Annotated in this window: 61 protein-coding genes, 2 tRNA genes, 1 pseudogene and 1 other annotated feature (2 of these 65 cut by a window edge); of the genes and pseudogenes, 31 read left to right on the top strand and 33 right to left on the bottom strand. The window is 68.1% G+C overall.

Translation table 11 applies throughout. From position 1 onward, the window contains the following. From COA07_RS10915 to COA07_RS10930, 4 genes are all read left to right on the top strand, one after another. A protein-coding gene (locus tag COA07_RS10915) for a PepSY-associated TM helix domain-containing protein (RefSeq protein ID WP_066708591.1) crosses the window boundary here: on the top strand, window positions 1–1,076 show its 3' portion. It extends 52 nt beyond the left edge of the window; the window shows 1,076 of its 1,128 coding nt (coding positions 53–1,128); its start codon lies beyond the left edge, outside the window; its stop codon occupies window positions 1,074–1,076. Between the two features lie 187 nt (window positions 1,077–1,263). Continuing rightward, a complete protein-coding gene (locus COA07_RS10920) occupies window positions 1,264–1,596 on the top strand; it encodes an ArsR/SmtB family transcription factor (RefSeq protein ID WP_066708594.1) in 333 nt (110 codons plus the stop codon). A 13-nt stretch (window positions 1,597–1,609) separates the two neighbouring features. Further along, entirely contained in the window at window positions 1,610–2,050 is a 441-nt protein-coding gene (gene arsC / locus COA07_RS10925; protein WP_066708597.1) for an arsenate reductase (glutaredoxin), read from the top strand. Continuing rightward, a complete protein-coding gene (locus COA07_RS10930) occupies window positions 2,050–3,336 on the top strand; it encodes an arsenic transporter (protein WP_066708600.1) in 1,287 nt (428 codons plus the stop codon). Before arsC ends, COA07_RS10930 begins: the two co-directional genes overlap by 1 nt. 15 nt (window positions 3,337–3,351) lie before the next feature. Then, window positions 3,352–3,468, bottom strand: a sequence feature (AL1L pseudoknot). Here COA07_RS10930 and COA07_RS10935 read toward each other — a convergent pair. The 3 genes and pseudogenes from COA07_RS10935 to recJ all read right to left on the bottom strand — a co-directional run. Next, window positions 3,355–3,752, bottom strand: a pseudogene (locus COA07_RS10935) (transposase); the annotation flags it as partial. It overlaps the preceding feature by 114 nt. Before the next feature lie 381 nt (window positions 3,753–4,133). Then, window positions 4,134–4,208, bottom strand: a tRNA-Glu gene (locus COA07_RS10940). Between the two features lie 49 nt (window positions 4,209–4,257). Then, the gene (gene recJ / locus COA07_RS10945; RefSeq protein ID WP_096641013.1) at window positions 4,258–6,003 is read right to left on the bottom strand and encodes a single-stranded-DNA-specific exonuclease RecJ; all 1,746 of its coding nucleotides are present in this window, start codon (window positions 6,001–6,003) and stop codon (window positions 4,258–4,260) included. A 101-nt stretch (window positions 6,004–6,104) separates the two neighbouring features. Here recJ and COA07_RS10950 point away from each other — a divergent pair, with 101 nt between their 5' ends. The 4 genes from COA07_RS10950 to COA07_RS10965 all read left to right on the top strand — a co-directional run bounded on the left by COA07_RS10950 (window position 6,105) and on the right by COA07_RS10965 (window position 9,680). Beyond that, a complete protein-coding gene (locus tag COA07_RS10950; protein ID WP_066711586.1) occupies window positions 6,105–6,491 on the top strand; it encodes a MerC domain-containing protein in 387 nt (128 codons plus the stop codon). Between the two features lie 38 nt (window positions 6,492–6,529). After that, complete coding sequence (locus tag COA07_RS10955; protein ID WP_066711585.1) at window positions 6,530–6,988, top strand: Fur family transcriptional regulator; 459 nt, start codon at window positions 6,530–6,532, stop codon at window positions 6,986–6,988. Window positions 6,989–7,350: 362 nt separating this feature from the next. Next, entirely contained in the window at window positions 7,351–9,270 is a 1,920-nt protein-coding gene (gene dxs, locus COA07_RS10960) for a 1-deoxy-D-xylulose-5-phosphate synthase (protein ID WP_066711588.1), read from the top strand. Continuing rightward, a complete protein-coding gene (locus COA07_RS10965) occupies window positions 9,267–9,680 on the top strand; it encodes a hypothetical protein (RefSeq protein WP_066711584.1) in 414 nt (137 codons plus the stop codon). Before dxs ends, COA07_RS10965 begins: the two co-directional genes overlap by 4 nt. Here COA07_RS10965 and COA07_RS10970 read toward each other — a convergent pair. After that, window positions 9,662–10,327, bottom strand: a complete 666-nt coding sequence (locus COA07_RS10970; RefSeq protein WP_066711583.1) for an RBBP9/YdeN family alpha/beta hydrolase — start codon at window positions 10,325–10,327, stop codon at window positions 9,662–9,664. The two genes, COA07_RS10965 and COA07_RS10970, sit on opposite strands and share 19 nt — an antisense overlap. A 224-nt stretch (window positions 10,328–10,551) precedes the next feature. Between COA07_RS10970 and COA07_RS10975 the strand changes: the two genes are divergently transcribed. The 5 genes from COA07_RS10975 to COA07_RS10995 all read left to right on the top strand — a co-directional run bounded on the left by COA07_RS10975 (window position 10,552) and on the right by COA07_RS10995 (window position 13,578). Then, on the top strand, window positions 10,552–11,286 hold the full coding sequence (locus COA07_RS10975; protein ID WP_066711582.1) for a TlyA family RNA methyltransferase: 735 nt from the start codon (window positions 10,552–10,554) through the stop codon (window positions 11,284–11,286). A 126-nt stretch (window positions 11,287–11,412) separates the two neighbouring features. Next, a complete protein-coding gene (locus tag COA07_RS10980) occupies window positions 11,413–11,934 on the top strand; it encodes a TspO/MBR family protein (RefSeq protein ID WP_066711581.1) in 522 nt (173 codons plus the stop codon). Between the two features lie 29 nt (window positions 11,935–11,963). Beyond that, the gene (locus tag COA07_RS10985; RefSeq protein WP_066485437.1) at window positions 11,964–12,224 is read left to right on the top strand and encodes an accessory factor UbiK family protein; all 261 of its coding nucleotides are present in this window, start codon (window positions 11,964–11,966) and stop codon (window positions 12,222–12,224) included. Between the two features lie 40 nt (window positions 12,225–12,264). Next, window positions 12,265–12,774: a type III secretion system chaperone family protein gene (locus COA07_RS10990; protein WP_066711587.1), complete on the top strand. Its 510-nt coding sequence runs from the start codon at window positions 12,265–12,267 to the stop codon at window positions 12,772–12,774. Between the two features lie 21 nt (window positions 12,775–12,795). Next, entirely contained in the window at window positions 12,796–13,578 is a 783-nt protein-coding gene (locus COA07_RS10995) for a pyrroline-5-carboxylate reductase family protein (RefSeq protein WP_342747662.1), read from the top strand. Between the two features lie 1,061 nt (window positions 13,579–14,639). Here COA07_RS10995 and COA07_RS11000 read toward each other — a convergent pair. Continuing rightward, window positions 14,640–15,131 (bottom strand): MarR family winged helix-turn-helix transcriptional regulator, encoded by a 492-nt coding sequence (locus tag COA07_RS11000; RefSeq protein WP_169803500.1) that lies wholly within the window; start codon window positions 15,129–15,131, stop codon window positions 14,640–14,642. A 105-nt stretch (window positions 15,132–15,236) separates the two neighbouring features. Here COA07_RS11000 and COA07_RS11005 point away from each other — a divergent pair, with 105 nt between their 5' ends. The 3 genes from COA07_RS11005 to COA07_RS11020 all read left to right on the top strand — a co-directional run bounded on the left by COA07_RS11005 (window position 15,237) and on the right by COA07_RS11020 (window position 17,393). Further along, the gene (locus tag COA07_RS11005; protein WP_066708254.1) at window positions 15,237–16,316 is read left to right on the top strand and encodes a branched-chain amino acid aminotransferase; all 1,080 of its coding nucleotides are present in this window, start codon (window positions 15,237–15,239) and stop codon (window positions 16,314–16,316) included. A 36-nt stretch (window positions 16,317–16,352) separates the two neighbouring features. Next, window positions 16,353–16,427 (top strand) — tRNA-Gln (locus COA07_RS11010). 525 nt (window positions 16,428–16,952) lie between these two features. Continuing rightward, a complete protein-coding gene (locus COA07_RS11020) occupies window positions 16,953–17,393 on the top strand; it encodes a hypothetical protein (RefSeq protein WP_141396514.1) in 441 nt (146 codons plus the stop codon). A 115-nt stretch (window positions 17,394–17,508) separates the two neighbouring features. Here the strand turns inward: COA07_RS11020 and COA07_RS17960 are convergent, their stop codons facing one another. Next, window positions 17,509–17,757 (bottom strand): hypothetical protein, encoded by a 249-nt coding sequence (locus tag COA07_RS17960; RefSeq protein WP_141396515.1) that lies wholly within the window; start codon window positions 17,755–17,757, stop codon window positions 17,509–17,511. 32 nt (window positions 17,758–17,789) lie between these two features. Between COA07_RS17960 and COA07_RS11025 the strand changes: the two genes are divergently transcribed. The 7 genes from COA07_RS11025 (at window position 17,790) to COA07_RS11055 (ending at window position 23,118) form a co-directional block, all read left to right on the top strand. Beyond that, a complete protein-coding gene (locus COA07_RS11025; protein WP_066708262.1) occupies window positions 17,790–19,367 on the top strand; it encodes an ABC-F family ATP-binding cassette domain-containing protein in 1,578 nt (525 codons plus the stop codon). A 218-nt stretch (window positions 19,368–19,585) separates the two neighbouring features. Beyond that, window positions 19,586–20,557 (top strand): hypothetical protein, encoded by a 972-nt coding sequence (locus COA07_RS11030; protein WP_096640979.1) that lies wholly within the window; start codon window positions 19,586–19,588, stop codon window positions 20,555–20,557. A 225-nt stretch (window positions 20,558–20,782) separates the two neighbouring features. Further along, a complete protein-coding gene (locus COA07_RS11035; protein ID WP_066708267.1) occupies window positions 20,783–21,106 on the top strand; it encodes a hypothetical protein in 324 nt (107 codons plus the stop codon). After that, a complete protein-coding gene (locus tag COA07_RS11040; protein WP_141396516.1) occupies window positions 21,103–21,507 on the top strand; it encodes a GFA family protein in 405 nt (134 codons plus the stop codon). The genes COA07_RS11035 and COA07_RS11040 overlap by 4 nt, the downstream gene beginning before the upstream one ends. A 204-nt stretch (window positions 21,508–21,711) precedes the next feature. Continuing rightward, on the top strand, window positions 21,712–22,209 hold the full coding sequence (locus tag COA07_RS11045; RefSeq protein ID WP_066708271.1) for a helix-turn-helix transcriptional regulator: 498 nt from the start codon (window positions 21,712–21,714) through the stop codon (window positions 22,207–22,209). A gap of 15 nt (window positions 22,210–22,224) precedes the next feature. Next, complete coding sequence (locus tag COA07_RS11050) at window positions 22,225–22,629, top strand: VOC family protein (protein WP_066708310.1); 405 nt, start codon at window positions 22,225–22,227, stop codon at window positions 22,627–22,629. Between the two features lie 72 nt (window positions 22,630–22,701). Further along, window positions 22,702–23,118: a DUF1801 domain-containing protein gene (locus COA07_RS11055; protein WP_245842117.1), complete on the top strand. Its 417-nt coding sequence runs from the start codon at window positions 22,702–22,704 to the stop codon at window positions 23,116–23,118. Window positions 23,119–23,336: 218 nt separating this feature from the next. Here the strand turns inward: COA07_RS11055 and COA07_RS11060 are convergent, their stop codons facing one another. The 8 genes from COA07_RS11060 to COA07_RS11095 form a co-directional block, all read right to left on the bottom strand. Beyond that, window positions 23,337–24,083, bottom strand: coding sequence for an alpha/beta fold hydrolase (locus COA07_RS11060; RefSeq protein ID WP_066708275.1), 747 nt, complete (start codon window positions 24,081–24,083; stop codon window positions 23,337–23,339). Between the two features lie 3 nt (window positions 24,084–24,086). Then, entirely contained in the window at window positions 24,087–24,290 is a 204-nt protein-coding gene (locus COA07_RS11065; protein ID WP_066708276.1) for a helix-turn-helix transcriptional regulator, read from the bottom strand. Then, on the bottom strand, window positions 24,290–24,691 hold the full coding sequence (locus COA07_RS11070) for a hypothetical protein (protein WP_066708278.1): 402 nt from the start codon (window positions 24,689–24,691) through the stop codon (window positions 24,290–24,292). The genes COA07_RS11065 and COA07_RS11070 overlap by 1 nt, the downstream gene beginning before the upstream one ends. 147 nt (window positions 24,692–24,838) lie before the next feature. Then, the gene (locus COA07_RS11075; RefSeq protein ID WP_211280959.1) at window positions 24,839–25,399 is read right to left on the bottom strand and encodes a hypothetical protein; all 561 of its coding nucleotides are present in this window, start codon (window positions 25,397–25,399) and stop codon (window positions 24,839–24,841) included. Window positions 25,400–25,616: 217 nt separating this feature from the next. Continuing rightward, the gene (locus COA07_RS11080) at window positions 25,617–26,231 is read right to left on the bottom strand and encodes an alpha/beta hydrolase (RefSeq protein ID WP_066708280.1); all 615 of its coding nucleotides are present in this window, start codon (window positions 26,229–26,231) and stop codon (window positions 25,617–25,619) included. A 4-nt stretch (window positions 26,232–26,235) separates the two neighbouring features. Then, on the bottom strand, window positions 26,236–26,415 hold the full coding sequence (locus tag COA07_RS11085) for a hypothetical protein (RefSeq protein WP_066708283.1): 180 nt from the start codon (window positions 26,413–26,415) through the stop codon (window positions 26,236–26,238). Between the two features lie 696 nt (window positions 26,416–27,111). After that, window positions 27,112–27,537 (bottom strand): VOC family protein, encoded by a 426-nt coding sequence (locus COA07_RS11090; protein ID WP_066708286.1) that lies wholly within the window; start codon window positions 27,535–27,537, stop codon window positions 27,112–27,114. Between the two features lie 48 nt (window positions 27,538–27,585). Then, window positions 27,586–28,155, bottom strand: a complete 570-nt coding sequence (locus COA07_RS11095) for a hypothetical protein (protein WP_066708289.1) — start codon at window positions 28,153–28,155, stop codon at window positions 27,586–27,588. A gap of 268 nt (window positions 28,156–28,423) precedes the next feature. Here COA07_RS11095 and COA07_RS11100 point away from each other — a divergent pair, with 268 nt between their 5' ends. Continuing rightward, window positions 28,424–28,957: a glyoxalase superfamily protein gene (locus COA07_RS11100; RefSeq protein WP_066708292.1), complete on the top strand. Its 534-nt coding sequence runs from the start codon at window positions 28,424–28,426 to the stop codon at window positions 28,955–28,957. 50 nt (window positions 28,958–29,007) lie between these two features. On the opposite strand, the gene COA07_RS11105 is transcribed toward COA07_RS11100, so the two are convergent. The 3 genes from COA07_RS11105 to COA07_RS11115 are packed head-to-tail and all read right to left on the bottom strand — an operon-like array spanning window position 29,008 to window position 30,362. Next, window positions 29,008–29,364, bottom strand: coding sequence for a VOC family protein (locus tag COA07_RS11105; RefSeq protein WP_066708295.1), 357 nt, complete (start codon window positions 29,362–29,364; stop codon window positions 29,008–29,010). Window positions 29,365–29,385: 21 nt separating this feature from the next. Further along, on the bottom strand, window positions 29,386–29,805 hold the full coding sequence (locus COA07_RS11110) for a DUF4440 domain-containing protein (protein ID WP_066708298.1): 420 nt from the start codon (window positions 29,803–29,805) through the stop codon (window positions 29,386–29,388). Then, entirely contained in the window at window positions 29,802–30,362 is a 561-nt protein-coding gene (locus COA07_RS11115) for a helix-turn-helix domain-containing protein (protein ID WP_066708300.1), read from the bottom strand. The genes COA07_RS11110 and COA07_RS11115 overlap by 4 nt, the downstream gene beginning before the upstream one ends. A 127-nt stretch (window positions 30,363–30,489) precedes the next feature. Between COA07_RS11115 and COA07_RS11120 the strand changes: the two genes are divergently transcribed. The 4 genes from COA07_RS11120 to COA07_RS18765 all read left to right on the top strand — a co-directional run bounded on the left by COA07_RS11120 (window position 30,490) and on the right by COA07_RS18765 (window position 33,221). Beyond that, a complete protein-coding gene (locus tag COA07_RS11120; RefSeq protein ID WP_096640981.1) occupies window positions 30,490–31,050 on the top strand; it encodes a GNAT family N-acetyltransferase in 561 nt (186 codons plus the stop codon). A gap of 78 nt (window positions 31,051–31,128) precedes the next feature. Next, a complete protein-coding gene (locus tag COA07_RS11125; RefSeq protein WP_066708302.1) occupies window positions 31,129–31,515 on the top strand; it encodes a nuclear transport factor 2 family protein in 387 nt (128 codons plus the stop codon). After that, window positions 31,512–32,558: an acyl-CoA thioester hydrolase/BAAT C-terminal domain-containing protein gene (locus tag COA07_RS11130; RefSeq protein WP_083956753.1), complete on the top strand. Its 1,047-nt coding sequence runs from the start codon at window positions 31,512–31,514 to the stop codon at window positions 32,556–32,558. The genes COA07_RS11125 and COA07_RS11130 overlap by 4 nt, the downstream gene beginning before the upstream one ends. A 126-nt stretch (window positions 32,559–32,684) precedes the next feature. Next, window positions 32,685–33,221 carry a putative immunity protein gene (locus COA07_RS18765; RefSeq protein WP_083956754.1) on the top strand — a complete coding sequence of 179 codons (537 nt, stop codon included), beginning with the start codon at window positions 32,685–32,687 and terminating at the stop codon, window positions 33,219–33,221. A gap of 575 nt (window positions 33,222–33,796) precedes the next feature. Here COA07_RS18765 and COA07_RS11140 read toward each other — a convergent pair. Genes COA07_RS11140 through COA07_RS11150 form a run of 3 tightly spaced genes read right to left on the bottom strand, consistent with a single transcriptional unit; the run spans window position 33,797 to window position 38,185 of the window. Continuing rightward, entirely contained in the window at window positions 33,797–34,999 is a 1,203-nt protein-coding gene (locus tag COA07_RS11140; protein WP_066708307.1) for an FAD-dependent oxidoreductase, read from the bottom strand. A gap of 19 nt (window positions 35,000–35,018) precedes the next feature. Beyond that, complete coding sequence (locus COA07_RS11145) at window positions 35,019–37,514, bottom strand: ABC transporter permease (RefSeq protein ID WP_096640983.1); 2,496 nt, start codon at window positions 37,512–37,514, stop codon at window positions 35,019–35,021. Further along, the gene (locus COA07_RS11150; protein ID WP_245842119.1) at window positions 37,511–38,185 is read right to left on the bottom strand and encodes an ABC transporter ATP-binding protein; all 675 of its coding nucleotides are present in this window, start codon (window positions 38,183–38,185) and stop codon (window positions 37,511–37,513) included. The genes COA07_RS11145 and COA07_RS11150 overlap by 4 nt, the downstream gene beginning before the upstream one ends. Before the next feature lie 23 nt (window positions 38,186–38,208). Here COA07_RS11150 and COA07_RS11155 point away from each other — a divergent pair, with 23 nt between their 5' ends. After that, window positions 38,209–38,949, top strand: a complete 741-nt coding sequence (locus COA07_RS11155; protein ID WP_066709981.1) for an arylesterase — start codon at window positions 38,209–38,211, stop codon at window positions 38,947–38,949. Between the two features lie 46 nt (window positions 38,950–38,995). After that, window positions 38,996–40,033, top strand: coding sequence for an alcohol dehydrogenase family protein (locus tag COA07_RS11160; RefSeq protein WP_066709974.1), 1,038 nt, complete (start codon window positions 38,996–38,998; stop codon window positions 40,031–40,033). 19 nt (window positions 40,034–40,052) lie between these two features. Here COA07_RS11160 and COA07_RS11165 read toward each other — a convergent pair whose 3' ends face one another. The 7 genes from COA07_RS11165 to leuA all read right to left on the bottom strand — a co-directional run bounded on the left by COA07_RS11165 (window position 40,053) and on the right by leuA (window position 47,997). Then, entirely contained in the window at window positions 40,053–41,240 is a 1,188-nt protein-coding gene (locus tag COA07_RS11165) for an acyl-CoA dehydrogenase family protein (RefSeq protein ID WP_066709972.1), read from the bottom strand. Next, window positions 41,237–42,301: an acyl-CoA dehydrogenase family protein gene (locus COA07_RS11170; RefSeq protein WP_066709970.1), complete on the bottom strand. Its 1,065-nt coding sequence runs from the start codon at window positions 42,299–42,301 to the stop codon at window positions 41,237–41,239. Before COA07_RS11170 ends, COA07_RS11165 begins: the two co-directional genes overlap by 4 nt. Further along, window positions 42,298–43,902 carry an AMP-binding protein gene (locus tag COA07_RS11175; RefSeq protein WP_245842120.1) on the bottom strand — a complete coding sequence of 535 codons (1,605 nt, stop codon included), beginning with the start codon at window positions 43,900–43,902 and terminating at the stop codon, window positions 42,298–42,300. Before COA07_RS11175 ends, COA07_RS11170 begins: the two co-directional genes overlap by 4 nt. 36 nt (window positions 43,903–43,938) lie before the next feature. Then, window positions 43,939–45,075 (bottom strand): nitronate monooxygenase, encoded by a 1,137-nt coding sequence (locus COA07_RS11180; protein ID WP_066709965.1) that lies wholly within the window; start codon window positions 45,073–45,075, stop codon window positions 43,939–43,941. 50 nt (window positions 45,076–45,125) lie between these two features. Then, the gene (locus tag COA07_RS11185; RefSeq protein WP_066709963.1) at window positions 45,126–45,566 is read right to left on the bottom strand and encodes a MarR family winged helix-turn-helix transcriptional regulator; all 441 of its coding nucleotides are present in this window, start codon (window positions 45,564–45,566) and stop codon (window positions 45,126–45,128) included. A gap of 116 nt (window positions 45,567–45,682) precedes the next feature. Continuing rightward, window positions 45,683–46,342, bottom strand: coding sequence for an HAD-IA family hydrolase (locus COA07_RS11190; protein WP_245842121.1), 660 nt, complete (start codon window positions 46,340–46,342; stop codon window positions 45,683–45,685). Next, window positions 46,339–47,997 carry a 2-isopropylmalate synthase gene (gene leuA / locus COA07_RS11195; protein WP_066709961.1) on the bottom strand — a complete coding sequence of 553 codons (1,659 nt, stop codon included), beginning with the start codon at window positions 47,995–47,997 and terminating at the stop codon, window positions 46,339–46,341. The genes COA07_RS11190 and leuA overlap by 4 nt, the downstream gene beginning before the upstream one ends. A 287-nt stretch (window positions 47,998–48,284) precedes the next feature. Between leuA and COA07_RS11200 the strand changes: the two genes are divergently transcribed. Next, entirely contained in the window at window positions 48,285–48,677 is a 393-nt protein-coding gene (locus COA07_RS11200; RefSeq protein ID WP_066709958.1) for a BLUF domain-containing protein, read from the top strand. A gap of 25 nt (window positions 48,678–48,702) precedes the next feature. Here the strand turns inward: COA07_RS11200 and COA07_RS11205 are convergent, their stop codons facing one another. The 6 genes from COA07_RS11205 to miaA all read right to left on the bottom strand — a co-directional run. Further along, on the bottom strand, window positions 48,703–49,314 hold the full coding sequence (locus COA07_RS11205; protein ID WP_066709955.1) for a YceI family protein: 612 nt from the start codon (window positions 49,312–49,314) through the stop codon (window positions 48,703–48,705). A 75-nt stretch (window positions 49,315–49,389) separates the two neighbouring features. Then, the gene (locus COA07_RS18295) at window positions 49,390–50,205 is read right to left on the bottom strand and encodes a hypothetical protein (protein WP_096640985.1); all 816 of its coding nucleotides are present in this window, start codon (window positions 50,203–50,205) and stop codon (window positions 49,390–49,392) included. A 147-nt stretch (window positions 50,206–50,352) separates the two neighbouring features. Next, complete coding sequence (gene ilvC / locus COA07_RS11215; protein ID WP_066712794.1) at window positions 50,353–51,372, bottom strand: ketol-acid reductoisomerase; 1,020 nt, start codon at window positions 51,370–51,372, stop codon at window positions 50,353–50,355. A 119-nt stretch (window positions 51,373–51,491) separates the two neighbouring features. Continuing rightward, complete coding sequence (gene ilvN / locus COA07_RS11220) at window positions 51,492–52,007, bottom strand: acetolactate synthase small subunit (RefSeq protein WP_066490939.1); 516 nt, start codon at window positions 52,005–52,007, stop codon at window positions 51,492–51,494. Between the two features lie 91 nt (window positions 52,008–52,098). Further along, window positions 52,099–53,844, bottom strand: a complete 1,746-nt coding sequence (locus COA07_RS11225) for an acetolactate synthase 3 large subunit (RefSeq protein WP_066712796.1) — start codon at window positions 53,842–53,844, stop codon at window positions 52,099–52,101. A gap of 76 nt (window positions 53,845–53,920) precedes the next feature. Then, window positions 53,921–54,176, bottom strand: the final stretch of a protein-coding gene (miaA, locus tag COA07_RS11230; protein WP_096640987.1) for a tRNA (adenosine(37)-N6)-dimethylallyltransferase MiaA. It continues 683 nt past the right edge of the window; only the last 256 of its 939 coding nucleotides appear in the window; the start codon falls outside the window, past its right edge; it ends in the stop codon at window positions 53,921–53,923.

The raw sequence follows: 54,176 nt of genomic DNA on the forward strand, positions 1-54,176 counted from the left end.
GCGTCCATCTGTGGCTGGGGTTGAGCCTGGGGCTGCTGTTCGCGGTGCTGGGCCTCACCGGGTCGGCGCTGGTGTTCTACACCGGCATCGATGCCGCGCTCCATCCGGTGGTCGAGGCCAAGCCGGGCGATGTGCCGCCTGGCCTGGCCTCGCCGGCATGGGATCGCGCGCTGGCGACCGGGCGCGCGCGCTGGCGCCATCCGGGCGACAAGTGGACGCTGGAGGTGACGGGCGAAGGCGGCCCCATTCCCGCCCGCTACTACCCGGCGTCCGGGCACGGCCATCATACCGATCGGATGATGGTCTGGTTCTCGCCTGACGGCACCCGGATCGTCCGTGCCGAACCCTGGGGTGGCTATCTGATGAGCTGGCTCTACCAGCTCCACATGGCGCTGCTTGCCGGCGACCTCGGTGGGCAGGTGGTAGGCTGGTCGGGCGTGGCGATGCTGGTGCTGCTCGTCAGCGGCATCGCGGCGTGGTGGCCGCGTGGAAGCTGGCGCAAGGCGCTCGCCTTCAAGCGCGACGCCGCACCGATCCGCCGACTGCGCGACCTTCACAAGCTGTCCGGCCTGTGGAGCATGGCGCTGTTGTTCGTGCTGGTGGCGACGGGCGTGCTGCTGGCGCTGCCCGCCGTCACGCAGGCGTTGCTGGCTCCCGCGACCATTCCCGCGCCGAAATCGGCGGGGGGAGGTGATCACCAAATCGCGATCGTCGAGGCGCTCTATACGGCCCATCGCGCTCTGCCGGATGGCCGCATCGTCTTCATCGACATACCGGGAGCCGGCGATGCACCGATCCGGGTCCGGTTGCAGGTGCCCGGTGATCCGCACCGGCGCTTCCCCGGCAGCTACGTGTTTATCGACCAGTTCTCCGGTCTCGTGCTGGCCGTGCATGATGTTCGCCGGGCCGGTACCGGCACCGCCGTGGCGAGCTGGATCCGCACACTACACGACGGCACGGTGGGCGGGGTGGCGACCCGCATCCTCGCGGTGTTGATCGGCTTCGTCCCGACGATCCTGTTGACGACGGGCATCCTTCATTGGCTTCGCCGGCGAAAGGCTGCACGCACGGTTTGACTGGCTTGGCACCAGCTTTCCTAAGCAGGAACGGCTGCGAGACCGCCGCGGCGTTTTCACTCCGGATCGCCAAACGGATCGATAGCGGCCCTCACGGAAGTATATCGCGGGGTGAATGGCGAGACACCAAATTCACGAACAAGCAGGTGAGAGTAGCGCTGTCCAATATATCTGTTATGCCGGATATATGGAAAACGATTCGGCTATCGTGGCGCTTGGGGCGTTGGCGCAGGTAACGCGCCTGGATGTGTTTCGCCTGCTGGTCCGCCACGAACCCGATGGCATGGCAGCCGGCGAAATAGCCCGTCAGCTCGACGTTCCGCAAAACACCATGTCCGCGCATCTCGGCATCCTTGCTCGCGCAGGCCTGGTCCGATCAGAACGCCATAGCCGATCGATCATCTACCGCGCTGACCTCGACGGCCTGCGAGCGCTGACGCTGTTCCTCGTCAAGGACTGCTGCGGCGGCTCGCCCGAACTGTGCGCCCCGCTCATCGCCGAACTCGCTCCCTGCTGCTGAAAGGACGCCCGGAATGACCGACAATGCGCCCGTCGATGTCATCATCTATCACAACCCCCAGTGCGGCACGTCGCGCAACGCGCTGGCGATGATCCGCAATGCCGGCATCGAGCCGCATGTCGTCGAGTATCTGAAAACGCCGCCCTCGCGCGCGATGCTGGCAGAGCTGATCGACCGTGCCGGGATCACCCCGCGCGACCTGCTGCGCGAGAAGGGGACGCCCTATGCCGAGTTGGGCTTGGGCGACACGTCGCTGTCCGGCGACGCGCTGATGGACGCGATGATGGCGCATCCGATCCTCATCAACCGGCCGCTGGTCGTCTCGCCGCTCGGCGTGAAGCTGTGCCGGCCGTCCGAAGCTGTCCTTGATCTGCTGCCGAGCGGCCAGCGCGGCGCGTTCGTAAAGGAGGAAGGCGAGCAGGTGGTCGATGCCTTGGGCCAACGCGTCGCCTGATGCTCCTTGCCGTCCTGATCTTCGTCGCGACGATCGCGTTCGTCATCTGGCAACCCAAGGGCCTGGGCATTGGGTGGAGCGCGATGGGCGGGGCGGTCGTGGCGCTGCTCGCGGGCGTCGTCACCCTGTCCGACGTGCCGGTGGTATGGGGCATCGTCTGGAACGCGACCGCGGCGTTCGTCGCGATCATCGTCATCAGCCTGTTGCTCGATGAAGCCGGGTTCTTCGAATGGGCGGCGCTGCACGTCGCGCGCTGGGGTGGAGGGCATGGTCGCCGGCTGTTCGTCCTGATCGTGCTGCTTGGCGCGGCGGTGTCCGCGCTGTTCGCCAATGACGGCGCGGCGCTGATCCTGACGCCGATCGTCATCGCCATGCTGCGGGCGCTGGGGTTCAAGGACAAGGCGACGCTGGCATACGTCATGGCAGCCGGGTTCATCGCCGACACCGCCAGCCTGCCGCTGGTCGTCTCGAACCTCGTCAACATCGTGTCGGCCGACTTCTTCAGGCTCGGTTTCGCCGACTATGCCGCCGTGATGGTGCCGGTCGATCTGGTGTCGATCGCCGCCACGCTGGGCGCGCTGTTGCTGTTCTTTCGGCGCGACATACCGCAGGATTACGATGTGACGGCGCTGCGTGCCCCTGATGCCGCGATCCGGGACGCCGCAACCTTCCGCGCCGGATGGATCGTCCTTGCCCTGCTGCTCGCCGGCTTCTTCCTGCTCGAACCGCTCGGCGTGCCGGTCAGCGCCGTGGCCGCTGCCGGAGCGGTCCTGCTGCTGGTGATCGCAGGGAAGGGCCATGTGATCCCAACGGCCAAGGTGCTGCGCGGCGCACCCTGGCAGGTCGTGATCTTCTCGCTCGGCATGTACCTCGTCGTCTACGGCCTGCGGAATGCCGGCCTGACCGATCATCTGGCGACACTGCTCGATCGCGCCGCCCAAGGCGGCGTATGGGGCGCGGCGCTCGGCACGGGCGTGATCGCGGCCGTCCTGTCGTCGGTGATGAACAACATGCCGACCGTGCTGGTGGGCGCGCTGTCGATCGACGCCACCCACGCCACGGGTGCGATCAAGGAAGCGATGATCTACGCCAACGTGATCGGCTGCGACCTCGGTCCCAAGCTGACGCCGATCGGCTCGCTCGCCACGCTGCTGTGGCTCCATGTCCTCGGGCAAAAGGGCGCGCGGATCGGGTGGGGGTACTATTTCCGGGTCGGGGTTACGCTGACCGTGCCTGTCCTGCTCATCACGCTGGCGGCGCTTGCGCTGAGAATGGGGATTGCCTGATGCCGCTACGCGACCTTGGGCGATCGGCAGGACCCGGCAGATCCGCTCGACCCCGTACACCTCGCGATGCGCGTCGATGAACGACACCATCACCTCGCTCGGCGGTTGAGCTCCGCCATCGCAAAATACGCCGACGCCTTGCGTAGGATCTCGTTGGCCTGGCGCAGTTGGCGGTTCTCCCGCTCCAGTGCCTTCATTCGGTCGGCGACGTCGCTCGGCATCCCGGCGCGCATGCCGCTGTCGACCTCGGCTTTCTTCACCCAATCGTGCAGCGTCTGGCCCGCACACCCGATCTTCATCGCGATCGACACCACCGCTGCCCAGCACGACGCGTGATCCTTCTCGTGTTCCAGCACCATCCGCACCGCACGCGCGGGCACCTCAGGTGAAAACTTGTTCGTCGTCTTGCTCGTCATAGCCCCTTCCTCTCAGGAGTTGGGGCCTCCGGCAAACCCGGCGCGGTTCAGTTCGTGAGGAGAAGCGCCTCCAGGTGAAGCGCCGCCTGGTAACTGGTCAGAAGCCGGAGCTGGTCTACTGCTTCAAGCTCCCAAGCCACTAAGGGGGCGAGCCGGCGGGGGCCCACCCCGCCGGCTCCATTCGGCGGCCGGCGCTCTCTGATGTCGGTTGTCGCCGAGGCGAAGAGCGTGCCGCAAGCTTGAAGGGCAGCGCCACCACGCCATGATCGACTCGAGGTTTGATCGCAAAAGCGTGCGTCGATGTTCGCAGGCTTCCGCTGGCGGATATTCGACTGATATTTGATGATCTGCCCGCCTGCACACGCAAGCCATTGAAAAGGCTGGTGACCCCTACGGGAATCGAACCCGTGTTTCAGCCGTGAAAGGGCCGCGTCCTAACCGCTAGACGAAGGGGCCGTGAGGCGTGGCGGGTCCCTTGGCGGAAAGGGCGGCGGGGGTCAAGGGGTCAGTTGGCCCAGGCGGCGTCGTCGACGTGCAATTCCGCCGCCGGCCGCGCACCCCATTCGTCGAGCCGCGCGCGCCCCGCCAGCCACAGCCGGCGCGACGGGCCGGCGGCCAGCAATGCCTGGCCCAGCGGATTGTCGGCGGCGCGGAACGCCATCGCCTTCAGGCTGCGGCCGTCGTCGCCCGCCACGATCGCGCGGACATGGCCGTTGCCGACGACGTCGACCTTGATCGTGCGCACCGGCCCCACCGCCACGCGCGGCGCGGGCCAGCCGGTGCCATAGGGGCCGCCCGCCTCCAGCGCATGGACCAAATCGGGGGTCACCCCGCCCGCCGCGACGACCGAATCGACCAGCAGCGCGCGGTTTTCTCGCGCCGTTTCCACCGCCGCGCCCAGCCGCGCTTCCAGATCGTCGGCGAAGGCGGGGATCGCGTCCTTCGCGATCGTCAGCCCCGCCGCCATCGCATGGCCGCCGCCCGCGATCAGCAGCCCGCGCTCCTTCGCGGAGAGCACCGCCGCGCCCAGGTCCACCCCTGTGATCGACCGGCCCGATCCCTTGCCGATGCCGTCGTCGTCCAGCGCGATGACGATCGCGGGGCGGCCCAGCCGCTCCTTCAGCCGCCCGGCGACGATCCCGATCACGCCGGGATGCCAGCCGTCGCCCGCCACCACGCACACCGCGCGGTCGCTGCACAGCATCGCCTCAGCGCCTTCCTGCACCATCGCCTCGATCGCGCGGCGTTCGTCGTTCAGGCGGTCCAGCTCCGCCGCCAGCGCGCGCGCCTCCGCCGGGTCGCGCGTCGTCAGCAACCGCACGCCCAGGTCCGCGCGCCCGACGCGCCCGCCGGCGTTGATGCGCGGCCCGAACGCAAACCCCAGGTCGCTGGCGGTCGGCGCGCGCGTCAGCCGCGCCGCCTCGCCCAGCGCGGCCAGCCCGATGTTGCGGCGCTGCGCCATCACCTTCAGTCCTTGCGCCACGAAGGCGCGGTTCAGCCCGCGCAGCTGCGCCACGTCCGCCACCGTCCCCAGCGCGACCAGATCGAGCAGGTCGAGCAGCCGCGGCTCCGCCCGCGTCGCGAAATAGCCGCGCGCCCGCAACGCGCGGATCAGCGCCGCGCCCAGCAGGAACGCGACCCCCACCGCCGCCAGATGGCCGTGCGCGGCGCCTTCGCCCTCGTCCTGGCGGTTGGGGTTCACCACCGCATGCGCGCGCGGCAGCTGCGTCGCGCATTGGTGATGGTCGACGACGATGACGTCGGCGCGCGCCCCCGCCAGCGCGTCGAACGCCTGCGCCCCGCAATCGACCGTGACGATCAGAGTCGCGCCCTCCGCCGCCAGCCGCTCCATCGCGTCTGCGTTGGGGCCGTACCCCTCGACCAGCCGGTCGGGGATATAGACGCGGGCGTCGCGCCCCAGCTCGCGCAGCAACAGCACCAGCAGCGCCGACGATGTCGCGCCGTCGACGTCGTAATCGCCGAAGATCGCCACCGCTTCGTCGCGCTCCACCGCATCGGCCAGCCGCGCGGCGGCGACGTCCATGTCGCGGAAGATCGACGGATCGGGCATGAACCCGCGGATCGACGGCGCCTTGTGCGCCTCCAGCGCGTCGCGAGGGCAACCGCGCGCCAGCAGCAATTGCGTCAGCAGGTCGTCGGGCATCAGTCCGTCGCGCTGGTCCGTCGCCAGCGCGCGCCAGTGCCAGGGTTGGCCGAGGATCGACCGGTCGATATCCAGAACGCGCCGCATCGGCGGTGCCATACAGGGACGTGCACCCCGCGTCACCGCCGATAACAATTTGCCATGTGATATTGTAACATGGCCGTGGCTGCCCTATCTGCGTCCCGGTCATGGCTCAGCGACTCACCTCCGACGCGGGAACACACCGGCTCGATCGCTGGGCGATCTGGCTGTCGGCGGCGTGCGTCGTCCATTGCCTGGCGACGACGGTGGCGCTGGCGGTGCTGTCCACCGCGGGCGGCCTGCTGGGCAGCCCGCTGATCCACGAAGCGGGGCTGGTGATGGCGCTGGTCCTGGGCGTCGTCGCGTTCGGGCGGGGCGTGGTGCGGCATCGCCGCCCGCTGCCGATCGTGCTGGGCGCGACCGGGCTGGCGCTGATGGCCTCGGCGCTGGTGGTGGCGCATGGCGCGCATCATCTGGCGGAAACCGCGCTGACCATCGCCGGGGTCGCGGTGCTGGCGTTGGGCCATTCGCTCAATCGCCATACCCACCGCTAAGCTTGCCGGGGCGCCGCCCGGTGCCTATCTCATCGCGCATGGGGCATGGCCATCACGAACCGGAGGGCGACGCGCTGATGCGCGCGGCGCAGGCGGCGCTGGAAGGCGCGGGCGAGCAATGGACGGTGATGCGCGCGGGCGTCTTCGCGGCGCTGTCGGGCTTCGCGAAGCCGGCGTCGGCCTATGACATTGCGGAGGCGGTGTCCCGTGCCGAGGGGCGGCGGATCGCCGCCAACAGCATCTACCGTATCCTCGACCTGTTCGTCGCCGCCAACCTGGCGCAGCGGGTGGAAAGCGCCAACGCCTATGTCGTCAACGCGCATCCCGGCTGCCGGCACGACTGCATCTTCCTGGTGTGCGATGCGTGCGGCAAAACCACGCACGTCGACGACGATCGCCTGACCCGCGACCTGCGCCAGACCGCGCTGACCGCCGGTTTCCAGCCCGAACGCCCGGTGGTGGAAGTCCGCGGCCGCTGCGCCGAATGCGCGGCGTAAGGATCGCGACGGACGTTCCCTGGTCTTGAAGAAGGTCGTTCGCATAAAGGCGTAGAAGTGCGTTCGCGCAGAGACGCGGAGGCGCAGAGATGGTGCGCCGACCGCCCGCGCAGCGGCCCCATCCCGACGATGCGATAGGTGCGAGACGCTGCGCGTCGGCAAAGCCTCTCTGCGCCTCCGCGTCTCTGCGCGAACAACCCCTTTCTTCAGCGCCGCGCGTCGCGTCGATACCCGCCGACCGCATGGTCGATCGACCTGACGTTCGCGAACATCGCCGTTGCCTCCTCCGGCACGGTCCCCCCCCCGGTCGATCGGAAAAAGCGGCAATCGACATGCTGATATCGCTCAGCTATCCCGGTCCGATGGCCGATGCCCTTCAGACACCCTTGCTCGACACCGTCGATACGCCTTCCGATCTGCGCACGCTGCGCCCCGAACAGCTGCGCCAGCTGGCCGACGAACTGCGACAGGAAACGATCGCCGCCGTCGGCGTGACCGGCGGCCACCTCGGCTCCGGGCTGGGCGTGGTCGAACTGACCGTCGCGATCCATTACGTGTTCGATACGCCGCGCGACCGGCTGATCTGGGACGTCGGACACCAATGCTACCCGCACAAGATCTTGACCGGGCGGCGTGACCGCATCCGCACGCTGCGGCAGGGCGGGGGGCTGTCGGGCTTCACCAAGCGGAGCGAGAGCGAGTACGATCCGTTCGGCGCGGCGCACAGTTCGACGTCGATCTCGGCCGCGCTCGGCTTCGCCACCGCCAACAAGCTGACCGGCGCGCCGGGCAAGGCGATCGCGGTGATCGGCGATGGCGCGATGTCGGCGGGCATGGCCTATGAGGCGATGAACAATGCCGAGGCGGCGGGCAATCGCCTGGTCGTTATCCTCAACGACAACGACATGTCGATCGCGCCGCCGGTCGGCGGGCTGTCGGCCTATCTGTCGCGGATCGTGTCCAGCCGCGAATTCCTGGGCGTGCGCGAGCTGATGAAGAAGTTCGCGCGCCGCCTGCCGCGCCCGTTCCACACCGCCGCGCGCAAGACCGACGAATATGCCCGCGGCATGACGATGGGCGGCACGCTGTTCGAGGAACTGGGCTTCTATTATGTCGGGCCGATCGACGGGCACAATCTGGAACACCTTATCCCCGTGCTCGAAAACGTGCGCGATGCGGAGGAAGGCCCGATCCTGATCCATGTCGTGACGAAGAAGGGCAAGGGCTATGCCCCGGCCGAACAGTCCGCCGACAAATATCATGGCGTGCAGAAGTTCGACGTCATCACCGGCACCCAGGCGAAGGCGCCGCCGGGGCCGCCGGCCTATCAGAACGTCTTTGGCGACGCGCTGGCGCGCGCGGCGGATGCCGATCCGCGCATCTGCGCGATCACCGCGGCGATGCCGTCGGGCACTGGGCTGGACCGGTTCGCGGCGGCGCATCCCGACCGCTTCTTCGACGTCGGCATCGCCGAACAGCATGCCGTCACCTTCGCCGCCGGGCTGGCGGCGCAGGGAATGCGCCCGTTCTGCGCGATCTATTCGACGTTCCTGCAACGCGCCTATGACCAGGTGGTCCACGACGTCGCGATCCAGAACCTGCCGGTGCGCTTCGCGATCGACCGCGCCGGGCTGGTCGGGGCGGACGGCGCGACGCACGCGGGCAGCTTCGACGTCACCTATCTGGCGACGCTGCCCAATTTCGTCGTGATGGCCCCGGCGGACGAGGCGGAGCTGGTCCATATGGTCCACACCTGCGCCGAATATGACGACGGCCCGATCGCGGTGCGCTACCCGCGCGGCGGCGGCACCGGCGTCGCGCTGCCCGCGGTGCCGGAGCGGCTGGAGATCGGCAAGGGTCGCATCGTCCGCGAAGGCAAGTCGGTCGCGATCCTGTCGCTTGGCACACGCCTGGGCGAGGCGCTGAAGGCGGCCGAGGTGCTGGAGGCGCGCGGGCTGTCGACCACCGTCGCTGACCTGCGCTTCGCCAAGCCGCTGGACGAGGCGCTGATCCGCCGGCTGCTGACCAGCCACGAAGTCGCGGTGACGATCGAGGAGAATGCCGTCGGCGGCCTCGGCGCGCATGTCCTCACGATGGCGTCGGACGCCGGGTTGACCGACGCCGGCCTCAAGATCCGCACGCTGCGCCTGCCCGATCGCTTCCAGGACCAGGACAAGCCCGAGGTGCAATATGCCGAGGCCGGGCTGGACGCCGATGCGATCGTCGCCACCGTCCTGTCGGCGCTGCGCTACAACGAAGCGGGCGTGATCGCGCGCGCGTGACCGGCTGGGAGAAGGTCGGCGCGCTCACCGCTTTGTACGCGGTGGGGATGCTGTGGGCCAATTATGCCATGCTGCGCCGGGTGAAGGGCGCGGTGGCCGAGCGCGCGGCGTGGACCGCGGCCGATTTCGACGCGGTGTTCGCGGGCGCTGACGCCGACCCGCGCGTCGCCCCGGCGGTGCGCGCGGCGCTGGCCCTGTGGTACGGGGAAGGGGTGGTGCCCCAGCCCGAGGACACGCTGAAGCGCTTCCTCAAGATGGCGCGCGGCGACGTGGAGGATGTCGCCAACGCCGCCGCCGCCGCGCTGTCGCTGCCCGCCGACCCGCTGGTGCCCGACCTGCCCGACGTGGCGGCGCTGGTACGCTACCTCGACGGGCGGGTCGGGGCGGCCCCTCAGATCCGCGCCTCGTAACCGCGCGGCCGGCTGGGCATCGTCAGGATCGCGCGCGCGTCGCCCGGGGTGCGCGCCTCGCCATGCGGGCCGCCCGCGGCGTGGATCACCCGTTCCAGCAGTTCCTGCCCCTCCGGCCAGTGACCCAGCCCGCTGGCGGCGTTGAGGTGGCCGTGCGGCCCCGCATCGACGAAATGGCTGCCCCAGTCGACCGCCAGGCTGTGCGCGCGCTCGATCGTCACCCACGGATCGTCGGTGGACGCGACCACGATCGACGGGAACGGCAGCGGCTGTTTCGGCGCGGGGGCGAACGGGGCCAGTTCCTCCGCCACGCCCGCGCGCTCGACATCGGCGGGCGCGACCAGCAGCGCGCCGGCCACCGGCCAGCCGTACGGCTGCGGGCTCATCGACGCCCACCACGCCGTCGCGATGCACCCCAGCGAATGCGCGACCAGGATCACCGGCGCACGCGCGCCTGCCACCGCCTGGTCGATCTTCGTCACCCAACTGTTGCGATGCGGCCGGTCCCACATCCCCAGGTCGATCCGCGACGTGTCGGGGCGCGCGCCCTCCCACAGGGTCTGCCAGTGCGCGGGTCCCGAGCCACCCAGCCCGGGAACGGTCAGGATCGTCGGCCGGACCGACAGATCATATGTCGAAAGTCCCATGACGTCTCTCCTGTCATCCCCGCGTCGGTGCGGGGAAAAGGTGAGGCCGCGGCACACAGTCTAGGGGTCGGGAAAAGCCGCGGCCTCGATTCGCAATGTATTGTCCCCTAAATCCATGGACAATCCTGCATCGCAGCAATTGACGCGAACGGAGGCCGCCGCGAGACGAACCGAAATCGCCGCGGCGCTTGCGGCCCGGGGGGCGGGGCTGCGATAGCGCGCCGATGGCGAAACAACGTGCCGATCAGATGCTGGTGGACCGCGGCCTGGCCGAATCGCGCACCCGCGCACAGGCGCTGGTGATGGCCGGGCTGGTCTTCGCCGGTGACCGCAAGGTGGAAAAGCCCGGACAGCCGCTCGCCGACGATGTCGTGCTCGACGTGCGCGGCCGCGACCACCCCTGGGTATCGCGCGGCGGGATCAAGCTGGCGCACGGGCTGGACCATGCCGGCTGGGACGTGACCGGCGCGGTGGCGATCGACGTGGGGTCGTCGACCGGCGGCTTCACCGACGTGCTGCTGACCCGCGGCGCCGCGCGCGTCTATGCGGTGGACAGCGGGACGAACCAGCTGGCGTGGAAGCTGCGCCAGGACCCGCGCGTCATCGTCCACGAACAGACCAGCGCGCGCATCCTCACCCCGGCGCACGTGCCCGAACCGGTCGACCTGGTCGTCTGCGACGCCAGCTTCATCGGCCTGGCCAAGGTGCTGGAGGTGCCGCTGTCCTTCGCCCGCCCGCCCGCCCGCGCGATGGCGCTCATCAAGCCGCAGTTCGAGGCCGGCCGCGCGGAGGTGGGGAAGGGCGGCGTCGTGCGCGACCCGTCGGTGCGCGCGCGCGTCTGCGCCGAGGTGGCGGACTGGTTCGCCGCGACCGGCTGGCGCGTCGAAACCATCGTGGAAAGCCCCATCACCGGGCCGGAGGGCAATGTCGAATATCTGATCGCGGCGCATCGCGACTGAAACAATCGTGCGCCATGTGGCTTTGGCAGTTTACGCATGGGTGACGATTGGGCACCTAGACACGCCGCTTCCGGCATTGGGGGATGGGAAACGTTGGGTACGGTCGCATCGAGGGATCAGTTACGGATGTCGTTCCTGCGCTGGGCGGCGGTATCGGTGCCGCTGGTGCTGCTGCTGGGCTTCCTGTCGGGGCGGTCGGTGCCGTCGGGTAGCGAGAACGGCTGGTACATGGCGCTGACCAAGCCCGAACTGACGCCGCCGGGCTGGGTGTTCCCGATCGCCTGGTCGCTGCTCTACATCATGCTCGGCCTGTCGCTGGCGCTGGTGCTCAGCGCGCGCGGGGCGAAGCTGCGCTGGGTGGCGGTGGCGCTGTTCGCGGTGCAGCTGGCCGGCAACCTTGCCTGGACGCCGCTGTTCTTCGGCGCGCACAAGGTCGGCGCCGCGCTGCTGCTGATCGTCGCGATCCTGGGGCTGACGATCATCACCACCTTCGTCTTCGCGCAGATCCGGCGCGTCGCGGCATGGCTGCTGGTGCCCTATATGGTCTGGCTCAGCTTCGCGGGCGTGCTCAACTGGCGGATCGGACAGCTGAATCCCGACGCGGAACGCCTTGTGCAGCCGGCCGCGGCGTCCCAAGTGATCGGCTGACCCTTCACGCTTTTCGAAAGAGACGATCCATGCAATCCGAAAACCGCCTGTTCGGCGATCTGGCCAAGCTGTTCAACGGCGCCGCCGGCACCATCGCGGGGATGAGCCGCGAGGCGGAGGCCGGTGCGCGCGAACGGGCGCGCGAATGGATCGGCGGGCTGGATTTCGTCGCGCGCGACGAATTCGAGGTGGTCAAGGCGATGGCCGTCGCCGCGCGGGACGAGGCGGATGCGCTGCGCGCCCGCGTCGAGGCGCTGGAAGCCGCGCTGGCCGCCCAGAAGGCGGGCTGACGCGCGGGCGCGATTGTGCGATACCGGCGACACGATGGCCATGCTCGATCACGACGCGGATACCGATAATGAGGGCGAAGCCCCGCTGGACATGCTGGAGGCCTATTTCACGGCCCATGGCTGGCCGTGCGAGCGCCACGACGACGAAATGACGGCGTCGGTCAAGGGCAGCTGGACCGAATACGAACTGCGCGTGCTGTGGCGCGAGGAGGACGGCGTCCTGCAACTGCTCGCCTTCCCCGACGTCAAGGTCGCGGACAAGGGGCGGGGCAGGATCTACGAAACGCTCGGGCTGGTGAACGAGCAATTGTGGATGGGCCATTTCGAACTCTGGTCGTCCAGCGGCATCCTCCTCTACCGCAACGCCACCGCGATCGAGGCGCGCGACGGGGAAGCGACCATGTCGCTGCCCACCGCCGAGCTGCTGGTCGAATCCGCGATCGACGAATGCGAACGCTTCTACCCCGTGTTCCAGTTCGTTCTGTGGGGCGGCAAGTCCCCGGCGGAGGCGATCGCGGCGGCGATGGTCGAAACCCAGGGCGAGGCCTGAGTAAAGGTCATGCGGCTGTGGATGATCGGGTGCGGCAACATGGGGTCCGCCATGTTGCGCCGCTGGGTCGATAGCGGGACGGTCGCCGCCGGCGACGTGGATGTCGTCAACCGCACCGACCGCGCGCTGCCCGACGGCGTGCGACAGGCGCGCGACCTGCCCGACGGTCCGCTGCCCGACGTCGTCGTGCTGGGCGTGAAGCCGCAGCAGCTGGCGGATGTCGCCGCGCGCTTCGCCGGGCGGCTCGCCGATGTGCCGCTGCTCGTCTCGATGCTGGCGGGGTGCGATCCGGCGACGCTGTCCGCCGCCTTCCCCGGCCCGGTCGCGGTACAGACGATGCCCAATCTGCCGGTCGAGCTGGGACGCGGCGTCGTCGCGATCCACGCCCCCGCCGCGCCCGATGCGGCGCGCGCGACGGTCGACCGGCTGATGGCGCCGCTCGGGCTGGTCGAATGGTTCGACGACCCCGCGCGCTTCGCCGCCGCCGGCGCGTTGTCGGGCACCGCGCCCGCCTTCGTCTTCCGCGTGATCGACGCGCTCGCCGCCGGGGGCCGCGCGATCGGCCTGTCGCCGCAGGAAGCCGCCGCGGTCGCGCTGGCGGCGGTGGAGGGCGCCGCCGCGATGGCCGCCGCCAGCGACCGCACCCCCGCCGCGCTCGCCGACGCGGTCGCCAGCCCCGGCGGCATGACCCGCGAAGGGCTTAACGTCCTCGACGCCGACCGGGCGCTCGACACCCTGTTCGAACGCACCCTCACCGCCGTCGCCCGCCGCGGCGAAGAAATGGCCGCCGCCGCCAAGGGGTGATCGGGAACGCCGGCGTTCCCCGTCACGCGAAGGCGGCGACCTGCGCCGTGCCTCGCGAGGCACGCCAACCTGAACCGTCGCCCCAGCGAAGGCTGGGGCCTCCCGCGACCCCTGCCGCGCGCCATCCCCGGCATACCCCGGCCTTCGCCCCCTTTGCGCCGGCGGCATTACGACCTCCCCAAGGCCGTCACCCCGGACCCTTCGACCGCGCTCAGGAGAGCCTTGATTTAGGGTCAATAGCGACGTGAGAGCCGCCGCCGGCGCGGGTGCGGCACCGTGGATGCCGGAACCGGTCCGGCATGACGGGGTGGCTGTGGACAGGCCCCGCACAGGCACCGCCAGCGCCCGCCTAACCTCGTTGAGAGTAAGCATCGCCTGCCTCCCCACTCCCGTCACCCCGGACTTGATCCGGGGTCCATCGCACCGCGAGAGCAACCGCCAGCGTGGGTGCGGCGCCATGGATGCCGGATCAAGGCTCTCCTGAGCGAAGTCGAAGGGTTCGGCATGACGGGGGGCTGTGGATCAGCCCCGCATAGGCGCCGCAACCGCCCGCCTGACCCGGTGAAAGCAAGCACCGCCTGCCTCCCCACACCGTCACCCCGGACTTGATCCGGGGTCCATCGCACCGCAAGAGCAACCGCCAGCGCGGGTGCGGCGCCATGGATGCTGGAACGGGTCCGGCATGACGGAGTGGCCCCGCACAGGCCTCGAACCACCCCCGCAAGCACGCGTAGGGCAACACAAACAGCACACCGCCGCGCCCCCGCCACCCGCCCGAAGCAAAGCGCCACCGCATCCGCGCCCGCAACACCTCGGCGTCTCCGCACCTCCGCGTGAACCACTGCTACGCCCCGCCGCGCCCCCGTCGCCCACCCGTCGCCCCGGCGGCGCGCGCCCGTCGCGTCCCCGTAGCGCCGATCAACACCGCTGTCCTACACCGCCGTCTTGCGCCATGCTCCACGACGCTCTTTCTCCGGTATGAAACCGCCCGCCCGTGCCCCGGGCGCACCGCTCCCGCCGGCGCCGCGTCCGGTGTGCCAGCGTCTCAACATTCGCAACATTCAGCCTTTGCGCAGCGCCTCGACGCGCGGCATCTCGTCGGGGGGGATCAACCCCTCCAGCACCGCCCAGAAGCCGCTGACCGCGCCCTGGCCGGCCTGGGAATAGGCCGCCGACAGCCGCTCGCGCAGCGCATCGTACAGGCTCGCTTCCAGCTCGACACCGGCCGGGGTCAGCCGCAGCAGCCGCTGCCGCCGGTCGCGCTCGCCCGGCCGCGTCTCCACCAGCCCGCGCTCGATCAGCTCGTTCAGCACGCGGCCGAGCGATTGCTTGGTGATCGCCAGCAGCGCCAGCAGGTCGCTGACCGGCATGTCGGGCTTGCGCGCGATGAAATACAGCGCGCGGTGGTGCGCGCGGCCCAGCCCCTGGCGCGCCAGCCCGCGGTCGATCGACCGCGTGATATGGCTGTTGCCGAAGTACAGCAGTTCGATGCCGCGGCGGATCTCCGATTCGCGCAGGAACAGCGGGGAGGCGGATTGGGTAACGGCAGCCATGTTGACCGGCTTTGCCATCGGCCCTAGGTCACCGCAACCCGGCAAACGGCGGATCGTCACCGTCCTGCCGCATCCGTCGACCATTCCTATGGGGGGCCATTCTCCGTGACTTTCGCGTTCGAACCGCATCCCACTCCGGTGCCCGCCAGCGACCGGGAAGCGCGGCTGGTCGATCCGGCATTCGGGCGCGTGTTCACCGATCACATGGCGATCCTCCACTACAGCGAGGAAAAGGGCTGGCACGACGGCGCGATCACGCAGCGCGTGCCGCTGACGATGGATCCGGCTTCGTCGGTGTTCCATTACGCGCAGGAGATTTTCGAGGGGCTGAAGGCCTATCGCCTCGACGACGGCGGGCTGGCGCTGTTCCGCCCCGATGCCAATGCGCGGCGCTTCAACGCCTCGGCGCAGCGCATGGCGATGCCGGAACTGCCGGAGGAGCTGTTCCTCGAATCGTGCGAGCGGCTCGTCCTGACCGAGCGTGACTGGTTCCCCGCGGTCGAGGGCGGGTCGCTGTATCTGCGCCCGTTCATGATCGCCTCGGAGGCGTTCCTGGGCGTCAAGCCATCGGCGGAATTCCTCTACATGGTGCTCGCCTCGTCGGTGGGCGCCTATTGGAAGGGCGGGGCGCGCGCCGTGTCGCTGTGGGTCAGCCACGATTACACCCGCGCCGCGCCCGGCGGCACCGGTGAGGCCAAGTGCGGCGGCAATTACGCCACCAGCCTCGTCGCGCAGCAGGAGGCGATCCGCCGCGGCTTCGATCAGGTGGTGTTCCTCGACGCGGCCGAGCGCCGCTGGATCGAGGAACTGGGTGGGATGAACATCTTCTTCGTGTTCGACGACGGCTCGATCCAGACGCCGCCGCTGACCGGCACGATCCTGCCCGGCATCACCCGCGATTCGATCCTGACGATCGCCCGCGACGAAGGGCTGGTGGTGCGCGAGGAACCCTATGCCATCGACCAGTGGCGCGCCGACGCCGACAGCGGCCGGCTGGTCGAAAGCTTCGCCTGCGGCACGGCGGCGGTCGTCACCCCGATCGGCCGCGTCGCCGGCCCGGATTACGACTTTTCGATCGGCAGCGGCGCGACCGGCCAGCTGACCGCGCGCTTCCTCGACCGGTTGGGCGCGATCCAGCGCGGCCGCGCGCCCGACCCGCACGGCTGGCTGCGACGTATCGGTTGAGCTTTCCCGCGCGCCGCGATATGGCCCGCGGCTCGTTGGGGCGTCGCCAAGCGGTAAGGCAACGGTTTTTGGTACCGTCATACGCAGGTTCGAATCCTGCCGCCCCAGCCATATTACCATCTAAGTTATTGTTTTAGCTGCAGGAAATCGGTCGCAGCCACTGGATTGGGCCGGTGGGTGTGACGGCTCCATGTGGAGATGCCGTGCCTGCGATCCAGAACGTCGAGCGCCGAGGCGCCGTCTATTACTGGCGCCGTACCGTCCGTTTTCAGGATGGTAAGCCTTTTACCCTACGCCTCAGCCTGAGAACGACCACCCAGTCGGTGGCGCGCCACATGGGCACGGCCATGACGGCGAAGAGCGAGATGCTGAAGATGGATCTGAGCCCGAACGGCCGTTCAGCGACCCTGACTACGTTGCAGAAGGCCGGGATATTCCGCACGGCCATGGAGGAGATGCGCGACCATCTCGAACAGACGCATGTGGGGTATCGCCGTGGCCCATCCGCTGTCCGACAAGGGTGCGTTGGCTGCCGCCTGCCTGCTCCATCAGCGCGAGCCGCTCGAAGCTACGTGGCTCGACAGCGTGCGGGTAGCGACGCGGGCGTGACCCGACCTGCCAAGCCACCGGCTCAACGTGCTGACGCGTTTCCTAGGCCTGCCGCACAAGTATCATGACGCGCTGAGCGATGCGCGAGCGGCCGGCATGGTGATCGTGCGCGCGATGGAGCATACCGTCATGGACCTTGCCGGCTGGCTGGCGCCGAGCAAGCCGTCTCGCGTCAAGGCGCCGCCACCCGCGCCGGACAGACCGCTCAAGGGCGAACGCATTGTCATCCTCGGCGCGCCCCGCAACGGCCCCCTCGCATGCCGGCTGGCCGGCGCGGGCGCGGGCATCATGGCCGCGGTCGGTGCCAGTACGACCCGGCTGGTGATTAGAGACGAGCAGCCCTTCGGACGGTTCGTCACGGCGCATGACCAGTACCGCCGGGCGATTGCGTTGCGTGGAGAAGGGGCGACTATCGCGATCTGCACTGAGGTTGAGATAATCGGAGAGCTCTTCACTGGCGAGGTTTAAGCAAGCGGTTCCTCAGCCTTGTAAATCATTGTCGCAGACGATGGGAGACTTGAGGCGCCGGAGGCCAGCATGAGCCGCTGACGACCTCAAACCTGGAATTTCCACGGATTTGCTATTACTGCGTCGCGGTTTCTGTGCGGTTGGCTTCAGCAGTGACCCGACGTGCCTGGCTTAGTTGCCGATCAGAGAGGCCAGGCAAGACGTCGCAATGCAGCCGGGCAGGCGCGCTTCCGCCCTGCCGTCGGTCAGTGTCGAGGTTTGCCAAGGAGGCTTGTTGTTCGGCCCTTCCAATCGGCGGAAGACAGGCGTACATTGCGTTATCCAAGTTGAAGGAAATCAGCGCCGTGAACAACAGGAAAAGCATCGTACTTATCCTTCCTCCTGTTCCGGTGATCTATGTCAGCCCTTCTCACGCTGGACTCGGCCTCGTTCTGCACTCCTGACGGCAAACCTTTAGTTGAGGGTCTGACCCTCGCCTTCGGGCATGAGAGGACGGGCTTAGTCGGTCGCAACGGCAGCGGCAAAACGACACTGCTCAACATCATGGCCGGGGTTGCCGAGCCGCTGTCGGGCGGCATCTTGCGATCGGGTAAGATTGGGGTGCTCGACCAAGCATGGACCGACTCCTCTATCAGCGTCGCTGCTGGCCTCGGCGTGGCCCACGACCTCAACCGTCTGGAAAGGCTGGCGCGGGGGGAAGGGTCGGCTCAGGATGCCGCCGATGCCGACTGGACGCTCGAAGCCCGCGTGCATGCCGCGCTTCGTGACTGCGGCCTCGATGCTGCCATGCTTACCCGCCGCATCGATACATTGAGCGGCGGCGAGCGGACCCGGCTAGCCATCGCGCGTGCGACCTTGACCGAGCCCGATCTGCTCCTCATGGACGAACCGACCAACAACCTCGACGCCGAAGGCCGAGCGCTGATCGGCGCCTTGATCGCCAGGTGGCGTGGGGGCATCGTGGTGGCGAGCCACGATCGCATGCTTCTGGAGGAGGTGGATCGCATCGTCACCATCTCACCGATTGGTGCTGAAACTTTCGGTGGAGGATGGTCGGCCTACATCGCCGCCCGCGATGCGGCGCTGGCGCTCGCGGCGGCCGAACTGGAGCGTGCCGATCAGGAGGTCAGAAGCGTCGGCCGGGCCGTCCAGCAGCAGCGTGAGCGCAAGGCGCGCCGCGACAAGGCAGGGCGAGCATGGCGCGCCAAGGGCATCGACGACAAGATGTTCCTTGATGCCGAAAAGGGCCGTGCAGAACGCAGCGCCTCGCGCGATCACCATCTTGCCGACCGATTGCTCAAGGACGTAGCCGCCGAGCGCGACGCGGCACGGCGGCGGGTCGAGGTGCTGACGCCGATATCGATGGTGCTCCCGCCGAGCCACCTACCAGCCGATAGAAGGCTGGTCGCCTTCGATGGCGTGATGCTGAACCGCGACAGGCGAGCTATCTTTGGACCTTTGTCGTTTGAGGTCAGGGGGCCGGAGCGGGTCGCGCTCGTCGGACGCAATGGCGCCGGCAAGACTTCGGTGATCGACCTGATCCGGGGCGTGCTGCTTCCCAGTGCCGGTACGGTGTGGACGGTCGAGAGCGGGATCGCGCTGCTCGATCAGCATGTCGGCCTGCTTGAGCGCACGGAAAATATCATCGCCAACTATCGTCGGCTGCATCCTCACGACTCCGAACAGGAGGCGCGTGCTGCGCTCGCCCGCTTCGGCTTTCGCAACCGCACGGTCGAGCAGTCCGTCGCGACGCTCAGTGGCGGCGAGCGGCTGCGCGCCGGGCTGGCCTGCACGATGAGCGGTGCGAACACGCCGCAACTCCTCCTGCTAGACGAGCCGACCAATCACCTCGACGCCGACGCAATTGAGGCGCTTGAGGCGGCTTTGCAATCCTATGATGGTGCCATCATCTTGGCGAGCCACGATACGGCATTTCTCAATGCCGTGAAGGTGACGCGGAACGTACGCCTTTGATGCCCGCACCATACGGGACGTCGTGTTTTGCAGGAGACGGCGTTTGCCGCCGCCACCGTCGAATGGCGCGAAAGCAGCGTTCCCTAAGCTAGGCCGAGCACGTAATTGCGGGGTAGAGCGCACATGTCGAATATCGGTATGATGGAGACGCCGCTGACGGCGTCTCACGTCCGGGCGGAGCCACAGGAGAGATCATGCAGCGGATACGGGGATGGAAGATGGTGTTCGCCCTTGGCTGTGTGGTCATAGGGGGTGTTGACGCCGACATCTCAGCAAGCACACGTCCGCCTTTGCCGTATACCGATCTCGCCACCCCGTTCCGGAACGTTGCGACTGAAACGGCGGGGCAAGCCGAAACCCTTCGGATCGCCGAGATCCGTTCCCGCATGAACGGTATGCTCCCCGGCATCTACCCGGCAGGCCCAACCTACGACACCCGGATCGCCGATGCTCTGCGACGATTCCCCGCTGTCAGGTCGGACTATGATCGGATCGTTGCCGTTTTTCCCGTTGCTCTTCACGACGCGATCGGTCGGTTTGAGACGATCTATCCCCATTTCGAATCACCGCTCCCGATCTACCTCTACCACTCTCTGGGCCAGCGGGATGGCGGTTCGGATTATCTCGAGCCGGGCCATCGGCACGTCATGCTGTTCGGCGCCGACATGATTGCGAAGTACCATTCGGACGATTCACTGGAGCCTTTCCTGATCCACGAGATTTTCCACCTCGAACATGCACGCCACTTCGCGGATTGCGATCAGCTGTGGTGCACCATCTGGCAGGAGGGATTGGCGGTCGAAGCAACCGCCATGATGCTTCCGAACGCGACCGATCACCAGCTGCTGCTCGATATTCCCGCACCCATTCGTGGGCCGACCGACGCCCGGTGGGCGGCGGCGCTCTGTTTCGTGGCCGAACATTTCGAGGACACCGCCAGCGCTGCGACGGCCAGCGCCCTTCTGATGGGGGGGAACCCGCCGCAGGGGTTGCCGGACCGATTTGGCTATTACGTCGGCGTCCGGCTAGCACAGGCTACCGGGCTCAGTATTGGCCGGCTTTCACGCCTCGATAACCAGCAGGCCCGCCCGGTGGCTCGCGCCGCGCTGGTCAAGCTGATCGATGACGCTCGCGCGCCCTGCACTGAAGCCGCGCATCCTGCAACTGCGGCCCGGGGCGACCGCTCTTGAAGACTGGCTCGCACATCCGTCGCTTGGTGGTGGAGGACCGCTGTGCCTCAACGGCATCGCCATGGACGATTGTGGCGACGTGATCGTCGCGCTTTTTCACGCCGGTGATTATCTCATCCGGGTACGGCGCCGATCCGACGGGGCGGCAGGCGCAGTGGAACGCTTGCCCGCCTAGGGACCCTCTGCAATGCCGACGCGATCCGATGGCTGGGCGATGGGAGGGTCTTGATCTGCGAGAGTGATGTCTCGGGCGGTGGGGTTCATGGCGGTAGCGTCACGGTCGCGACGATCGATGACGGACGTATCATATCGCTTCAGAAGATCGCCAAGGGCCTGGTCGACCCATCGTCGGCTGTCGTGTTCAGCGATCGCGCCTATTTTCTGGAAACGAGGTATTGCCTGCTCATGGACCATCAGGACGATCTGAGTGCGATCGTGTCGGGCGTCCCGTTCTGCGTCCAGTCGACGTTGCTGCCGGGAGGCGATGCCTTGCGGGGCCATGGTGGCCTGCCTGATAGACCTAGAGTGCCCGGAAGGAACGACGCATGAGGAGAGCATATCACGGATCCTGTCACTGCAAGGCCATCACCTTCACGGCGGTGCTCGACCTCTCCTTGGGTACTGTCAAATGTAACTGCCATCTCTGCTGGAAGCAGCGGATGTGGAAGACAAGCAGGATCGATGTCGCGGACTTCTCCCTTGTCGCCGAGCCGGATAGGCTCGGTGGCTTCATGGGAAAGCACCAAGGTACGCATCATTTCTGCAATAGCTGTGGCATCTCCACTCACACGCATGTCCGACGCCCGGACGCTGGCGAGGACTATGTGACGGTTCAGGTGGCAAGCCTCGACGACTTGCCGGTCGACGATCTGCTCGCCGCGCCGCTGACCATCGTCGATGGCTTGCACGATCAATGGTCGGAAGTGCCTTCGCAGACGCGTCACCTGTAGTCGATGCAGCGACAACCCGGCCATTGTCTAACCCGTCGACGACGTAAGGTTCGGGAGCGCGACATGGGCCGCCGACGTTGATGCATTGGCTGGTACGGCGTAGCCCAAGCCATGCGCTGATCGCCGCTCCGTGTAACCTCGGGCTTCGTCCACTCCAGCCCGACCAGCAAACCGGCGCACGGCGTGCGCCTGAGATCCTGTGCGATGGATGATGGCGCGAGCGGCGAACGAGAAGGACGGGCGGCGCGCCTTAATCCGGCGCTGCTGCGCCGCCTGCTCCGCGCCAGGGACAGGATCGATGCCGCATCACACGAGCCGTGGTCGGTCAGCCGACTGGCGGAGGTGAGCGGCGTGTCGAAGGGCCATTTTGCCCGGTGCTTCAAGGCCGCTTTCGGCATACCCCCGCATCGGTACGTTCTTTCGCGCCGCATAGAGCGCGCGAAGGCGCTGCTGCGGGACACGGAAGTCTCGGTCACCGACGTGGCCTTCCGGACGGGATGGAACAGCCTTGGCACTTTCACCCGGGTGTTCCGCGACATCGTCGAGGAAAGTCCTGCGGCGTTTCGACGGCAAGCGCGCGCCACGCCAGCCGACTTGCAGGGCGTGCCGCATTGCTTCGTCATCGCGGCATGTCGGCCCGACCTGACAATCGCAGTTTCGGAGAAGCGGCGTCGGCGAGATGCCAATACTCTGGACTTATGACGAATGGAGCGGATCATGGCTGACGGTATCGGGGTTGCTGGCATCTACGTGCACGATCAGGACGAGGCGCTCGCCTTCTACGTCGAAAAACTGGGTTTCGCCGTTCACACCGATGTGCAGAACGGCAACTTCCGCTGGCTGACGGTGCAGCACCCGGACCAGCCGGGCATCCAGCTCGGCCTGTTCAGGCCGGGACCGCCGATGGTCGACAGGGACACCGCGGATTCACTGCAGGCGGCGGTCGCCAAGGGGGCCATGCCGCCGCTGGTGCTGGTGGTCGGCGATTGCCGGGCCGCCCATGAGCGCTTCGCGGCTAGAGGGGTCGAGTTCACGCAGGAACCGGTCAGCCGGTTCGGCAGCGTCGATGCCAGCTTTCGCGACCCTTCCGGGAACGGCTGGAAGATGGTGGAAACGCGATGACGGGCCTCCGCCCCGTGCCGAGGCCTGAATGCGCGCATCGGCGAGTTTCCGCGAATGAAAGGCGGTATTCCCATGTCTGACGCCGTCGATAAGAAGATCGCGAGTCTCGGCGATTGGCGCGGCGCAATGCTGACGCGCATTCGCCGCCTCATCAAGGACGCGGTGCCCGACGTGACCGAGGAGGTGAAATGGCGAAAACCGACCAACCCGCTCGGCGTGCCGACCTGGTCGCATCACGGGATCATCTGCACCGGCGAGAGCTACCGGGACAAGGTCAAGCTGACGTTCGCCAAAGGCAGTGCGCTGAGGGATCCGAGCGGCCTGTTCAACGCCAGCCTCACGGGTGTTCGTCGCGCGCTCGACATTCGTGAAGAGGATCATCTCGACGAAGCGGCCTTGAAGGCGCTGTTCCGAGAGGCGGCGGCCGTAAACGCTGCCGGCAAGACGGGGGGCAGTGATCCCCGCGCTGACGGGCCGCCGCGCGCGTGATAGCCTGCCGCCGTGCAAGACGCTGAGCATCGCCTGGCCTCGATCGGGATTCGTGCGGTCCAACCGTATGATCTCTCTCCCGGCAAGCCGACCGAGCATCGGGAGCTGCCGTCGCTGGAGCCGACGCTGGTCTTCAATACCGGCGCGCCTATCTCGATCGTCGATGCCTCGGGCAACGTCCTGAACGTGGCGACCGGCCAGGCATTCTTCGCCGGCCTTCACCAGCGGTTCTGCTTTTCTCGCTGCGGGGGCTCGCAGTCCGGGGTGCATGTGCGCTTGTCGGCGCAGGCGGCCCGGCGTCTCCTGGGGTCGGCGGCTATGCCCCAGGCCTTGACCTTGGCGCGGGCATCCGGCGTCGCGGCAAGGGCGTTGGCGGTTCGTTCGGCGTTGGCGTCCCGCTTCGCCGGGTCGGCAGCCGTCGCAAAGAACATGTCGCGCATGGCCGCTGCCTGTGGGCGGACAGCGTCGACCGTTGCGGTCGGGGCGAACAGCGCGCCGTAGAAGGGCAGCGAGTCCATGATCATCAGCCGGCCGACATGGTCGGGATGCGCCTTGGCGAACATCAGGCTGACGAGTCCGCCCATCGAGTGGCCCACGATCGCCGGCTTGCCGAGCTTCTCCCTGACGATCAGCGTTTCGAGATTGGCGACGATTCCATCAAGGATGCCCGGCTTGAGGTTATCACCCGGCGCATCGCCACCGAAGCCGTTGACCTGGACGACATAGACGCGGTGCGAGCGGGCTAGGTCGGGAACGACGCCATCCCATACAGCGCGCGGCGAACTGAGGCCGGGGATCAGGATGACCGGGCTACCCCGGCCCGTTGCGACCACCGAGATATGCGGCATCTGGATGACCGGGGCTTCGGCGGCGGCGGACGGCGCGCAATGACCCTGCGTCGGTTGAAGGACCACGCCCAGCGTGAACAGCGAGGCGGCGATACGGAGTGGCAGGTGGCTGATCATGGTTCACTCTCCCTTGGATGGACGGACGAAGACATCTTCGATGGCGAGGTCGAACACCTCGGCGATGCGGAAGGCGAGCGGCAGCGAAGGATCGTAGCGGCCGGTCTCGATGGCGATGACGCTTTGTCGCGACACCCCCAGTCGTTCGCCGAGATCGGCCTGGCTCCACCCGCGCTCGGCACGGAGGCGCTTCAGGTGGTTCTCCATCAGCGGCGCTCGATCACGCGATTGACCAGCGCGCCGACAGCGAAGCCCGCGAACCAGATGACTGCGACCCAGAAGACGGCGAGATGCGGAGCGAGGCCGTAATTCTCGAGGAACCCCCAGACCGTCGACAATCCTAACGCCACCGCCGATGCGATGAGAGCCTGCCGGATCCGGAGCATGCGCAAATACTCGTCGCCTTCCTCAACCAGATAACGGCCGATCACGCCGAAGATGGCCACGATCGACAGGCCCGGGACCAATGCCGCTGTATAGGCCAGGACGCCCGCATTGCCGGGATGATCGCGGAACCAAAACGAGCCGAGGATCAGCGACGCACCATAGACCGCGGATGCGATCAGGATGTCACGATTGTACCGGCGCCGGGCGGTGTGTCGCTGCATGTAAGCCTCCATCGAATCGGTAAAGGAGGCTTTACATGTAAAGGTCGGTTTACGTCAAGCTCCCTTTACCTGGATGGAAGCCGTGTTGTTCCTCATGGAGAAGGATGGATGGCTTCGCAGACGGCCGCCTGGGGCAAGCCGCGAAGTTTAGGCAGCGTGGACAAACTTGAGCCAGTATCTGGCCGTAGCGAGATGGACCATGCTGAGGAAGCCGTTGGCAAGTTGGTCGTATCTGGTGGCGATGGCACGGTTGATCTTCAGGTGGTCCTCGCCGACCGGGACGACGCCCGCCTTGAAGGCGGTGATGTCCGCCGCCTGCGCGGCAGGATAGCAGAGGAAGCCAGCGGGGATGTCGCGGCCGAACCCCCGCGCGTGGATCTCGTCCTTGATCGTCGGATTGCGCTCGAGGCGGGCGACCGACACGAAGTTGAGATAGAGCAAGGTCAACTCGGCAAGCGCGGGCAATGCGGACTGCACGCAGATCGTCGACACCGAGGGGTCGATGCCGACCGCAAGATAATCGAGCGCGACCTCGATCACGTTGCGGCGGACCTTGCCCGGGTCGTTCGCATTGTCGGTCACCGCCTGCGTATCGGCCAGCAGGACGTATTGCTCGTGGCTGTACTGCAATGCGACCCGATTCCGCAGCGAGCCGACATAATGGCCGAGGTGCAGCGGTCCTGTGGTACGATCACCGGTCAGGATCACGGGCCGCGAGGATCGAGGGGACATAGGGCAGTTCTCCGAGGGGAACTGCCGCTGCTGTCGCCGGTTTTCGGATATGAGGGGCCGCCGAGAGCAGCGACCGGGTCAACGAGAAAATGACAGGCCGCGCTTAGATCGCGGGTCACCAGCAATGCGAAAGGATCGACGAGCGGGCTGTCATGCCGCCATCATAGCGGATCGCGGCGACAAGCCAAGCGCGTCACCGAATGGCGTTTCCGAGGAAAACCAGTGCCGATGCAAGGCGGCCGTCGGCATCGTCGCCGTGCCCGATTCCGGGGATGAGGCGCCAGTGATGGGGCACGTCCAACTCCCCCATCAAATCATGCAAATACATGGCGCCATCGTGTAACCTGAACTCGTCGCGATCGCCGCATTCGAGCCGGATGGACAGTCCAGACAGCCGGATGGCGTCGCGCCGGCTACGCAAAAGCGCGGGCACGCAATTCTCTGCATAGCGCTCGGGTGTTTCTCCCATGCTGCGGTTCAGTTCGTCAAGGATTCCCGGCCGATTGTGCTCGGGCACGGCCATGGAGCGTTCCGCCGGAAAGATTGCAGGGCAGGACGCCGCGACGGCGCGGAAGCGGTCCAGCTGGCGGAAGGCGAGCTTGAGCGCACCATAGCCGCCCATCGAAAAGCCCAGCACCACGCGGATGCCGTTCAGCGGGAGCAGCGTGGCGATAAACTCCGGCAGTTCAATCGCCACGAGGCGTTCCCACGCAGGGCCGCCCGGCTGGTCGATATAGAAGCCGTTGCGGGTCGGCACGCTCGCGCAGGCCACAATCGCGGGCGGCAGCGTGCCATCCAGCCACGCCACGTCATTAGGTCGACTTGGCGCCCTCCAATATGCCGGCCGATGACATGGCGCCGTGAAGATGGAAGATCAGCGCGAGCGGCCCGGTCGATGACGACGGGGGCGGCACCAGCACGGCATATTCCACCTGTTGGCCGGCCATGCGGCTATCGAACGCGTCCCTGATCAGGAGGCTGTCATTCGTCATTGGCTTGGGCCGTCCAGTAGGTGCGACCATGCCGCCACCGAAGCGGGTGCAAGATAGAGGACGGTTCTCCGAGCGTCTGCGGGGGCAACTTCAGGTTCGCCAGGACTCTGACGACTGTCTTCGCTCCCGCAGCTTCGGCCTCTCTCGTCCCGGATCAGCGCCCGTTCAAGCGGCAATCGAGCGACCCGCGTCCAGTCGACGCATCCCAGTCTAGGAAGGTAACGGTTACGCCGTGCATGCGGCCCGCGCCATCCCTTGCAAGGCACTGCTGGGACGCGCCTGGCCGTGTTGGAAGATACAAGGGGCATTCGACATGGTTGGTGCGCAACCCGGCTCTCAAAAGCGGCGTCATGCACGCTGGTCCGACTTGTCCTGACGGCATCATCGTCCCTCGTGGCCCCGGTCGGCCGAACTGCCGCCGGGGAGCACGATAACGCTGTGGGTAAACGGTGTTGGCCTCGCCGACATGAGACCCCGGTCCGAAACGGGGGACCGGAGCGACCGGTTCTACCACCTGCGCAATGGCGGCGCCTCCGATCGCCATGCCCACAATGGCGAGCAAACCTAGCTTCGCGCCGATAGACCGCGATGCGCGATAGAAAACGGCGCTTTGGCGATGATTTTTCATCAGGTAAATCTCCGATAGAAATCAAGCGAGCAGCTTCAGGTGGCTGGCGATTTGCGGTCTGGTTGACGCTAATCGGGCATCCACTGCGCAATCGTCCATTCATGGCCGGATGGGTCGCGCACCCGGCCATACAGTTCGCCCCAGAATTGGCGTTCCATCGGCACGACGATGGTTGCGCCCGCGTCCAGGGCGGCCCCCCACGTCGACGCAGCGTCCTTGACCTGGAGGTGAAGCGTGACGGTCGTTCGGTTTCGATCCGTCGGTGCGACGCTGCCGCCGCCGTAGGAGGCGGAGTCGCTGAATTCGTCCATCACGATCAGCGTTGACCCGCCGATGACGAGGCGCAGGTGCATGATGCGGCGCGAGCCGTCATTGGCCGGCATGCGGGCGACCTCGATTGCGCCGTAGGCCTGCTTGTAGAATTCGGCTGCGGCGGCGGAGTCCGCGACGGTGAGGATCGGCGTGACGCCGATCGGCGGTTCATCCGACGACATGGCCGCGATCCTCCAAAATGGGCGGGGCCGCGCTTGCGTTGCTCGCCGTCACGATACCGTCCACCGCTTGGCGCCGAGCCATTGAGCCAAGGCACGCTCCGGATCGTCGCCGTCCGAACCGGGGACCATCGCCACCTCGCGGCCATCGGGCTTGACGATGACGAAGGGATCGAACGAACCGTTGCCGTTCTGCCGGTAGCGGTGTTGCTGGACCACGAGGAACCCGCGCCACGGACCGCTGCGCAGGACGCCGTACAGGGCGCCATCGGTGACGTAGCGTATCGCCCCGGTGCGGACCGCAACCTGATGGATAGCCGGTGAGGTCGCGTAGGCGTCCGCCTCGACATAGACATAGCCGCCATCCAGCGAAAAGTCGGGATTGGCGAGGCTGGAGAGGTTGCGCTTGGGATCGTTGGAGTAGCGGCCACGATAGAGTTCGCGGCTTTGCCCGGTGCGGGTGTCGGTCAGCCAGAGCGATGCAGGCGCCTGGCCGCTCGCGCCGGCGGTGCCCCGGGTAGGCCGGGTCGAGGCGACGAAACGGCCATCGGGCGAGCGCGCGCTGGGGCGATCCGCCGCCGTTGCAGGTGGCGGCAGCACCATCGTCGCGATGGTGAGCATGATCGCTGGTCGCAGGGTTCGCATGACCTCTCCTTCGTTCAAACGGTGAATGCAGTGGGACCGCCGCCGCATGCTCGGCCTCGGACCAGTCCGATTGACAGGTTGGTTTCGTCGGCGCAGTCTTGTCGCTGGTTGATGCCGCCGGCCGCTCGCGCCCGACAGGGCATGGTGAAGGCATCGTGACCATATCCTTTCACCGGACAGTCCACCGGCGATGGATCGGCAAGGCGAGCACCCGATGACCCGTCGCCGGGATTGAGGAACTGTCATGACCACGATCGATCAGGCCAAAGCCATGGCCAAGCGCTTGCGCGCCGCCTTGTCCGCGCACGGCACCGACATCCCGCATTCCACCAGCCTCGAGCTGGTCGCATCCCAACTCGGCCACCGCGACTGGAACACCGCCGCTGCCCGCCTGCCGGCCGCCCAAGCCGAGGGAATCACCTTCCGTCAGGCGATCCCGATCCTGCGGATCTTCGACGTCGCCAAGGCACGCGAATTCTACTGTGACTTTCTGGGCTTTTCCGTGACGATGGAGCATCGGCACGAGCCGGGCCTGCCGCTCTACATGGCGGTCGAGCGCGCCGGGCTCGAACTGCACCTCAGCGAGCATCACGGCGATGCCAGCCCCGGCTCCACCTGCTTCGTCTGGATGACGGGCGTGGTCGCCTTCCAGGCCGAGCTGATCGCGAAGAACTATGGCTATGGTCGTCCGGGTATCGAGGACCTGCCGTGGGGGCGTCAGGTCGAGGTCGCCGACCCGTTCGGCAATCGCATCCGTTTTTGCGAGCGCAAAGGATGAGCTTCGGGATGGCCGCTTCGTGATCGGTAGCATGGCGGCCATCCCAACCATCACGCCGCCTCGTGGGACAGGATGTTCAGCAACCGTCCGAACGGATCACGCACGAAGAAGCGATGCACGCCCCAAGGCTCATGGGCCGGGCCATAGGTGATCTCGTGCCCGGCCGCGACGAGCCGCGCATGCACGCTGTCCAGATCATCGACCTCGATCGACAGGTCGGGGACAGGTGTACCGGAGCCGCCTTCACTCGCGAAGCTGACCTGCGGCACCGCATGGCCGGACCCAATGAAGGTGACGATCCAGCCATGGTCCATGCCGATCGTCATGCCCAGCATGTCGCCGTAGAAGGCGCTTGCGCGGCCGACGTCTACGGTGGCGATGTTGGGAACGATCCGGGTCACGCTCATGCTCGTCTCCCTTGCTGGCCGTCAATCGGCTTCCCAGGCGATGGCGGCGATGCGCCAGCCCTGCTGTTTCTTCACGAGCTGGATGAACTTGGCGCCGCTGCCCGCGTAAGGCGCGCCGTCCCGCCGTCCGCTCTTGGCGTAGGTCGAGTGGCGCGAAGCGATGCCGCGCAGCACCTGGGTGCTGGCACCCGTCTCCCATTCGTGGAAGTCCGTCAGCGTGCCGTCGGCCAGCATCCGGGCACGCGGCGCGATGAAGGTTTCCACCGTCATCGTCTCGACGCCCGCCACGCCAGCGCACACGATCATCGCTTCCGGCAGAAACACGTCGATGAGTCGATCCGCAGCGGTCCTGCGGTCACCACGGTTATCGAAGGCCGCGTAGAAGTCCGCGACCAGTGCATTGATCGCCGCCTCGTCATCTTGGTCGACCTCGATTGTCATAGCAGCGCCGGCGTGCCGACCCACAGCATCCGCACCGGCGTCGTTCCGTCGTTGCGCATGCGATAGGGGTGACGCTGTTCGAAATGTGCGCTGTCGCCCGCGTTCAGGGTGAAATGCTCGCGCCCGACCCAGACGTCGAGCGTGCCTTCGAGCACATACCAGAAGCCTTCGCCTTCGCGATGTGAGATCGGCGAGGCATGGCCCGGCGGCACCGTCATGTGCAGCGCTTCCATCCGCCGCTCGGCATGGCTGCCGCTGAGGCGAACGTAATCGACCGGGCTGGTGCCGACATGCAGATGCTCTGGTGCATCGGCACGGCGGACGATCTGGCCGGGCGACGGTACCCCGATGAAATATCCCGTCTCGACGTCGAGCGCCGACGCGATCTGCGCCAGCGAAACGAGCGACGGCATCGCCTGGTCCCGCTCCACTTGCGACAGGAACGGGACCGACAGGCCGGACGCCGCCGCCAGATCCTTCAATGTCATGCCAAGCCGTTGACGACGTTGCCGGATCGCCCCGCCGATCGGGGGCGGACCGGCGTCCTGTTCATGCATTACAGACGCGGTTCTGGCCACGCTTGTCCTTTCCCTCTGCCCTCCGATGCTAACGGACAGATATGCTGCTGTCAAAATAGTTTGACAGAATCAGAACGGATGTGATCCGGTCGGGCAGGAGGTCGTGATGCACCACAGGGTCTTGGCGAGTAAGAAGCTGGATGCTGCCAACGTGACCGAGCGGCTCAGCCTGCAGATGCCGGCTCTGTCGGATCTGCCCGACATGGTTGCGCTGTGGAGCGATCCCGAAGTGGTGCGTTACATCGGGGGCCGCGTGTTATCGGATGAGGAGATTTGGCAGCGACTGCTGCGCTATCGAGGGCATTGGGCGCTGCTCGGCTACGGCTATTGGACTGTCCGTGAGCGGGGCACCGGCGCTTTCGTCGGCGAGATCGGCTTTGCCGATTGGCACCGGCCCGGCCTACCCGAACTTGAAGGAAGCCCGGAGGGCGGCTGGGTGCTTCCCCCTTCCATGCACGGCAAGGGCTATGCCAGCGAGGCCCTCGATGCAGCCTTGGCGTGGCTGGACCGGACGGTGAAGCCCTCGTCATCGGCGTGCATCATCGCCCCGGACAACGTCGCGTCGCTCAAGCTGGCGGAGCGCTCCGGCTACCGGCTCGTTCGCAAGGGAATTTACCGGGATAGCGAGACTTGCATCCTGACGCGCGAGCATGCGGGACCAGGATGATCGACACCGATCGGCGCAGCGTCTCGCGAACGAAACCGACAATCACGACAGACAGGCTGATCCATCGATCGGCATGAGTTGGAGGACGGCATGGACGGGGATTTACGGGCTGTGATTGAAGAGTGGCATCGCGTGGTCAACGAAGGCGACGTGACGGTGGCGCGCACGATCGTGACCGATGATGTCGAGGTCGGCGGCCCGCGTGGGTCGGCATCGGGCGTCGATGCCTTCATTTCCTGGATCGAGAGTGCCGGAATCCACCTTGAACCCGTCGCTTGGCACCCGTTGCCCGACGCTGGCGTGGTGGTGGAACAGCGGGCAAGTCGGCCCGGTGGTGGGCGCAGTGCCGAGCAGCACCCGATACCTGTCGTTACCCTTTTCAAGCTGCGCGGCGATCGCATCGCAGGCAGCTGGCGGTTTGACACGGTGCGCGAAGCGCTCGTCTACCCGGCAGCGGTCCAATGAGCTTACTTCTTTTGCGGCGCGATGTGGAGAAAGAGTTGGTGAACCAGCAACAGGTGGCGATACGCAGATGGCATCTTGCGGCAATAGGAGCCAATGCGTCAGCGACACGCACGATCGCGACGGGGGTGACGCTCGCCGCCTGTCTGCTCGCTTCCTCCGCGGCGGCGCAGCAGCCGTTTCGTATGCCGCCGCCCGAGGTGGCGCAGCCGGCGCCCGGAGGTGTCCGTATCGCCCACGACGGGCTGGTCGCGAACTGGTATGCCGCTTCCCGACGGGCTGCCTCGCGGCCGCCGGTCGTGCTGCTGCTGGGTGGGTCGGAAGGCGGAATTGGCGCCGGGGCGGCTCGCCAGGCTGCCGACCTCGTGGCGCATGGGTTTGCCGTGCTGCATCTCGCCTACTTCGGTGCCCCCGGATTGCCGTCCCGGCTCAACTTGGTGCCGCTCGAGTATTTCGACCGTGCCCTTGCCTGGATCAAGCGACAGCCCGGCATCGATCCTCGCCGCATCTCCGTGGTGGGTGCCTCGAAAGGGGCCGAGGCGGCGTTGCTCGTGGCATCCCGGCATCCCGAACTTCACGCCATCGTTACCGGCGCGCCATCGGCGGCGGTCTGGCCGGGGATCGACTTCACGGGGCGGGACACGGGCTCGTCCTGGACGGTGCGCGGAAAGCCATTGCCGTATCTGCGCTACGGCCCCGCGGCGACCAGCATGTTCGACGGATACAAGACCGGGCTAGCCACGCTGCCGGAGCATCGCGATGCCGCGATCCCCGTGACGAGGATCAAGGCAAAGGTCCTGCTCGTATGCGGTCGTGCCGATACGCTGTGGCCGTCCTGTCCCATGGCCGAGCAGGTGCAGCGGGCAATCGGACCGAAGGCGAGAGTCCTCGCCTATGATGACGCCGGGCATGCGGTGTTTGGTCCTCCCGTTCAGGTTAGTGCCGCAGCATATCGATCGTTGGGATCCCTCGGCGGTACCGCTGAGGGCAATAACTTGGCCCGTGCTGATGCGTGGCCTATAATTCTTGCGTTTCTTACCAGTTGAAGGCGGTGGACCGGACAGTTTATTCTCATTCGATATGGGCCGTGCGAGAACTTCCGCGCGGACTTGGGCTTTCTGGTCAATAGCGACGATCTTGAACGATCACCGAAACGAGCGGATCTCCTGATCATGACGGATGTTGTGAGGGGCGAACTAAGTTTGAATGATTGCAGAGCGGTTGCAGAGTATTCAGCGCGATGCGCTCAGTCAGTTCTTCCGGTGTTTGAGCAACGATGCCCCAGCGACAGGCGCCCCCATGACGCTATCGACGCGGCCCTGCTGTTCGCGCGGGGATCAGACCGAACTGCACTCATTCGGGATAGAGCGTGGTCAGCGCTCCGGGCGGCGGCAGAAGCGGCCAAGGAAGGGGAGATCGCTGCTAGCGAGGCAGCGCGCGCCGCTGTTGCAGCCGCCGGCGCGGCTTATCTGCATCCATTGGCTAAGGCTACTCAGGTGAAACACATTCTTGGGTCGGCTGCCCACGCCATACGGGCCATTGAAATAACGCGCCCAAGCGACGGTGGATCGCATTTGGAGATGCTGATAGGCCTCGCCACATCGCAAGTGTCAGATGTTCTCCGACGTTACCCATCGGCGCCACTAAAAGGCGGTCGCATCGGAGAGCTGATCCGGGAAATCGACGCAGCGCTTCGTCGATCGGGTTGAGATTACCGAGAAAATGCGCAGGCCCGCTCTCGATGACTTGTTCGATCGTCGACCTACCCGGGACAGGACCCGTTCCGGATGCCTAAATCCCGTCTTGTCTGCGACGTGCCGAGTTGGCGAGATGCGACGGTTGAGCAGCAAGCATGACAGGCCCGAGTTCCGCTTCGTCGACCGTGTGGAGCGACGTGCATCAAAGATCGCGCCGTTGCGAACTTGCGATCTTCCGCGTTTTGTCCGGCATTCGGTTCGTCGCATACCGGCCTCACTGCCCTTTCAATGCGACATGTCGTTGGCTAGCATGGTTATCGAGCCGAGATTATCTGTTTTACTCTACAATGACTTAGATGGTTTATGGTCGTGTGCGCGCATCCTGCCGCCCCAGCCAAGCAAACAGCCAACGTTTCGTTTCGGCCGCAGGAAATCGACCGCGGGCGCATGGATTGCATCGGCAGGTGTAGCGCCTCCATCTGGAAATGCGGCGCCTGCGATCCAGAACCTCGCGCAGGTGGCGATCGTCACGCATCCGCCGCGTCGCCCGGTGATGTCGACGTCGCCGGGCCAAGCGGGCGGTGTCCTCACACCAGCCGCAACGGGCGCAGCGGGTCGCCGATCAGCCCGCTGACCATCGCTGCCTGGATGCGGGTGGCGGGCCACAGCTTCGACACCGGCCCGACCAGCCGGTCGCGAACGAACGGCAGGACGCGGCTGTCGGATTGATAGACCGGCGTGAACAGCGCGGTCAGCGCCTGATACAGGCGCACGTGCCGCCGTCGCAGCGCGACCGCGCGATCCAGCGCGGCGCGCGCGCCGCCCGCCCCCCGCAACGCCAGCGCCAGAGCATAGGCATCCAGCAGCGCCATGTTCGCGCCCTGGCCCAGCTGCGGGCTGGCCGAATGCCACGCATCGCCGATATGGATCAGTCCGGGGCGGGCGGGCACGCTGAGCGTGCGATGCGCATATCGCGCGAAGGTCAGCTGGTCTGGCGTGTCGATCCGGTCCAGCAGCGGGCGCGTCGCGGGCCACAACGCCGCCACCTCGCGCTTCCACACCGCCAGCCCGGCGTCGTGCCACGCGTCCAGCCGGTCGGCACGCAGCGACCAGAAGAACGCCGTCTGTCGCCGGGTGCCGCCGGGAAAGCGACCGACCGGCAGCACGCCGACCATCACGCTGGCGCGATGATAGCGCTGCTCCAGCGCAGCGCCGTCGAAACCCGCGCCCTCCGGCCAGTCGAGCGTGCCCCACAAAGCGCCATAGGACAGCGCCCGCCCGCACGGCGGTGCCAGCGGGGTGCGGGTGCCCAGCGCATCGACGATCAGGTCGAACGGGCCGGCCGACCGACCGCCTTCCAGCGACAGGCGGCGGCGCCCGTCGGGCAACGGATCGCTGCCCGTCACGGTGCAGCCCGTCTCGATCGCGATGCCGGCGGCGACGACCGCATCGTGCAGGATCGCGAACAGGCTGGCACGGTGGATGCCCACCCCGAACCCCGCGCGCCGCCCCAGCGCGGCATAGCGCACGTCCAGGACGACGCGCCCGCTGCGTCCCGCCTCGCCACGCAGCCGCTCGATGCGCGCGCCATGGTCGAGCAGCGCCTCGGCCAGCCCCAGCGCGTCCAGCACCGCAAATCCGGTCGGCTGGATCATCAGCCCGGAACCGATCGGCCGCGGCGCGTCGAACCGCTCGAACAGCGTGACATGATGCCCGTCGCGCCGCAGCAGCAGCGCCGCCGCCAACCCGGCCGGGCCGCATCCCGCAATCGCGATCTCCAAGGGTGTCATGTCGCCCTTCTAGGACCGCTCACATACGCCGCAGCGCGGCGGCGGGCCGCGCGCGCAGCACGGGCAGCGATCCAGCCACGCCGATCGCCATCGTCACCCCGGCCCCCAGCGCCAGCGTCGCGGCCACCACCCCCCAGTCCGGCAGCCAGTCGAACGCGAAGATCTGCGTCACGACGAACCAGCCGCCGCCGACCCCGATGATCGTCGCGACGATGCCAACCGCGCTCACCAGCAGCGCATATTCGATCGCCTGCGTCGCCAGCACCTGTCGCCGGGTGGCGCCCAATACCTTCAGCAGCACCGCGTCGTAACTGCGTGCCGCGCGCGCCGCCGCGATCGCGCCCAGCAGCACCGCGATCCCCGAAAGGACCGCGACGCTGGCCGCGGCGGTGATCGCGGTCGCCATCTGGCGCACCACGTCCTGCACCTGGGCCAGCACCGATCCCACCTCGATCACCGATGTCGAGGGGAAGCGCGGCAGCAGCGCGGCGGTGACGCGCGGCGCGGCGGCGGCGGGCATGTCGATCGTCGCCGCCAGATTGTGCGGCACGTCGCGCAGCGCGCCGGGGGAGAAGACCATGACGAAGTTGAAGCCCAGCGTCTCCCACGCGATCCGCCGGAACGACGCGATCCGTGCGGTCCGCTCCATGCCCAGCACCGAAACGGTCAGCGGGTCGCCGATCTTCAGGTCCAGCGCGGTGGCCAGCCGCTCGTCCACGGACACCAGGCTCTCGCCTGCCTCCCGTGCCGACCACCATCGCCCCGCGCTCAGCGTGCTGCCCTCGGGCAGCGTGGCGGAGAAGGTCAGCCCGCGCTCGCCGCGCAACGCCCATGCGCCCTCCGGGATCGTCGCCAGATCGGCGACGCGCGTGGTGCCGTAACCGGTGATCGTCCCGCGCATCAGCGGCACGGTGGCGATCGTCGCCCCCGGCACGATCGCGGTGACGGTGCGGCGGAACGCCGCCTCGCGCTCGGGCGGCACGTCGAGCGCGAACAGCGCGGGCGCACGCTCGGGCACCGATGCGCGGATGTTGCCGTCGATGCTGGTGCGGATCGTCGCCAACAGGACGAACAGCGTCAGCCCCAGGCCCAGAGCGACGACCAGCGACACGGTGCGCGATCCGGGGCGGTGCAGCGCCGACAGCGCCAGCCGCGCCAGCGGGCGGCGCGGGCGCGGGGCGCGTGCCGCTGCGGCGCGGATCGCCGCGCCGATCGCCACCAGCACCGCCAGCGCTCCCGCGGTCGCCACCAGGAAGGCGGCGGTGAAGCCCGGCCGCGCGCTGGTCATCAGCGCCAGCACCGGGACCGGCACGCCCGCCGCCAGTCCCCAGGCGATGCCGCGCCAGCCCCCGCCGCTGCGCTGATCGAGCGCGCCGCGCAGCAGCGCCGCCGCCGGCACGCGCCCTGCCGCCACCAGCGGGCGCGCGCAGAACGCCAGCGCGATCAGCAGGCCGTATCCCGCCGCCAGCGCCAGCGGCGCCGGCTGGATCGTCAGCCCCGGCGCGACCGGCAGCACGCCGCTGATCGCCATCCCGGCCAGCGGCACCGCGGCGATCCCCGCGATCAGCCCCAGCCCGATTCCCACCATCGACACCGCCAGCAGCTGCAGCAGATAGATTCGCGCCACCATCCCCGATGTCGCGCCCAGGATCTTCAGCGTGGCGATCGTGTCGCGCCGCGCCTCCAGGTACGATGTGACGCCGTTGCCGATGCCGATCCCGGCGATCACCAGCGCCGCCAGCCCGACCAGCGTCAGGAAATCGCCCATGCGCGTGACGAAGCGGCTGGCCCCCGGGGATGCGCGATCACGCGTCTTCGTCTCCCATCCGGCGGTGTCGAAACGGCGTTCGAACCGCTCGGCGATCGCCGCCGGGTTGCCGGTCGCGGCGATGCGGTAGCGCGTCGCATACAGGCTGCCCGGCTGAATCAGCCCGGTACGGTCCAGCCCGGCGCGCGAGACGATCGCGACCGGGCCGAGCGTGAAACCCTCGCCCAGCCGGTCGGGTTCGTCGGCGATGATCCCGCCGATGCGGAACGTCGCGGTGCCCAGTCGCAGCGTCGCGCCCGGTGCCACCGCCAGCCGTTCCGCCAGCGCGCGGCCGATCCACACCATGTCGTCCGGCGGCGCGCCCGCCGTCCGCCCGTCCGCCAGCGTCAGCCGGCCGTACAGCGGATAGGCGCGGTCCACCGCCTTCAACTGCACCGGCGCGGTCGCGCCCGCGGCGGTGACCGCCATCGACTGCATCCGCACCGTTTCGGATATGCGGCCCGCCGCACGCATCGCCGCCAGCTCGGGCGGGTCGGCCAGCCGCTGCGACACCGCGAATTCCACGTCGCCGCCCAGCAGCACGCGCCCGCGCGCCGCCAGTTCGCGGTCGATCGCCTGGGCAAGGCTGCCGATCGCCGCCAGCGCGCCGACCCCCAGGAACAGGCAAAGGAGCAGCAGTCGCAACCCGCGGAACCGCGCCGACAGCTCGCGCCGCGACAATCGCCACGCCAGCGCCCAGTCGCTCATGCCGCGATCCGGCCATCGGCCAGCGCGACGATCCGGTCGCAGCGCCGGGCCAGCACGGGATCGTGGGTGATGACCAGCAGCGTCGCGCCGGTGTCCGCGCGCCGTTCGAACAGCAGGTCCATGATCCGCTGCCCGGTGGCGGCGTCCAGATTGCCGGTCGGCTCGTCCGCGAACACGATCCGCGGGCGCGGGGCCAATGCGCGAGCGATGGCCACGCGCTGCTGCTCGCCGCCCGACAGCTGCGCCGGGTAATGGCCCAGCCGGTGCGCCAGCCCGACCGCCGCCAGCTCCGCCTGCGCACGCCCCGTCGCGTCGTCGGCGCCGGCCAGCTCCATCGGCACCGCGACATTCTCGATCGCAGTCATCGTGGGCAGCAGGTGGAAGGCCTGCAGCACGATGCCGATCCGCCCGCGCCGCGCGATCGCCAGCCCGTCCTCGTCCATCGCCGCAAAGTCCACGCCGGCCACCTCGACCGCGCCCGACGTCGGCCGCTCCAGTCCCGCCAGGATCGCCATCAGCGACGATTTGCCCGAGCCGGACGCGCCCAGCAGCGCCACACTCTCGCCCTGCGCGACGGACAGGTCGACGCCCTTCAGGATCTCGACCGGGGCGGCGCCGCCCAGCGTCAACCTTACATCCGTCGCGCGGATGACCATATCGCGTACGCTCATGTGGCAGGGGATTCCCGAAGGCGATGACGAAGACAACATATGCGACGGGCGCCGCCCTTCTCCAAGCCTTGTTGCTGGGGGCGTGCGACGCGCCGGCGCGCGATCAGCCGGCCGCCGCCAACGCCGCCGATCCCGCGGCGGCCCCCGCCGCGACCGTCCCGGTGTCGGGGCCGAAGCGCATCGTGCTGGCATTCGGCGACAGCCTGTACGCCGGTTACAGCCTGTCGCGTGGGCAAAGCCTGCCCGATGCGATCCAGGCGCGGCTGCGCGCGCATGGCGTGGACGCGACCCTGGTCAACGCGGGCGTATCCGGCGATACGACCGCGGACGGGCGCCGCCGGCTGGCCTATACGCTCGACCGGATGACGCCGGCGCCCGATCTGGTCATGCTAGGGCTGGGCGGCAACGACGTGCTGCGCCAGCTCAGCCCCGCGGAAACGCGCGCGAACATGACCGCGATGCTGGACGAACTGGCGAAGCGGCGCATCCCCGTGGTGCTGACCGGCATGCTGGCGCCGCCCAACCTCGGTCCCGATTACGCCGCCGCGTTCAACGCCATCTGGCCCGATCTGGCGCGGCGGTACGACGCTCCGCTCGATCCGTTCATCCTGCAGGGCGTTCTGGGTAATCGCCAGCTGATGCTGCCCGACGGCGTCCACCCCAATGCACGCGGCGTCGGGCGGGTCGCCGACCGGCTGGCGCCGCTGGTCGAGCGGCGGCTGGCGGCGCTGCCGGGTAGCGCCACCGCGCCGCAGCGGCCATAGTCACCCGCGAACAGGCGCACACGCCGCAGCGGGAGAGGACGGGACCATGAAGGCATTACGCTATTTCGGCGCGCGCGACATCCGCTACGACACGATGGACGATCCGACGCTGGCCAGCGACCGCGACGCCATCATCCGGATGACCGCGTGCAGCATCTGCGGCAGCGACCTGCACATCTACCACGGCCACGGTTTTTCCGACGATATCGGTTTCTGCGTCGGGCATGAGGCGGTGGGCGAGGTGGTGGAGATCGGCCGCGGCGTGCAGCAGCTGAAGGTCGGCGACAAGGTGATGGTCCCCGCCGCGGTGGGATGCGGGGCGTGCCGGTCGTGCCTGTCGGGCGACGTCGTCCATTGCGACAACGGCCAGGGCGGCTGCTACGGCCTGTCCGCGGCATTGCAGGGCGTCCAGGCGGAGGCGTTCCGCGTGCCCGCCGCCGATGCCAATGCGTGGCGCATCCCGGACGGCATATCGGACGATCAGGCGCTGATGATGACCGACGCGCTGGCGACCGCGTGGTTCGGGGTGCGCAATGCCGATGTGCGGCCGGGCGGATCCGTCGCGATCATCGGTCTGGGGCCGATCGGGCTGATGGCGGTGGAAAGCGCCTGGGTGATGGGCGCGGGTGTCGTCTATGCGATCGATCCGATCCCCGAACGCCGCGCGCTGGCCGAGGCGGCCGGCGCCATCGCGCTCCACCCCGAGGTCGCGCTGGACACGATCCGCGAGGCGACCGGCGGGCGCAAAGTGGACAGCGTGGTGGAGGTGGTCGGCGGCGATGCCACCGTCGACATGGCGTTGCGGCTGGTCCGGGCGCGCGGCACCGTGTCGGTGATCGGCGTCCAGCAATCGCGCCGCTACGCCTTCCCGCTCGAACGTGCCTTCGCCGCCGGGCTGACGTTCCGCACCGGGACGTGTTCGGTACCGGAGGAATGGCCCGCGCTGATCCCGCTGGTGCGCGCCGGGCGGCTGCGCCCCGAACGCTATATCAGCCACCGCCTGCCGCTCAGCGACGGAGAGGATGCCTATCGCCTGTTCGACCGGCGCGAGGAAGGCGCGCTCAAGATGGTGCTGACCGCCTGATCCCGCCGAGGTGCGCGCGTTACCCCGCGCGCACCTCGCGGAAGGGCAGGGTGCGGTCCACCTCCGGCTCGCGCGGCAGGTCCAGCACCCGCTCGCCGATGATGTTGCGCTGGATCTGGTCGGTACCCCCGCCGATCGAGGTGAAATAGGCGTTCAGCGTCAGGAAATTGGCGTCCTCCGCGCGCGGATGGTCCGGCCCCTGCAACAGGCTTTCGGCCCCCAGCAGCAGGGTGCGCACGCGCGCCTCCTCATGCAGGATGCGGCTCATCGCCAGCTTGCCCAGCGACATGATCGGGGACGACGTGCCCTGCGCCAGCTCCGCCTTGGCGCGCGCGGTGTTCAGCCGGTTGAGCGCGCGCCACGCGATCGCCTGTGCCACCTGCTGGCGCACCACCGGATCGTCGATCCGCCCCGCCTCGCGCGCCAGCCCCAGCAGCGAATAATCGCCCTTCGGCCCGCCCGCGCCCGATCGCGGCCCGCGCGCCGCATCGCCCATCACCGACCGTTCGTAGGCGAGCGCGGTCTGCAACACGCCCCAGCCGCCGTTCAGCGGCCCCAGCAGATGGTCGTCGGGGACGAAGGCCTCGGTGATGAACACCTCGCTGAAATGCGCCTCGTCGGTGATCTGGCGCAGCGGGCGCACCTCCACCCCCGGCTGCTTCATCGGCAGGAAGAAGAAGCTGATCCCGCGATGCTTGGGGACGTCCCAGTCGGTGCGTGCGATCAGCATCCCGTAATCGGCGACCGCGGCGCCGCTGGTCCACACCTTCTGCCCGGTCACCCGCCACCCGCCGTCCACCTTGTCGGCGCGGGTGCGGATTGCCGCCAGATCGGATCCGGCGCCCGGTTCCGAATACAGCAGGCACATGCCCACTTCCCCGGCCAGCAGTTGCGGGACGATCTGACCGCGGAAACCCTCGGTGGCGTGCGCCAGTGCGGTATTGGCCCACAGATTGGTGCGGTCCTGCCCCGCGCCCGGCGCGCCGGCGGCGGCAAAGGCGCGCTCGACGATCTTGGCCTGATCGTTGGACAGTCCGCGGCCCCAGCGGTCGGTCGGCCAGCGCGGCACCGCCCAGCCGGCGTCGCGCACCTCGGCCAGCCACGCGCTGCGCGGATCGCGGCCGAAGCTTTCGTGATGGGCGGGCAGGCCGCGCCAATGCTCGGCCAACCATGCCTCCACCTCGGCGCGCAGTTCGTCGTCGGTCATGCCTGTGCCTCCAGTGCGGCCAGATAGCGGTCGCGCCACCGGTCGCTGTCGCCGAACAGCTGCGCCCCCGATCGCGCGCGCCGCAGGTACAGATGCGCCGGATGGTCCCAGGTGAAGGCGATGCCGCCGTGCATCTGGATGCCGTCCTTCGCCACGCGTACGAACGCATCGGCACAGGCGAACGCGGCCAGCGCCACCGCCGCATCTGCGGTCGTGCTGCCGTCCGCCAGCTGCCGCGCGGCGTCGCGCGCGGCGGAGGTCGCGGATTCGCTTTCCAGCAACAGGTCGGCCGCCATGTGCTTGATCGCCTGGAAACTGCCGATCGCGCGGCCGAACTGGTGGCGATCGCGCGCATAGGCGACGGTCATCTCCAGCATCCGCCGCGCGCCGCCCGCCTGCTCGCCCGCCAGCGCGACGACGCCGATGTCGCGCGCTTTGGCGATGACGCCGGCATCCGCCACCTGTCGCGCGGGTGCGTCGATGGCGACGTCCGCCATCCGCCGCGTCCGGTCGAAGACGGGCAGGGGGGTGATCCGCGCATCCGCGACCTCGACCGCGAAGACGCCCTCGTCGGCGGCGACCAGGATCGTGTCGGCGATCGCCGCATCCGCCACGAAGCGCGCGGTGCCGGTCACGCGCCCGCCCGCCACGGTGACGGTATCGCGGCCGGTCCAGCCGTGCCGCCCGGTAAAGGCGACCGCCGCGATCCGCTCGCCCGTCGCCAGTCCGTCGAGGTCGGGGACCAGCGTCGCGGCGATCGCGGCGGAGACCAGCGGCGCGGGCAGCAGCACCGCGCCCGCTTCCTCCATCACCAGTTCCAGCTCGGTCGCGCCCAGACCGGCGCCGCCATGCGCCTCCGGCACCGTCAGCCCGGCGATGCCCAGATCGACCAACGCGCGCCACAGCGCCGGGTCATGCCCGCTGTCGCTGTCGATGATCCGCCGCACGTCGCCTTCGGTGCAGCGATCGGCCAGCAGCCGCCGCACGCTGTCGATCAGCGCGGATCGCTCCTCGTGGGTCAGCGCGGCCGGCGGGGCAGGGCGCAACAGGGTGTCGGTCATGTCAGCGCGCTCCAGCTTTCCATCGCAAGGGTGCGGGCGGTCGCATAATCCGCCTTGCCGTTGGCGGCGCGCAGCGGGACGGTGGCGGCGACGATCGCCTTGGGCACCTTGTATCCCGCCAGATGCGCGCGGACATGGCCGCGCAGTTCCTCTTCGTCCAGCGAACCGTCCGCCGGCGGGGTGACGACCGCCACGATCGCATTGCCCCAGCGTTCGTCGGGCACGCCGACGACCAGCGCGTCGGCGACCGCCGCATGCCGCTTCAGCACTTCCTCCACCTCCTCGGCGAACACCTTCTCGCCGCCGGTGTTGATGCAGGCGTTGCCGCGGCCCAGGAACGTCAGCGTGCCGTCCGCTGCGACGTCCACCCAGTCGCCGGGGATGCAATATCGCTGTCCGTCGATCTCGCGCAGCGTCGCCGCGCTCTTCTCCGGGTCCTTGTAATAGCCCAGCGGATTGGGCGGCCCCAGCGCCAGCATCCCGCGTCCCGCCGTGCCGTTTTCGATGAACCGCCCGTCCTCGCCGATCACGCGGCAGCGCGCGCCGATCGCGAAGCGCGCGGTCGCCACCTCGCCGCCCGCGGTCATCACCGATGCGCCCAGTCCCAGCGCCTCCGACGACGACAGCACGTCGTTCAGCTGCGCGCCGGGCATGAAGTCCAGCAGCCCCCGCTTGACCTCCAGGCTCCACATCACCCCCGACGAGGTGATCGTGGTGACGCTGCCCAGCTCGTACCCCGCGGGCCGTTCCACCAGTTCGCGCAGCAGCGGCCGGGCGAAGCTGTCGCCGACGATCACCAGCGTGTCGGGGCGGTGCCGGTCGATCGCGCGCAGCATCTCGGCGGCGTCGAAACCGGGGCTTTCCAGCGTCACGACGCTGCCGCCCAGCAGCAGCGCGTTCAGCGCGACGATTAACCCGGTGCCGTGCATCAGCGGCGGCGCCACCACCGCGCGGGTGGTGGGCGCATGCTGCGCCACGAACGCCGCCAGATCGTCCAGCGTGTCGGGCACCGCGATTGATCCGCGCAGGCCCGCGACCATCAGCCCGCGCAGGTCGCCCTGCGGCCACATCACCCCCTTGGGCGATCCGGTGGTGCCGCCGGTGTAGATGAAGAACAGGTCGTCGGGCGACCGCTCGATCCCCAGTGGCGATCCGTCGCCGCCGCCGGTCAGATCGCCGAACGATGCGGCCCCGTCCGCCGCCGGTGTATCGCCCGCCTCGATCCACTGAATGCTCGCGTCCAGCCGCGGGCGCACCTCGGCGATCCGCACGCGGAACTCGCCGCCATAGACGACGACCCGCGCATCGGCATTGTCGAACAGATACGCCAGTTCCTCGCTGGCATAGCGGTAGTTGACGTTGACCGGCACCTGCCGCGCCTTCAGCGCGGCGCACAGCGCGATCAGATATTCCGGCCCGTTGCGCAGGTAGATCGCCAGCTTGTCGCCCGGTTGCGCGCCGCCGTCGCGTACCGCGCGCGCCAGCCGGTTCGATGCCGCCGACAGCTGCGGCCAAGTGAGCGTGCGCTCGCCATGGATGATCGCGATCGCGCCCGGGTCGATCCGTGCCGCGATCGTGTCGAGCATGTCGCCCATGTTCATCATGCTCTGTCCTCTCCGCTGCGCCTGTTCGCGCTTTTACTCCGCGATCAGGTCGTTCAGCCGCTCCACCGCCTCGATATAACCCGTCTTGAAGTCCTGCACGACCTGCCCCGCACCGCGCACATCGTCGACCAGACCCACGCCCTGACCCACGAAATAGGTCACCAGATCGCGCGCTTTCGCATTCCCACCTTGCGCTGCGGCGTCCGCGGCCCGCAACGCACCTTCGCTGATCAGGCTCATGAACGGCATCGGCAGCGCGCCCGGGCTGTCGGGATGCCGCTCCCACGCATCGGTCCAGGTGGAGCGCAACTGGCGCGCGGGCTTGCCCGTCCGGCTGCGCACCCGCACCGCATCGCGGCTGGTCGCCGCGATCATCTTCTCGCGGAACACCGGCGACGTCTCGCTTTCGGTCGTCGCCAGCCATACCGATCCGGTCCACGCGCCCGCCGCGCCCATCGCCATCGCCGCGGCCATCTGCTCGCCCGTCATGATCCCGCCGGCCGCAAGGACGGGGATATTCCGGTCGCTTCCCAATGCCTTGATGATCTCCGGTACCAGCACCAGCGTGCTCACCTCACCGCAATGCCCGCCCGCCTCGGTGCCCTGCGCGACGATGATGTCAACCCCCGACGCGGCCAGCCGCAGCGCATGTTCCTTCGCCCCCGCCAGCGCCGCCACCGGGACGCCATGCGCCCGCCCCATGTCGATCATCTCCTGCGGCGGCACCCCCAGCGCATTGGCGATCAGCTTGATCGGATGCTCGAACGCCGCCTCCAGCGTGCGCAGCGCATTGTCGGGATCGAACGGCTGCGGCATATCCCCCGTCCGCTCCGACGCCGCCCGCCGTGTCACCCCGGCATCGGCCAGCAACCCTGCCGCGAAGGCGCGGTGCGCGTCGGGAATGCGGCCTTCCAGCGCGCGCGTCGTGACACCCCGCTCGCCGCGAGTCGCGAGATTTTCGGGCACCAGCACGTCGATGCCATAGGGTTTGCCGTCGCAATGGCGATCGATCCAGTCCAACTCCTCATGGATCGTTTCGGGCGTGTGGATGGTCGCGCCCAGCACCCCGAACCCGCCCGCACGGCTGACCGCGGCGACGACGTCGCGGCAGTGACTGAAGGCGAACAGCGGAAACTCGATCCCGAGCATCTCGCACAGCCGCGACTTCATGGCGCCTCTCCTATTGTTAGGGAGACGAATAGTTCGTGGCCCTAACTAAGTCAATCGGTAGGTTCGGGGGGCGGGCGCCGTTTGCCGCGTTCGTCGATGAACAGCGCCATTGCCGCGAAGCCGTCCAGGATCGCCTCGCGCTCCGCATCCGGCAGATGCGTCTCGAATACGCCTGCCAGCGCCTCGTCCAGCCGGGCGAAGCGCCGTTCGCCATCCTCCGTCAGCCGCAGTTCCACGGCCCGCGCGTCGGCCTCGTCCCGCCGGCGATAGATCAGGCCGCGACGTTCCATCTCGCCGATGAGCGCGGAGGCGGTGGGGCGGCCGATCCCCGACGATGCCGCCAGTTCGCTCGCCCGCCGCGGTCCCCGCCGCAGCATCAGCATGAACCGGAATTGCGGGATCGTCAGGTCGGCATGGCGCGCCGCCTGTTCGAAGGCGCGGAACAGGACGATGACCAGCCGCGCAGCCAGGATGGATCGACGGTCGGTCACGTTTCAAACCTTTGACAGCGGGGCGTCAGCGGTCGCGACCATGCCTGTCGCGATGATGGTCTACAACAGTGCGAACGCGAGCGTTGGGACGCCCGCGCTGTCGCTCCCGGCTCTGGTCAGCGCGCGGGAATGGCGTCCAGAACCCGCAACAGCCCGCCGTCGTCGCGGCGCACCGTCAGCGCGCGATAATCCACGATCCGCGGGTGGCGCGTGTCGATCGGATGCGCGTGGGTGGCGGTCACCACGATAACGTCGGCGCCGGCCGCCTCGGCAGCGGCGATGCCGGCCGGCGCGTCTTCCCACACGAGGCAATCGGCGGCCGAGACACCCAGCCGGTCGGCGGCGAGCAGGAAGGCGTCGGGTGCGGGCTTTCCGTTCGTCACGTCCTCGGCCGTGACCATCACCTCCGGCGACGTCAGGCCGGCGGCGGCGAGGCGCCGTTCGGCGAGCGCCAGTGGGGCGGAGGTGACGATCGCCCAGCCGTCCGCAGGCAGCGCCGCGACGAACTCCGCGGCGCCCGGCAGCGCCACCACGTCGGCGACATCGTCCATTTCCGCCTGAAGCAGCGCGGCGAATTCCGCCTCGGCATCGACGCCGGCGGGGGCGAAGCGGCGGATCGTCTCGATCGCGCGCACGCCGTGCATGTGGCGCATCAGCAGGTCGACGTCGATCGCGTGGCGGCGCGCCCAGGCGGTCCAGGCACGCACTGCGGACGGGATGCTGTCGATCAGCGTCCCGTCCATGTCGAACAGGAAGGCGGCGTAGCTGCGCGTCACGTCCGGTTCGCCGCCGACAGAACGGCGCGCACGCTGGCGGTGGCGATATCGGTGTCGATCCCCACGCCCCAGACGGTGCGCCCGTCGGCGGTGCGGCATTCGAGATAGGCGACCGCCTGCGCGCCGGCGCCATGGCCGATCGCGTGTTCGGAATAGTCGACGACGTCGAGTGTCGGCCCGGTGCTGTCGGCCAGCGCCGCGATCACGCCGGAGATGAGGCCGTTGCCGCGCCCGGAGATCGAGCGTTCCTCTCCGTCGATCGCCAGCCGCCCGACGAACACGCGGTCGCCCGCGGGACCGTTTTCCTCATAGTCGCGCAGCACGAACCGGTCGGCCTCGCCGGGCAGATACGCGCGCTCGAACGCGCCGAAGATATCGGCGGCGTTGAGTTCGCGGCTGGTTTCGTCCGCCAGCGCCTGTACATGCCGGCTGAAATCGGCCTGCAGTCGCTTGGGCAGCTTCAGCCCCTTGTCCTGTTCCAGCACCCAGGCGACGCCGCCTTTGCCGCTTTGCGAATTGACGCGGATGACCGCTTCGTAGCTGCGGCCCAGGTCGGCGGGGTCGATCGGCAGATAGGGGACTTCCCACAGATCGTCGTTGCGCGCGGCCTGCGCGGCGAACCCCTTCTTGATCGCGTCCTGATGGCTGCCGGAAAAGGCGGTGAACACCAGTTCGCCGGCATAGGGGGTGCGCGGGTGGACGGTGATGTTGGTGGCATATTCCACCGTCTTCACCACCGCGTCGATATCGCTGAGGTCCAGCTGCGGGTCGACGCCCTGCGTGTACATGTTGAGCGCGACGGTCACGAGGTCGCAGTTCCCGGTCCGCTCGCCATTGCCGAGCAGGCAGCCCTCGACCCGGTCGGCGCCCGCCATCATGCCCAGCTCGGCGGCGGCGACACCGGTGCCGCGGTCGTTATGGGTGTGCAGCGAGATGACCACCGCGTCGCGGTTGCGGATGTGCCGGCCGAACCATTCGATCTGGTCGGCATAGACGTTGGGCGTCGCGCATTCGACCGTCGCGGGCAGGTTGAAGATGATCGGCGCGTCGGGCGTCGGCTGCAACACGTCCATCACCGCCTCGCATACCTCCACCGAGAAATCGAGTTCGGCGGTGGAGAAGGTTTCGGGCGAATATTCGAACTGCCAGCGGGTGTTCGGGCGCTTGGCCGCTTCGTCGCGCAGCACCTTCGCGCCGTCGATCGCGATCTGCTTCACTTCGGCGCGCGTCATGCCGAACACGATCTTGCGCCACGCGGGCGACACCGCATTGTACAGGTGGACGATCGCGGTGGTCGCGCCGTCGAGGCTTTCGAAGCTGCGTTCGATCAGGTCGCGGCGCGACTGGGTCAGCACCTGGATCGCCACATCGTCGGGAATGCGCCCGTCGCGGATCAGGCCGGAGATGAAATCGAACTCGGTCGCGCCGGCGCTAGGGAAACCGACCTCGATCTCCTTCAGCCCGACTTTGACCAGCAGGTCGAAGAACCGCGTCTTCTTCTCCGCATCCATCGGGTCGATCAGCGCCTGGTTGCCGTCGCGCAGATCGGTCGACAGCCAGCGCGGGGCGCGGGTGATCGTCTTCGACGGCCAGGTGCGGTCGGGGATGTCGATGACGGGGAAGGGGCGGTATTTGGTCGAGGGATCGCGCAGCATGACGGTCGGCTTTCCGGGATAAGGGCGCTTCGGCGGTGGTCGGATCGTTACCCTCAGGCGCGGGCGGCGCGGCCGTGGGGCACGCCGCAGCGGTGACGCGCCTAAGGGCGCGTAAGTCGAAGCAGGAGGCCGGTCGCCAGCGTCATCGCGCGCATCGGTAGCGCGCCGCGCGCCCGCTTGTCCAGCCGGAACGCCGCATCGCCGGCATGATCTGGATTAAGGAGTTGTTTAGGAAAGCCTCAACCGTTTGCCAGCAAAAGCAACTCCGCGAAGGAGAGGGCGGGGCGATGCCATATCAACTGGTCTATATCAGCAGCGCGGTCGGGCAGGTCGATGGCGACACGGTGCTGGCCGTATCGCGGCGCAACAACGCGCGCGACGGGTTGACGGGGCTGCTCTACGCCGACGGGCGACGCTTCCTGCAGGTGCTGGAGGGCGAACGGGCAGCGGTGGAATGGGCCTATCAGCGGATCGCGATCGACCCGCGACACCGCGCGCTGGTCGTTCTGTCGCAGCGTGACGTCGCCGAACGCGAGTTCGGCCCGTGGGAGATGGCGGAGCGCGCGCCGGGCGCGGATGGCGAGGCGCTGCTGGAGCGGATCGACCATCTGCTGGCGCGCGCCGCGCCGTCGGTGCGCGCGACCTTCGAAGGCCTCGCCCGGATCCACCGCGCGGCGTGATCCGGGCGAAGCGCCGCGTCTCCGTTCAGGCGGTGAAGGCGGCGTTGACGGTCAGCTTCACCTCGTCAGAAACGATCGGCACGGCCATGCCGAGGCCGAAGTCGCTGCGCTTGATCGTGCCGGTGCCCTTGAAGCCGAAATTGAGCTTCTTGGTCATCGGATTGGTGCCGGCGCCGACGAACGTCACGTCAAGCGTCACCGGCTTGGTGATGCCCTTGATCGTCAGGTTGCCGGTCATCGTCGCGCGGTTGGCGCCGCGCGGGGTCACCGCCGTCGACACGAACTGCGCATTGGGGTTCGCGGCGACGTCGAAGAAATCCTTCGACTTCAGGTGCGTGGCGAACTGGCTGCTGGTCACCGACAGATCGGCGACGGCGAATGTCACGTTGACCTTGGTCTGCGCGGGCTTGGCCGGATCGATGGCGATCGACCCGCCCGACGCGCCGAACTGCCCCTGCAGCATCGAAAAGCCCATGTGGTTCACCTCCCACGTCACCTGGGTGTGCGCGGGATCGACCTGATAGGTGCCCGCGGCGACGCGGGTGGTGGGGGCGCCGGGCATCGCCGGGGCGGCGGCCATCTGGGCGACCGCGGGAACGGCAGCCGCCATCAGCGCGGCGGCGATCACGTAACGCATGGAATCATCCTCCTGTTGTCGTCCCGCTGCATCACAGGCGGGACGAGGGAGCGAAAGCACCAGCCGTGAAACGGTTCATTTCGTGTCGTCGCCGCCGTCGTCGTCGCCGCCACCGGGCGCGTCGGTCGCACCGCGCTCGATCACCCGGAAATTGTAGGTGATCTGCACCAGCGCGCCGATCACCGGCTTGCCGTTGATCGATGGCGGGCGGATCAGGAACTGGAACGATGCCAGCCGCGCCGCGCGCGACAGGCCGCTGCCGCGGGTCTCGCCCATTTCGCGGCAATCCTCCACGCGCATCCGCGGCGCGGTGCGGCACACGATCACGCCATAGCCGCTCTGCATCCGCGCGGGCAGGTACGGGCGCATCTCTGCCGGGGTGGGGCGGCGAAACCAGTCGCCCATGTAGATGTCCGCGCCGCCCGGCCCACGCCCGATCGGCGCGGAATCGGCGGTGCGCGTATCCTGCGCGGCGCTGCGATCCGGGGCGGGCGTGCCCTTGATCCGCGACACGTCGGCGGCGGCATAGTCCGCGCGGCTGAGGATCAGCACGCCGGGCAAATGGAGCGGCACGGGCGGCACCGGCAGCGGCGGGGCAGGCGCCGGGCGCGGCGGCGTTGGGGCGGGGTCGCGTGCCGCCGCGGGCGGGCGCTGTTCGCGGCGCTCGGCCTTCTTCTGGCTGGGGGGCTGTGGGCGCTCTCCCACATTCGTCACGTCGAAGGTCGACAGCCGGCGCCCGTCGCCGATGTCACCCGGAACGAAGAAGCCGAGCCGCAGCAGCGCCCAGACGATCAGCGCCGCGATCCCCAGCGCCAGCAGGATCGACGCACCCCGGCTGCCGGCATCGGCGCGCGCGCTGTACGACGAATTTCGGTACGTCGCCGTCCGCATGGCGCGCGCGATACATGGCGGCGCGAATGGGGGCAATCGGGCTTCGGATTACAAAGCCGTCATGCGGGGGGCGACACGGGGGACGGTCGGGCGTCGGACCCCGCCAGGCCGGGGCCGAAGCCCCGGCTTGGCGTGCCGCCCGTCGCCTTAGTTCTTTTCCTTGTCGACCAGCTTGTTGGCGCCGATCCACGGCATCATCGCGCGCAGTTCGCTGCCGGTCTTCTCGATCGGGTGCGCCTCGGCAGCCTTGCGGGCCGCCTTCAACTCGGGCTGGCCGGCGCGGTTGTCGAGGACGAAGTTCTTGACGAAGCGACCCGACTGGATGTCGGCCAGCACGCGCTTCATCTCCTTCTTCGTCTCGTCCGTGATGATCCGCGGGCCGGTGGTGATGTCGCCATATTCGGCGGTGTTGCTGATCGAATAGCGCATGTTGGCGATGCCGCCTTCATACAGCAGGTCGACGATCAGCTTGGTTTCGTGCAGGCACTCGAAATAGGCCATTTCAGGCGCGTAGCCCGCCTCGACCAGCGTTTCGAACCCGGCCTGGATCAGGTGGGTGATGCCGCCGCACAGCACCGCCTGCTCGCCGAACAGGTCGGTTTCGCACTCTTCCTTGAAGTTCGTCTCGATGATGCCCGAACGGCCGCCGCCCACGCCCGAGGCATAGGCCAGCGCGATGTCGTGCGCGTTGCCGCTGGCGTCCTGCTGCACCGCGATCAGGCACGGCACGCCGCCGCCCTTCACATATTCGCTGCGCACGGTGTGGCCCGGGCCCTTGGGGGCGATCATGATGACGTCGATGTCGGCCGGCGCCTCGATCAGCCCGAAATGGACGTTGAGGCCGTGCGCGAACGCCAGCGCGGCGCCGGGGCGCACATTGCCCTTCAGGTCGTTTTCCCAGATCGCGGCCTGATGCTCGTCGGGGGCCAGGATCATGATGATGTCGGCCCAGGCGGCGGCTTCCTTGTTGCTCAGCACCTTGAAGCCGGCGCCTTCGGCCTTCTTCGCGGTGGCCGACCCCTCGCGCAGCGCGATCGCGACGTCCTTCACGCCCGAATCGCGCAGGTTCTGCGCATGGGCATGCCCCTGCGAGCCGTAACCGACGATGGCGATCTTCTTGCCGGTGAGCAGGTTCAGATCGGCGTCGCGATCGTAATAGACCTTCATATTCCCTTTTCCTCTTGCCGATCGTCATCCCGGCGAAGGCCGGGATCCAAAGCCGCGGACGGCGGCGCTTGTGGTTCTGGACCCCGGCCTCCGCCGGGGTGACGGTTAAAACCTATTGCCTACGCCGCGTCCTTGCCCCGGGCGATGGCGACGATGCCGGTGCGCGCGACCTCGATCAGGCCGACTTCGCCCATCAGCTCGACGAACTTGTCGATCTTCTCGATCCCGCCGGTCACCTCGAACACGAAGCTGCTGGTCGTCGCATCGACCACGCGCGCGCGATAGACGTCGGCCAGGCGCAGCGCCTCGATGCGGTGGTCGCCGGTACCGCGCACCTTCACCAGCGCCAGCTCGCGCTCGACATGCGGCCCCTCCGCGGTCAGATCGTGGACGCGGTGGACGGGCACCAGCCGGTCGAGCTGCGCGACGATCTGCTCCAGCGTCGCGGGCGATGCGCTGGTGACGATCGTGATCCGGCTGACCGCCTTGTCCGCGGTCACCTCCGACACGGTCAGGCTTTCGATGTTGTAGCCGCGCGCGGTGAACAGACCGGCAATGCGCGCCAGGATGCCCGGCTCGTTATCGACGATCACCGCCAGCGTGTGGCGTTCGGCCTTCTCTTCGCTGATGTGCATTCTCACGTCATCCCGGCCAAGGCCGGAATCTCCCTGTTGCTGGGGAATCATGGGCGTCGCGATGCCCGGCGGTCGCCGGGCGACGACGGGGTCAGACCAGCGCCTTCGCCTCGTCGTCCATCGTGCCCGATACCTCGTTGGCCTGCAGGATCATCTCGGTATGCGCGGCGCCCGAGGGGATCATCGGGAAGCAGTTGGCGAGCTTCGCCACCATGCAGTCGACCATCACCGGCCCGTCATGCGCCAGCATGTCGGCGATCCCCGCCTCCAGCTGGTCGGGCGTCTCGATCCGGATGCCCTTCCAGCCATAGGCCTCGGCCAGCTTCACGAAATCGGGCAGCGCATCCGAATAGCTTTCGGAATAGCGGCTTTCATAGGTCAGCTCCTGCCATTGGCGGACCATGCCCATGTACTCGTTGTTGAGGATGAACACCTTCACCGGCAGGCGATATTGCGTCGCCGTCGCCAGTTCCTGGATGTTCATCTGGATCGACGCCTCGCCCGCGATGTCGATCACCAGCGCCTTGGGGTTGCCCAGCTGCGCACCGATCGCGGCGGGCAGGCCATAGCCCATCGTGCCCAGCCCGCCGGAGGTCAGCCACTTGTTGGGCAGGTCGAAGTCGAAATGCTGCGCGGCCCACATCTGGTGCTGGCCGACCTCGGTGGTGATGATCGGCGAGCGCGCGTGTGTGGCCTCCCACAGCGCGCGGATCGCGCGCTGCGGCATGATCTCCTTGGTCGATTCGGGGAAGGACAGGCACTTCTTCGCCCGCCATTCGCCGATCCGCTGCCACCAGTTCGCGGTGTCGGGCTTGGGATGCTGGCGCGCCTTCCACACGCGCACCATGTCCTCCATCGCGTGACCGGCGTCGGCGACGATCGCCAGGTCGATACGCACCGTCTTGTTGATGCTCGACCGGTCGATATCGATATGGACCTTGCGGCTGTTCGGGCTGAACGCATCCAGCCGCCCGGTGACCCGATCGTCGAAGCGCGATCCGATCGCGACGACCAGATCGGCCTGGTTCATCGCCATATTGGCTTCGTAGGTGCCGTGCATCCCCAGCATGCCCAGCCACGCCGGGCCGCTGGCGGGATAGGCGCCAAGGCCCATCAGCGTCGAGGTGACCGGCGCACCGGTGATCCGCGCCAGTTCCTGCAACAGCTGCGAGGCGGCCGGGCCGGCGTTGATGACGCCGCCGCCGGTATACAGCACCGGGCGCTCCGCCGCGGCGAGCATGTCGACGACCTGCTCGATCGCGGCGCGATCCGCCTTCAGCGCCGGGCGATAGGTCTTGTGCTGGATCGGGCCGGGCTTCTGATATTTCGCGGTGGCGACCTGCACGTTCTTGGGGATGTCGACCACCACCGGGCCGGGGCGGCCGGAGGTGGCGATATGGAACGCCTCATGGATCACCGGGCCGAGGCGCGCGGGGTCCTTCACCAGGTAATTGTGCTTGGTGCAGTGGCGCGTGATGCCGACGGTATCCGCCTCCTGAAAGGCGTCCGACCCGATCAGCGTCGTCGGCACCTGACCGGTGATGACCACCATCGGGATCGAATCCATCAGCGCATCGGTGATCCCGGTGACGGCGTTGGTCGCGCCCGGGCCGGAGGTGACCAGCACGACCCCGGGCTTGCCGGTGGAACGGGCATAGCCCTCCGCCGCGTGGGTGGCCGCCTGTTCGTGGCGCACCAGGATGTGCTTGATCCGGCCCGACCGGAACAGCGCGTCATAGATCGGGAGAACGGCGCCGCCAGGGTAGCCGAACACGACCTCCACGCCGAGATCGCACAGCGCCTCGACCAGGATGTCTGCTCCGCTCTTCTCGGTCACGTCACGTCTCCTCAACACGGCAGCGGCGTCTGTAGCCGCTGCGGAGCCGGCGCGCTACGGCATCGAAAGTTACGCGTCAACCGCTTTGTGTGAAATAAAATTGCGAATTGCTGCATGTGCTGCGTTGCCAGTCCGTTGGCGGCTGGTGGCGGAACCAGGTATATTGCCGCTTGGCGTAGCGCCGCGTGGCGAGCTGCGCCCGCGCCAGCGCCTCATCGCGCGAAAGCGTGCCGCCCAGCATCGCGGCGATCTCCGGCACGCCGATCGCGCGGCGGACGGGGGCGTCGGCGGGCACGTCCGCGCGGGCGATGAGCGCGGCGACCTCCTCGACC

The organism is Sphingomonas adhaesiva, from assembly GCF_002374855.1.
Lineage (GTDB): Bacteria > Pseudomonadota > Alphaproteobacteria > Sphingomonadales > Sphingomonadaceae > Sphingomonas > Sphingomonas adhaesiva.

Excerpts from the sequence above, each read along its gene's own strand:
- COA07_RS10920 (WP_066708594.1), top strand. The coding sequence starts at position 1,264 with ATGGAAAACGATTCGGCTATCGTGGCGCTTGGGGCGTTGGCGCAGGTA.
- arsC (WP_066708597.1), top strand. The coding sequence starts at position 1,610 with ATGACCGACAATGCGCCCGTCGATGTCATCATCTATCACAACCCCCAG.
- COA07_RS10930 (WP_066708600.1), top strand. The coding sequence starts at position 2,050 with ATGCTCCTTGCCGTCCTGATCTTCGTCGCGACGATCGCGTTCGTCATC.
- recJ (WP_096641013.1), bottom strand. The coding sequence starts at position 6,003 with ATGCGGCGCGTTCTGGATATCGACCGGTCGATCCTCGGCCAACCCTGG.
- COA07_RS10950 (WP_066711586.1), top strand. The coding sequence starts at position 6,105 with ATGGCTCAGCGACTCACCTCCGACGCGGGAACACACCGGCTCGATCGC.
- COA07_RS10955 (WP_066711585.1), top strand. The coding sequence starts at position 6,530 with ATGGGGCATGGCCATCACGAACCGGAGGGCGACGCGCTGATGCGCGCG.
- dxs (WP_066711588.1), top strand. The coding sequence starts at position 7,351 with ATGGCCGATGCCCTTCAGACACCCTTGCTCGACACCGTCGATACGCCT.
- COA07_RS10970 (WP_066711583.1), bottom strand. The coding sequence starts at position 10,327 with ATGGGACTTTCGACATATGATCTGTCGGTCCGGCCGACGATCCTGACC.
- COA07_RS10975 (WP_066711582.1), top strand. The coding sequence starts at position 10,552 with ATGGCGAAACAACGTGCCGATCAGATGCTGGTGGACCGCGGCCTGGCC.
- COA07_RS10980 (WP_066711581.1), top strand. The coding sequence starts at position 11,413 with ATGTCGTTCCTGCGCTGGGCGGCGGTATCGGTGCCGCTGGTGCTGCTG.
- COA07_RS10985 (WP_066485437.1), top strand. The coding sequence starts at position 11,964 with ATGCAATCCGAAAACCGCCTGTTCGGCGATCTGGCCAAGCTGTTCAAC.
- COA07_RS10990 (WP_066711587.1), top strand. The coding sequence starts at position 12,265 with ATGCTCGATCACGACGCGGATACCGATAATGAGGGCGAAGCCCCGCTG.
- COA07_RS10995 (WP_342747662.1), top strand. The coding sequence starts at position 12,796 with ATGATCGGGTGCGGCAACATGGGGTCCGCCATGTTGCGCCGCTGGGTC.
- COA07_RS11000 (WP_169803500.1), bottom strand. The coding sequence starts at position 15,131 with ATGGCTGCCGTTACCCAATCCGCCTCCCCGCTGTTCCTGCGCGAATCG.
- COA07_RS17960 (WP_141396515.1), bottom strand. The coding sequence starts at position 17,757 with ATGCTTTTCCTGTTGTTCACGGCGCTGATTTCCTTCAACTTGGATAAC.
- COA07_RS11025 (WP_066708262.1), top strand. The coding sequence starts at position 17,790 with ATGTCAGCCCTTCTCACGCTGGACTCGGCCTCGTTCTGCACTCCTGAC.
- COA07_RS11030 (WP_096640979.1), top strand. The coding sequence starts at position 19,586 with ATGGTGTTCGCCCTTGGCTGTGTGGTCATAGGGGGTGTTGACGCCGAC.
- COA07_RS11040 (WP_141396516.1), top strand. The coding sequence starts at position 21,103 with ATGAGGAGAGCATATCACGGATCCTGTCACTGCAAGGCCATCACCTTC.
- COA07_RS11045 (WP_066708271.1), top strand. The coding sequence starts at position 21,712 with ATGGATGATGGCGCGAGCGGCGAACGAGAAGGACGGGCGGCGCGCCTT.
- COA07_RS11050 (WP_066708310.1), top strand. The coding sequence starts at position 22,225 with ATGGCTGACGGTATCGGGGTTGCTGGCATCTACGTGCACGATCAGGAC.
- COA07_RS11055 (WP_245842117.1), top strand. The coding sequence starts at position 22,702 with ATGTCTGACGCCGTCGATAAGAAGATCGCGAGTCTCGGCGATTGGCGC.
- COA07_RS11060 (WP_066708275.1), bottom strand. The coding sequence starts at position 24,083 with ATGATCAGCCACCTGCCACTCCGTATCGCCGCCTCGCTGTTCACGCTG.
- COA07_RS11065 (WP_066708276.1), bottom strand. The coding sequence starts at position 24,290 with ATGGAGAACCACCTGAAGCGCCTCCGTGCCGAGCGCGGGTGGAGCCAG.
- COA07_RS11070 (WP_066708278.1), bottom strand. The coding sequence starts at position 24,691 with ATGCAGCGACACACCGCCCGGCGCCGGTACAATCGTGACATCCTGATC.
- COA07_RS11085 (WP_066708283.1), bottom strand. The coding sequence starts at position 26,415 with ATGACGAATGACAGCCTCCTGATCAGGGACGCGTTCGATAGCCGCATG.
- COA07_RS11090 (WP_066708286.1), bottom strand. The coding sequence starts at position 27,537 with ATGTCGTCGGATGAACCGCCGATCGGCGTCACGCCGATCCTCACCGTC.
- COA07_RS11095 (WP_066708289.1), bottom strand. The coding sequence starts at position 28,155 with ATGCTCACCATCGCGACGATGGTGCTGCCGCCACCTGCAACGGCGGCG.
- COA07_RS11100 (WP_066708292.1), top strand. The coding sequence starts at position 28,424 with ATGACCACGATCGATCAGGCCAAAGCCATGGCCAAGCGCTTGCGCGCC.
- COA07_RS11105 (WP_066708295.1), bottom strand. The coding sequence starts at position 29,364 with ATGAGCGTGACCCGGATCGTTCCCAACATCGCCACCGTAGACGTCGGC.
- COA07_RS11110 (WP_066708298.1), bottom strand. The coding sequence starts at position 29,805 with ATGACAATCGAGGTCGACCAAGATGACGAGGCGGCGATCAATGCACTG.
- COA07_RS11115 (WP_066708300.1), bottom strand. The coding sequence starts at position 30,362 with ATGCATGAACAGGACGCCGGTCCGCCCCCGATCGGCGGGGCGATCCGG.
- COA07_RS11120 (WP_096640981.1), top strand. The coding sequence starts at position 30,490 with ATGCACCACAGGGTCTTGGCGAGTAAGAAGCTGGATGCTGCCAACGTG.
- COA07_RS11130 (WP_083956753.1), top strand. The coding sequence starts at position 31,512 with ATGAGCTTACTTCTTTTGCGGCGCGATGTGGAGAAAGAGTTGGTGAAC.
- COA07_RS18765 (WP_083956754.1), top strand. The coding sequence starts at position 32,685 with ATGACGGATGTTGTGAGGGGCGAACTAAGTTTGAATGATTGCAGAGCG.
- COA07_RS11140 (WP_066708307.1), bottom strand. The coding sequence starts at position 34,999 with ATGACACCCTTGGAGATCGCGATTGCGGGATGCGGCCCGGCCGGGTTG.
- COA07_RS11145 (WP_096640983.1), bottom strand. The coding sequence starts at position 37,514 with ATGAGCGACTGGGCGCTGGCGTGGCGATTGTCGCGGCGCGAGCTGTCG.
- COA07_RS11150 (WP_245842119.1), bottom strand. The coding sequence starts at position 38,185 with ATGAGCGTACGCGATATGGTCATCCGCGCGACGGATGTAAGGTTGACG.
- COA07_RS11155 (WP_066709981.1), top strand. The coding sequence starts at position 38,209 with ATGACGAAGACAACATATGCGACGGGCGCCGCCCTTCTCCAAGCCTTG.
- COA07_RS11160 (WP_066709974.1), top strand. The coding sequence starts at position 38,996 with ATGAAGGCATTACGCTATTTCGGCGCGCGCGACATCCGCTACGACACG.
- COA07_RS11165 (WP_066709972.1), bottom strand. The coding sequence starts at position 41,240 with ATGACCGACGACGAACTGCGCGCCGAGGTGGAGGCATGGTTGGCCGAG.
- COA07_RS11170 (WP_066709970.1), bottom strand. The coding sequence starts at position 42,301 with ATGACCGACACCCTGTTGCGCCCTGCCCCGCCGGCCGCGCTGACCCAC.
- COA07_RS11175 (WP_245842120.1), bottom strand. The coding sequence starts at position 43,902 with ATGAACATGGGCGACATGCTCGACACGATCGCGGCACGGATCGACCCG.
- COA07_RS11180 (WP_066709965.1), bottom strand. The coding sequence starts at position 45,075 with ATGAAGTCGCGGCTGTGCGAGATGCTCGGGATCGAGTTTCCGCTGTTC.
- leuA (WP_066709961.1), bottom strand. The coding sequence starts at position 47,997 with ATGCTGCGCGATCCCTCGACCAAATACCGCCCCTTCCCCGTCATCGAC.
- COA07_RS11200 (WP_066709958.1), top strand. The coding sequence starts at position 48,285 with ATGCCATATCAACTGGTCTATATCAGCAGCGCGGTCGGGCAGGTCGAT.
- COA07_RS11205 (WP_066709955.1), bottom strand. The coding sequence starts at position 49,314 with ATGCGTTACGTGATCGCCGCCGCGCTGATGGCGGCTGCCGTTCCCGCG.
- COA07_RS18295 (WP_096640985.1), bottom strand. The coding sequence starts at position 50,205 with ATGCGGACGGCGACGTACCGAAATTCGTCGTACAGCGCGCGCGCCGAT.
- ilvC (WP_066712794.1), bottom strand. The coding sequence starts at position 51,372 with ATGAAGGTCTATTACGATCGCGACGCCGATCTGAACCTGCTCACCGGC.
- ilvN (WP_066490939.1), bottom strand. The coding sequence starts at position 52,007 with ATGCACATCAGCGAAGAGAAGGCCGAACGCCACACGCTGGCGGTGATC.